General features: G+C 39.2%; 51 protein-coding genes and 1 pseudogene (2 of these 52 cut by a window edge). 33 read left to right on the top strand and 19 right to left on the bottom strand.

Annotated elements, in window-relative coordinates:
* The 7 genes from ACRWQL_RS00830 to ACRWQL_RS00800 all read right to left on the bottom strand — a co-directional run.
* Positions 1-877 carry the 5' portion of a hypothetical protein gene (locus ACRWQL_RS00830; RefSeq protein ID WP_434949686.1) on the bottom strand. Its footprint begins 281 nt before the window's first position, so the window shows 877 of its 1,158 coding nt (coding positions 1-877); it begins with the start codon at positions 875-877; its stop codon lies beyond the left edge, outside the window.
* A gap of 101 nt (positions 878-978) precedes the next feature.
* Positions 979-1,158 carry a hypothetical protein gene (locus tag ACRWQL_RS00825; protein ID WP_434949684.1) on the bottom strand — a complete coding sequence of 60 codons (180 nt, stop codon included), beginning with the start codon at positions 1,156-1,158 and terminating at the stop codon, positions 979-981.
* A 2-nt stretch (positions 1,159-1,160) separates the two neighbouring features.
* Positions 1,161-1,382, bottom strand: coding sequence for a PRTRC system protein C (locus tag ACRWQL_RS00820; RefSeq protein ID WP_432363637.1), 222 nt, complete (start codon positions 1,380-1,382; stop codon positions 1,161-1,163).
* 11 nt (positions 1,383-1,393) lie between these two features.
* The gene (locus ACRWQL_RS00815; protein ID WP_432363635.1) at positions 1,394-1,732 is read right to left on the bottom strand and encodes a hypothetical protein; all 339 of its coding nucleotides are present in this window, start codon (positions 1,730-1,732) and stop codon (positions 1,394-1,396) included.
* A gap of 202 nt (positions 1,733-1,934) precedes the next feature.
* The gene (locus tag ACRWQL_RS00810; RefSeq protein ID WP_434949681.1) at positions 1,935-3,653 is read right to left on the bottom strand and encodes a PRTRC system ParB family protein; all 1,719 of its coding nucleotides are present in this window, start codon (positions 3,651-3,653) and stop codon (positions 1,935-1,937) included.
* 489 nt (positions 3,654-4,142) lie between these two features.
* On the bottom strand, positions 4,143-4,373 hold the full coding sequence (locus ACRWQL_RS00805; RefSeq protein ID WP_434949680.1) for a hypothetical protein: 231 nt from the start codon (positions 4,371-4,373) through the stop codon (positions 4,143-4,145).
* A gap of 46 nt (positions 4,374-4,419) precedes the next feature.
* Positions 4,420-4,767 (bottom strand): hypothetical protein, encoded by a 348-nt coding sequence (locus tag ACRWQL_RS00800; protein WP_434949678.1) that lies wholly within the window; start codon positions 4,765-4,767, stop codon positions 4,420-4,422.
* A gap of 259 nt (positions 4,768-5,026) precedes the next feature.
* On the opposite strand from ACRWQL_RS00800, the gene ACRWQL_RS00795 reads away from it, so the two are divergent.
* Positions 5,027-6,310 (top strand): AAA family ATPase, encoded by a 1,284-nt coding sequence (locus ACRWQL_RS00795; RefSeq protein WP_434949676.1) that lies wholly within the window; start codon positions 5,027-5,029, stop codon positions 6,308-6,310.
* Positions 6,307-7,251, top strand: coding sequence for a hypothetical protein (locus ACRWQL_RS00790; protein WP_432363626.1), 945 nt, complete (start codon positions 6,307-6,309; stop codon positions 7,249-7,251). The genes ACRWQL_RS00795 and ACRWQL_RS00790 overlap by 4 nt, the downstream gene beginning before the upstream one ends.
* A 290-nt stretch (positions 7,252-7,541) precedes the next feature.
* Here ACRWQL_RS00790 and ACRWQL_RS00785 read toward each other — a convergent pair whose 3' ends face one another.
* Together ACRWQL_RS00785 and ACRWQL_RS00780 are read right to left on the bottom strand one after the other, a co-directional pair.
* Positions 7,542-7,736 carry a hypothetical protein gene (locus tag ACRWQL_RS00785; RefSeq protein WP_432363624.1) on the bottom strand — a complete coding sequence of 65 codons (195 nt, stop codon included), beginning with the start codon at positions 7,734-7,736 and terminating at the stop codon, positions 7,542-7,544.
* Between the two features lie 145 nt (positions 7,737-7,881).
* A complete protein-coding gene (locus tag ACRWQL_RS00780; RefSeq protein WP_434949673.1) occupies positions 7,882-9,099 on the bottom strand; it encodes an RNA-guided endonuclease InsQ/TnpB family protein in 1,218 nt (405 codons plus the stop codon).
* 21 nt (positions 9,100-9,120) lie between these two features.
* On the opposite strand from ACRWQL_RS00780, the gene tnpA reads away from it, so the two are divergent.
* Positions 9,121-9,537, top strand: coding sequence for an IS200/IS605 family transposase (gene tnpA / locus ACRWQL_RS00775; protein ID WP_432283136.1), 417 nt, complete (start codon positions 9,121-9,123; stop codon positions 9,535-9,537).
* Between the two features lie 131 nt (positions 9,538-9,668).
* On the opposite strand, the gene dnaN is transcribed toward tnpA, so the two are convergent.
* Entirely contained in the window at positions 9,669-10,769 is a 1,101-nt protein-coding gene (gene dnaN / locus ACRWQL_RS00770; RefSeq protein WP_434949671.1) for a DNA polymerase III subunit beta, read from the bottom strand.
* A gap of 104 nt (positions 10,770-10,873) precedes the next feature.
* Between dnaN and ACRWQL_RS00765 the strand changes: the two genes are divergently transcribed.
* A complete protein-coding gene (locus tag ACRWQL_RS00765; protein WP_434949669.1) occupies positions 10,874-11,395 on the top strand; it encodes a hypothetical protein in 522 nt (173 codons plus the stop codon).
* 725 nt (positions 11,396-12,120) lie between these two features.
* Here the strand turns inward: ACRWQL_RS00765 and ACRWQL_RS00760 are convergent.
* From ACRWQL_RS00760 to ACRWQL_RS00745, 4 genes are all read right to left on the bottom strand, one after another.
* On the bottom strand, positions 12,121-13,113 hold the full coding sequence (locus ACRWQL_RS00760; RefSeq protein WP_434949667.1) for a hypothetical protein: 993 nt from the start codon (positions 13,111-13,113) through the stop codon (positions 12,121-12,123).
* A 1-nt stretch (position 13,114) separates the two neighbouring features.
* Entirely contained in the window at positions 13,115-14,032 is a 918-nt protein-coding gene (locus ACRWQL_RS00755) for a hypothetical protein (protein WP_434949665.1), read from the bottom strand.
* A 46-nt stretch (positions 14,033-14,078) separates the two neighbouring features.
* Positions 14,079-14,768 carry a recombinase RecT gene (locus ACRWQL_RS00750; RefSeq protein WP_434949664.1) on the bottom strand — a complete coding sequence of 230 codons (690 nt, stop codon included), beginning with the start codon at positions 14,766-14,768 and terminating at the stop codon, positions 14,079-14,081.
* 74 nt (positions 14,769-14,842) lie between these two features.
* Positions 14,843-16,024, bottom strand: coding sequence for a PD-(D/E)XK nuclease-like domain-containing protein (locus ACRWQL_RS00745; RefSeq protein WP_434949662.1), 1,182 nt, complete (start codon positions 16,022-16,024; stop codon positions 14,843-14,845).
* 260 nt (positions 16,025-16,284) lie between these two features.
* Between ACRWQL_RS00745 and ACRWQL_RS00740 the strand changes: the two genes are divergently transcribed.
* From ACRWQL_RS00740 to ACRWQL_RS00710, 7 genes are all read left to right on the top strand, one after another.
* Positions 16,285-17,715 (top strand): hypothetical protein, encoded by a 1,431-nt coding sequence (locus ACRWQL_RS00740; RefSeq protein WP_432363610.1) that lies wholly within the window; start codon positions 16,285-16,287, stop codon positions 17,713-17,715.
* 18 nt (positions 17,716-17,733) lie between these two features.
* Positions 17,734-18,489 carry a hypothetical protein gene (locus ACRWQL_RS00735; protein WP_432363608.1) on the top strand — a complete coding sequence of 252 codons (756 nt, stop codon included), beginning with the start codon at positions 17,734-17,736 and terminating at the stop codon, positions 18,487-18,489.
* Between the two features lie 6 nt (positions 18,490-18,495).
* Positions 18,496-18,957, top strand: coding sequence for a metal-dependent hydrolase (locus tag ACRWQL_RS00730; protein WP_432363606.1), 462 nt, complete (start codon positions 18,496-18,498; stop codon positions 18,955-18,957).
* A 9-nt stretch (positions 18,958-18,966) separates the two neighbouring features.
* Entirely contained in the window at positions 18,967-19,467 is a 501-nt protein-coding gene (locus ACRWQL_RS00725) for a hypothetical protein (RefSeq protein ID WP_432363604.1), read from the top strand.
* Positions 19,448-19,939: a hypothetical protein gene (locus ACRWQL_RS00720; protein ID WP_432363602.1), complete on the top strand. Its 492-nt coding sequence runs from the start codon at positions 19,448-19,450 to the stop codon at positions 19,937-19,939. Before ACRWQL_RS00725 ends, ACRWQL_RS00720 begins: the two co-directional genes overlap by 20 nt.
* 69 nt (positions 19,940-20,008) lie before the next feature.
* Complete coding sequence (locus tag ACRWQL_RS00715) at positions 20,009-20,470, top strand: hypothetical protein (RefSeq protein ID WP_434949659.1); 462 nt, start codon at positions 20,009-20,011, stop codon at positions 20,468-20,470.
* Positions 20,471-20,481: 11 nt separating this feature from the next.
* Positions 20,482-20,880 (top strand): thermonuclease family protein, encoded by a 399-nt coding sequence (locus tag ACRWQL_RS00710; protein WP_432363598.1) that lies wholly within the window; start codon positions 20,482-20,484, stop codon positions 20,878-20,880.
* Between the two features lie 82 nt (positions 20,881-20,962).
* Here ACRWQL_RS00710 and ACRWQL_RS00705 read toward each other — a convergent pair whose 3' ends face one another.
* From ACRWQL_RS00705 to ACRWQL_RS00695, 3 genes and pseudogenes are all read right to left on the bottom strand, one after another.
* Positions 20,963-21,295 (bottom strand): S24 family peptidase, encoded by a 333-nt coding sequence (locus ACRWQL_RS00705; RefSeq protein WP_434949657.1) that lies wholly within the window; start codon positions 21,293-21,295, stop codon positions 20,963-20,965.
* A gap of 401 nt (positions 21,296-21,696) precedes the next feature.
* Positions 21,697-22,095, bottom strand: a complete 399-nt coding sequence (locus ACRWQL_RS00700) for a GNAT family N-acetyltransferase (RefSeq protein ID WP_434949804.1) — start codon at positions 22,093-22,095, stop codon at positions 21,697-21,699.
* 151 nt (positions 22,096-22,246) lie between these two features.
* Positions 22,247-23,108: pseudogene (locus tag ACRWQL_RS00695) on the bottom strand (DMT family transporter).
* Between the two features lie 136 nt (positions 23,109-23,244).
* Here ACRWQL_RS00695 and ACRWQL_RS00690 point away from each other — a divergent pair.
* The 9 genes from ACRWQL_RS00690 to ACRWQL_RS00650 all read left to right on the top strand — a co-directional run bounded on the left by ACRWQL_RS00690 (position 23,245) and on the right by ACRWQL_RS00650 (position 36,687).
* Complete coding sequence (locus tag ACRWQL_RS00690) at positions 23,245-24,150, top strand: LysR substrate-binding domain-containing protein (RefSeq protein WP_434949655.1); 906 nt, start codon at positions 23,245-23,247, stop codon at positions 24,148-24,150.
* A gap of 323 nt (positions 24,151-24,473) precedes the next feature.
* A complete protein-coding gene (locus tag ACRWQL_RS00685) occupies positions 24,474-24,881 on the top strand; it encodes a LexA family protein (protein ID WP_432364115.1) in 408 nt (135 codons plus the stop codon).
* Positions 24,882-26,138: a Y-family DNA polymerase gene (locus tag ACRWQL_RS00680; protein ID WP_434949653.1), complete on the top strand. Its 1,257-nt coding sequence runs from the start codon at positions 24,882-24,884 to the stop codon at positions 26,136-26,138. It begins immediately after the preceding gene.
* 107 nt (positions 26,139-26,245) lie between these two features.
* Positions 26,246-26,482, top strand: coding sequence for an HTH-like domain-containing protein (locus ACRWQL_RS00675; RefSeq protein ID WP_432363836.1), 237 nt, complete (start codon positions 26,246-26,248; stop codon positions 26,480-26,482).
* Positions 26,483-26,487: 5 nt separating this feature from the next.
* Positions 26,488-29,832, top strand: coding sequence for a helicase-related protein (locus ACRWQL_RS00670; RefSeq protein ID WP_434949651.1), 3,345 nt, complete (start codon positions 26,488-26,490; stop codon positions 29,830-29,832).
* Positions 29,832-30,812 (top strand): DUF4391 domain-containing protein, encoded by a 981-nt coding sequence (locus ACRWQL_RS00665; protein WP_434949649.1) that lies wholly within the window; start codon positions 29,832-29,834, stop codon positions 30,810-30,812. Before ACRWQL_RS00670 ends, ACRWQL_RS00665 begins: the two co-directional genes overlap by 1 nt.
* Before the next feature lie 104 nt (positions 30,813-30,916).
* Positions 30,917-32,902, top strand: a complete 1,986-nt coding sequence (locus ACRWQL_RS00660) for a site-specific DNA-methyltransferase (protein ID WP_434949647.1) — start codon at positions 30,917-30,919, stop codon at positions 32,900-32,902.
* Positions 32,903-32,912: 10 nt separating this feature from the next.
* On the top strand, positions 32,913-36,080 hold the full coding sequence (locus tag ACRWQL_RS00655) for a type III restriction-modification system endonuclease (RefSeq protein WP_434949645.1): 3,168 nt from the start codon (positions 32,913-32,915) through the stop codon (positions 36,078-36,080).
* A gap of 256 nt (positions 36,081-36,336) precedes the next feature.
* Positions 36,337-36,687 carry a hypothetical protein gene (locus ACRWQL_RS00650; RefSeq protein ID WP_434949643.1) on the top strand — a complete coding sequence of 117 codons (351 nt, stop codon included), beginning with the start codon at positions 36,337-36,339 and terminating at the stop codon, positions 36,685-36,687.
* A gap of 328 nt (positions 36,688-37,015) precedes the next feature.
* On the opposite strand, the gene ACRWQL_RS00645 is transcribed toward ACRWQL_RS00650, so the two are convergent.
* Positions 37,016-37,654 (bottom strand): hypothetical protein, encoded by a 639-nt coding sequence (locus tag ACRWQL_RS00645; RefSeq protein ID WP_432363828.1) that lies wholly within the window; start codon positions 37,652-37,654, stop codon positions 37,016-37,018.
* Between the two features lie 305 nt (positions 37,655-37,959).
* Here ACRWQL_RS00645 and ACRWQL_RS00640 point away from each other — a divergent pair, with 305 nt between their 5' ends.
* The 7 genes from ACRWQL_RS00640 to traN (ACRWQL_RS00610) all read left to right on the top strand — a co-directional run bounded on the left by ACRWQL_RS00640 (position 37,960) and on the right by traN (ACRWQL_RS00610) (position 49,862).
* Positions 37,960-43,848 carry an Ig-like domain-containing protein gene (locus ACRWQL_RS00640; RefSeq protein WP_434949641.1) on the top strand — a complete coding sequence of 1,963 codons (5,889 nt, stop codon included), beginning with the start codon at positions 37,960-37,962 and terminating at the stop codon, positions 43,846-43,848.
* A gap of 186 nt (positions 43,849-44,034) precedes the next feature.
* Entirely contained in the window at positions 44,035-44,508 is a 474-nt protein-coding gene (gene lepB / locus ACRWQL_RS00635; protein ID WP_432363824.1) for a signal peptidase I, read from the top strand.
* On the top strand, positions 44,495-45,652 hold the full coding sequence (locus ACRWQL_RS00630; RefSeq protein WP_434949639.1) for a TrbC family F-type conjugative pilus assembly protein: 1,158 nt from the start codon (positions 44,495-44,497) through the stop codon (positions 45,650-45,652). The genes lepB and ACRWQL_RS00630 overlap by 14 nt, the downstream gene beginning before the upstream one ends.
* Positions 45,649-45,804: a hypothetical protein gene (locus ACRWQL_RS00625; RefSeq protein ID WP_432363820.1), complete on the top strand. Its 156-nt coding sequence runs from the start codon at positions 45,649-45,651 to the stop codon at positions 45,802-45,804. The genes ACRWQL_RS00630 and ACRWQL_RS00625 overlap by 4 nt, the downstream gene beginning before the upstream one ends.
* Positions 45,805-45,833: 29 nt before the next feature.
* A complete protein-coding gene (locus ACRWQL_RS00620) occupies positions 45,834-46,820 on the top strand; it encodes a TraU family protein (protein ID WP_432363838.1) in 987 nt (328 codons plus the stop codon).
* A 4-nt stretch (positions 46,821-46,824) separates the two neighbouring features.
* Entirely contained in the window at positions 46,825-49,218 is a 2,394-nt protein-coding gene (traN, locus tag ACRWQL_RS00615) for a conjugal transfer protein TraN (protein ID WP_434949637.1), read from the top strand.
* Positions 49,219-49,238: 20 nt separating this feature from the next.
* Positions 49,239-49,862 carry a conjugal transfer protein TraN gene (gene traN / locus ACRWQL_RS00610; protein WP_434949802.1) on the top strand — a complete coding sequence of 208 codons (624 nt, stop codon included), beginning with the start codon at positions 49,239-49,241 and terminating at the stop codon, positions 49,860-49,862.
* A 145-nt stretch (positions 49,863-50,007) separates the two neighbouring features.
* Here traN (ACRWQL_RS00610) and ACRWQL_RS00605 read toward each other — a convergent pair whose 3' ends face one another.
* Positions 50,008-50,892: a hypothetical protein gene (locus tag ACRWQL_RS00605; RefSeq protein WP_434949635.1), complete on the bottom strand. Its 885-nt coding sequence runs from the start codon at positions 50,890-50,892 to the stop codon at positions 50,008-50,010.
* A 288-nt stretch (positions 50,893-51,180) separates the two neighbouring features.
* On the opposite strand from ACRWQL_RS00605, the gene ACRWQL_RS00600 reads away from it, so the two are divergent.
* The 6 genes from ACRWQL_RS00600 to ACRWQL_RS00575 form a co-directional block, all read left to right on the top strand.
* Positions 51,181-53,085, top strand: a complete 1,905-nt coding sequence (locus tag ACRWQL_RS00600; RefSeq protein ID WP_434949633.1) for an ATP-dependent helicase — start codon at positions 51,181-51,183, stop codon at positions 53,083-53,085.
* 1,278 nt (positions 53,086-54,363) lie between these two features.
* A complete protein-coding gene (locus ACRWQL_RS00595) occupies positions 54,364-55,005 on the top strand; it encodes a hypothetical protein (RefSeq protein ID WP_434949631.1) in 642 nt (213 codons plus the stop codon).
* Positions 55,006-55,078: 73 nt separating this feature from the next.
* Positions 55,079-55,438, top strand: a complete 360-nt coding sequence (locus ACRWQL_RS00590; protein WP_434949629.1) for a hypothetical protein — start codon at positions 55,079-55,081, stop codon at positions 55,436-55,438.
* A gap of 331 nt (positions 55,439-55,769) precedes the next feature.
* Positions 55,770-55,949 (top strand): hypothetical protein, encoded by a 180-nt coding sequence (locus tag ACRWQL_RS00585; RefSeq protein ID WP_432363806.1) that lies wholly within the window; start codon positions 55,770-55,772, stop codon positions 55,947-55,949.
* 89 nt (positions 55,950-56,038) lie between these two features.
* Positions 56,039-56,683, top strand: coding sequence for a hypothetical protein (locus ACRWQL_RS00580; protein WP_432363804.1), 645 nt, complete (start codon positions 56,039-56,041; stop codon positions 56,681-56,683).
* Between the two features lie 74 nt (positions 56,684-56,757).
* Positions 56,758-57,671 carry the 5' portion of an AAA family ATPase gene (locus tag ACRWQL_RS00575; RefSeq protein WP_432363802.1) on the top strand. It continues 133 nt past the right edge of the window, so only the first 914 of its 1,047 coding nucleotides appear in the window; its start codon is at positions 56,758-56,760; its stop codon lies off the right edge, out of view.

Here is a 57,671-nt window from a genome sequence, read left to right as displayed (position 1 = left end):
TATCTTCTTTGCCAGCGTGAGCTAAAGCCGACAAGCATTGTTTAGCCGATTCATCCTCCATTGACCGTGTGATTTTTAACTCAAGTTTCATTGATGCTACGTATGAGATAATCGGCTCTATGCCAATTTCTTCTATTCCTTCTACATAGGACTCAATGCCTAATTCCTTGCCCATTTCCTCAATATCAAGCTCAAAATCCTCATTATGTTGCTGCCAATATTGGTAAATTTTATTAGCAATTTCATCATTTCCATCTAACGTTTCTTCCATCAACCACTCATATTCACCATGAGCAGCCGCAGCACATTCTAATTGGTGTCTCATGGTGAGATTAATTAATGAAAACAGCGCGCTTTCTATTCGCGAGTCGAATTTATATTTACCTAAATCAAAATCAGTCAAAAATATCTCTGATGGTGTGATGGTAATTTTGAATTTTTCAGTATAAGTATCAGCTTCACACATCCCGATAGAGAGTTTTTGGAACGAAAGATGATTGTTTGAAATTTCTGTAAACCTTGCTTTTAGTTCGTCAGGCATTTCTGATAAGTACCGCTGTTCAATGGCTCCACGCATCGTATTTAAGTGAGTTGAATACCCCTGCCAAAAATCATTGGTGATTACGTCAGCAAGTAGCTCCATACCGTTATGAGAGTGAACATCAATGTTAATAACGTCTTGAATACGCTCGTCAGAAATAAAGCCTTTTGCTTTACCCAGTTTGAGCATATCGCCTATTGAATCAATACTTTTTTCAAATGTGCCAAAACGAGTCTTTTGATCTGGTGTCTCATTTAATGTACCAACTTCGGGTACGTATGCTTTGTTTAATGCGAGATACCAAGGCATTTTCAGTGCTGTCGGAGAGTAATTCATTGCTTTAACCCGTTGTCATTAACTTATTCAATAATCGCATTGAAGTGAAAATCGGCAACTTAACAAAATGCCACAATCAAGTTGATAGTGGCATTAAGGGGTTATCCTATAGGCGGCATTTCGTGAGGCAGTATGCTTGAATAATCTTTTTTCAATCGCCCTATTGAAATAACTTTGCTGTTATTGACTCTTTCTATGTCACTAATGCTGGCCGAATTGATAGATTTGTTTTCTGCAATCTCTTGGGTCAATCCTAATACCCATTGTTCAAGTAGATCCATCATTACCCCTTAGTTTTAACAGGAATTAATTGAAATTCGTATTCTAAGGCCGTTGCGTCACTATTTAAACGCGCATCCTCTTCATAGATTCGTGTATGCCTAAGCATAGGGTATTGTTGACACAAAATACGTTGAACTTCGTCTAAACTCGCCTCTGGAGCAGGATCAGATATTATTGCAACACCAACTTTGAATTTTCTTGGTAACGTGGTCATTGATAACATTTCAATTTCTCCTATAGCGATTCTGAATCATCAAGTTCAACATCATCTTGAAAATCATCAAGTGCTGCTATTTCAGTTTGCGGTGCGACACTCGTTTCCGATTGGGCAGGGGCGTGAGTGATTTCAGTAGAGAAGTTAAAAAGCTCATTGGTCAACATCATATCTAAATCTGATAGTGTGCCAGTGACCACGATAGGGCGTTTCAGTAAAGTTGCTAATTCACCTGTAGCGGCTTTGTTTATTTGAGAAGTGATTACCACTCTTGCAGTGTTACCCGATAAAAACTCAATTGAGAAATTCAAGCGTTCTACGCCACCAATATTTTTTAACTCAGCTAATTGATTAAACATTTTCTTATCCTTGTTTATTTAGATAAAACAACTTTACCTTTACCCTTTAAATCGGCAACTGTGTACACCATCGAATATGGAGTAGGAATTGCGGGGCGCAGATTTCGGTAAGGAATTATTTTTATTCTTTAATTACATTGCGTTACATTCGTATTTTTTTTAGGAATTTTGGCGGGTTTTTATAATAAACCCGCCAATTAGGTTACTTAATAAGGGCGATAAATTCCTTTGGTGCAAAGCCTGACCAATCGAACCCAAACTTTAAAATGGTATCAATCAATTGTGGTTTACCTTTGGTCGTCAGCTTGGCAAATTCTCCCTCTTTCTCGTTATCAAATGCCGCTACAAATCCTGACTCAACACAAAGAACATTGATCCCGTCAATTGTGTATTGAGATAAAATCTCTTTGGTTGGCATCCATTTCGCAATAGCCGCATCTGTTGGGTTTTGGCAATCCGATAATAATGAAATCATCATGTCGGTGAAATTAAGGCTATCGTCACTTTGTTTCGCAGAAAGGTGAAGCGTGACATTCGCAATCTCAGCCATCAATGTAGTTTCATCTAATGCCATTGCTGATTTAAGCACCTGAGAAAAATGATCCGTAGGCGAAAGTTCCGTGATTAACGGCTTATAACCACTGGCTAATCTACGTAAAGCAGCGTAAGTCATAGCAGACTGAAAGTGCGGTTCAGGCATTAATAAACTTGCACTGACATTGCGTAGAACACGTTTATTCGTTTCGACTACTTTGCTTGATACGCTGCAATTGACAGTCTTTTTAGGTTTAGCTTTTTTAGGTGTAGATGGCTTGGCGCTAGTTGCATCTGCTGGCGTGTTGCTGGCATCTATATCGAGGGCAATCGAATCTGCGCTCTCTTCTTCAACTTCTTCTATTTCTGATTGAGATAACGCTTTAACACACTGGGAATAACAAATGTTGTCAATACATTGGTTGGTGTAAGTAGTGCCAAGGCTACGTCCTAGGCGGTCATCAATTAAAACAACTCGCTTTTCACAAGTCATGCAGCCTGAGTTAAATTGTTCTTCTCCAACTGTTGGAGCATCAACGGTGTGTCGATCTTCTTGTGCAACTTGCTGAACAAGTAATACAGTGCCGTATTGATCTGCTAATTCATCTTTACGCACTTCAAGCCATTCATTCGTTTTTTCTTTAAAACAGCTCAACTTTGAACAAGCGGCTTTGTGATCTTCAAGTCCAAACAGGCCAGATTGCGCGGCACTGTTATGTGGGCATGTATTACATTCGTTAGTATCAAACTTGGCTAGCGCAAGTAACTGCTGGCCTTTGCTGGCTCGTTCTCTTAAATAGGCAACCGTCCATTTTTCAGAGATTACTTTGGCTAAAGTGCCTTGTTGTAGTTTTTCTGAGAATGGCGCAAGTAATAGAGCGTGACCAACGGTGATAGCCCCTGTGCGTACCGCTTCAAGCACTTGACTTGTGCAGCGTAAGATTTCGATGCGCTCATTCACTTTGCGTAAAGGCCAAACTAAACGGTCGGCAATAGCTTTACGATCACCATTGTAAAAAGCGGATAGCTGTTGAACGGCTTTACATTCATCAATTATGTCTAAATCTGATCGTGTTAAGTTTTCTTCTAACTGATGCTCTAACGCCTCAGCATCGGTTAATACTTTTACAAAAGCGGGGATTGTTTCTAAACCAAGCTCAGTGGATGCTTCAAAACGCCCATAACCCGCAATAATTTCAAATTTGTCATCAAAAGGACGGACTAGAATTGGCTGGATAACACCACGAGTTTTGATACTATTTAATAACTCTTGGTAACTTTCCGAGTTGCGATTTGTGCGGCAGTTACCAAATGACAACGGTACGATGGATGATAAAGGGATCATCATATTAGTAGGTTTTAATTCGACAGTAGTGATTGCGTTCATAGGATTACCTTTTTAAATTTAAGTGGCTGTATTTGTTAAGTGACTACAAATTTAACGCACTCCTTAAAACGGGCAACTGCCAATGTCTAAAGGCTTTTAAGCTGCTTTACGGAAAAAGCCATTCCATTGTTCAAATACAACTTTGAGCAACATTCTATAGGCTGGTTATCTGATATTCGGTAAAAGCAATCGCGTTCAAACGGGCGGTAAGTTATGACTTCCAATGTGTTGTCGTGACAGTAATCAGCGAAAGACTCAATGGTGCCAATTGAAAAAGCGTGGACATTGCGAGTCTTTTCACGCAAAGCACGATCCCTCGAAGCTTGGCTGATTTTAAAGGTGACATTGGTAAGTGTTAAGCAATCAGCATGAGCGACAACTTTGCCTTTAAATTGGCCTGTTGTTGCCACTATGGAAAATTTACGATTGTTCAGATTGCGGTAAACCTTGCAAACATCACCGACACAAAAATACCGACTCCGATAGCTGTTAATCATTAGCGTTCAACTCTTCTTCTATCACGAAGCAATTCAGCTTTAATTTATGAGAAAGAGCTTTTAACGATTTGATTTTTGATTCTAGTGCCAGTGTTTCAGCAAATGTGCAAGCAATCATCTGCTTACGTTTAACCGTTTTGACTTGTCGGTCAACTCGATGGATTTGTTGTTTAATATCGTCAACGGTTTTAATTTGATTTCGTATTGCTAGATATGTCCACATAGATTGAGCCTCATTAAGAATAATAGATTATTTTTGCACTCATCTGTCATCGCGCAATAGCTGGGGCAGGGCGGTAGTTGGTTGTGGTAGTGACACAATTGTTGTTATGGCGAATTGCACTACGAAGCTGATTTAACCAGCACATCATTTGTCTTGATTGACAAGGCATCACAGCCCAATCAACAACCAACACATGGGCAATGCTAGGTTGAGTTCGCGCTTGATAAGCGAGGTATGAAAGGTGATATAACGCTTCGCAAAGCAGCCTTTCACTGTCATCAATATGAAGGTGCTTACTACTGATAAATTCTTGAGCGATATTTCTGTGATGAAAAGCCAAATGTGAAACAGAAATTTGGTCGATTTTATTGGCTAGTGTGTGAGTGATTTGCATATTAATGATAGATTGTTGTGTGATAACAACTATATTGCTACCAATTTTATATCCGGCCACTCAGATTTGATGTTGGTTGAATTTTTAGGAATTGCGGGGCGCAGAAAAGACGTTTTAAGTCAATATAATCACTTTAAAACAACGGCTTGTGTTATTAATTGTGTTTAGGAATATTTTGAGTAAATTTCAGATTTTTTATCAATCATGAGATATAACATTATACTTTTTTATTGTTTTTATTTTTTTGTGCACGTTTTTCGTGTTTGTTCGTGAAAATCGTGTTGCGATCACTATTTATGTGTATTACTATCGTTTCATTACGACTGAGGAGATTTTTTTAAAGATGGAATTATCAGACTTCGACCTTATTTCAAATAGAGCAGATGCATATTTAGATGGCATTAATAGCCACGTACAAAATTTCAAGGAAGAATTTAGTAAACCTGATTTTCATATGCGTTATTCAAAAAAAACTGTTGAGTCTTTCCCATACTTATCACGTAACGCTGTTGAAAAAGCGATGGTGCAAATGGAAGAGGATGGATATCAATTTACAAGAAAGGCCAATGGCAACCTGGATTCATTTAGCCTGCAAGATGTTATTGCTATCTATGAGCAACGCAAAGTACCTAAGTATAGAGAAAAGCATAGTAAAGGTTTTGTCGCCTATTTCAATAATCTAAAGGGCGGTGCCGGCAAGACTTCAGCTTGTGTAAATACTATTCATGCGATTAGAACAGAACCAACGTTGATCCATCATGATATTCGTGGATTGGTTATTGACCTTGATCCACAAGCTAGTGCGACTATGTTTTTAAAAAGCCGTTTAGCTGTGGGTGGACAACCATTTACTGCTGCTAAAGCCATGTTCAATAAAAATCTTACACGCGAAGAGTTATTGCGCGATTATGTATTTGAAACAGACGTTCCTGGTGTTTATATTGTTCCCGCAGCCATTGATGATGCCTTTTTAACGACATCATGGTTGGATGAGTGTGAGCATCGGTTAGACGGGCAAGAGCCGCATTCATTGTTGCAACAGAATATCATTGAAAAATTGCAAGGTGATTTCGACTTAATCACTGTCGATTCAGGCCCACACATGGATTATTTTTTATTGAATGGTATTGTCGCGGCTGATGCATTAGTGATCCCTTTGCCACCATCACCAGTTGATTTTCACAGTTCGTTGAAATATTTGTCTCAAATTAAGATCTTGATGCGCTACCTAACTGAGCAAGATATTAATGTTTCGGGCAAAGAGATGATCGGCTTTATGAACAAATTCAGCCCACATATCTTGCAACATCAAGAATCCCTATCAGGAGCCACCATTTGTTTAGGTGAAAAAATGTTAGATGCACATATCCCTGAATTGTCCGGTTTTCAACGTTGTGGTGTGACATTGGATACGGTTATTTCCGTTGATCCTTCTATGTACGATGGTGGCCGAGGTGCCTTGAAATCTGCTCAAGATGCTATCTATGCATTTTCCCGTTCATTTTTCGCCAGAACGCAGTTGATCAGGAGTCGTCAGTCATGAGTAATCAAAAACGTAAGATGGGTTCAATAGCTCAGAGTATGACTGCCATAATGGATGAGAATAAATCCAATTCGGCTAATTTTGCAGATGTGCCTATTATTTGGACATTGGTATCGGGTAGAAAAGTTACATTTTGGACAGTCACTATACCGGCAGAAGATGTTGATAGGTTAACGCGCTTACATGTGCACAATCGTCGTTTGCAAAGCGAGCTAAAAACTCACTCTTTAGTGAAATCCATTGCCCGTCAACAGTATCATAGTTGTATAGCAACATTGGTCGATGGCATTTATGAGCTTTCTGACGGTTCACGCAGACGTGACGCAGCAATAAAGGCTCAACGGCCACTTCGAGTCATGTATTGCAAAGAAGCGTTAACAACTGCCGAAGTTAAGGGCTTAACTAAAGAGCTGCAAAGTGCAGAAGAACATTCGGCGCGTGATCATGGTGCCTATTTTGAGTATTTGTTAAATCATCCATCCACGCCAATGACCAAAGAGCAAATAATTGAAGAAGAGGGGATTAGTGAAGCCAAATATGAACGCTGTATGCGAGCTTGGGAAGTGCCACAAAAGTTAGTGGATTTATTTGAGATCCCCAAAGAACTTGGTGATATGCGCTTCAGAAAACTAAAATCAGTCGCAAGTAAATTCATCGACAACGAGGCGTTAGATGCCTTTACCTCAACTTTAGATGTTAAGCCTGGAACATCAACAGAAGAAGTGCTTGCCTTCATAGTAGAAGCTGCTGGTTTAAAAAAGTCCGCAACAACTGACAAACCGAGAAAGTTTGTGGATATAGATAAGAACAGACATGTAAAAATCAAAAAGTCAGGAAAGTCAAAGACAGTTTTTGAAGTATCAAACGGGTCTGATAAAGAGATTGAGGATATTGAGCGTTTAATCGCTGAGTATTATCAAAGTAAGCAGAAAGCTAAGTAATTTATTAGCGATAGCCCATAAAACCGCCAAGTGCCATGGGCCAATCGCTACCAACAGTAAAAACGGAGAGAATTTATGTCAGTTAGCGCCATATTACAACTTGCCACAGGAATAGCAAATCATCAGCCTACAAAGTTCCCAGCAATGAAGTTTTCGGATTGGGATCTGCTGATACGTTGTATTCGAGAGCAAGCTACAAAATCTTGATTCATGAAAGAAACGAAAGCCCAAACTGATTGGGCTTTTTTTGGTAGTTAATTATTTACTGACAAAGTGTTATTGAGCTTGAGTTAATTTTTATTCCGAAAAAGACGATTCAAAATAGCAATGTAGTGATGACCTGTAAGCTTGTCATGTGAACATTTAGACATAAATGAATAGACATCATTGTCAGGGTTCATTTGCTCAAATACCCCAACCATAAGTCCATTAACAAACGCTTCATTTGTCTCGATGGTTGGATGTTGTTTTATTACTAATTCCATGATCTATTTCCTACCTTGGCTTTAATTTAAAATCATAGTAACTTCTCTCAGAAACGTGCAACAGGTATTATTGACATCCTCCCCCACCTCAAAATCCCCAAAAGGATTTTGCCGCTACGCGGAAAGGAAGGGGATTCCTACGGCGCTAAGCAGTTTTCAGCTTAGTCGCTTCGATGGGTTCCTGCTTCACAGAGCGGCCTAAAGCTGCCGTTTCTCCACAGGCTAACAAGCGCTGCCCGCGCTCTAATATATTGATAGCGCCGACAACATCGGCGTTATTTTCGTAGTTACAATCTACACACAAAAATTGCGCTTGGGTTTTGCGATTATCCTTTGATACATGGCCACAGCAAGGGCAAGTTTGGCTGGTGTATTGCGCAGGCACGGCGAGCAAAACGCCGCCATTCCAAGCGGTTTTGTATTCCAGTTGTCGCCTAAACTCACCCCAGCCTTGGTCGAGAATGGCGCGGTTTAAGCCCGATTTTTGCGCTACTTTCTTGCCATGCTTTTCCGCCGTACCTTTTGATGATTTCGACATATTCTTAATCTGCAAGTCTTCTACACATACCAGCGCGTGGTTTTTGCTGAGGGTATGTGTGTGCTTATGCAGAAAATCCTTACGAACATTGCCGATATCGACGTGTATTTGTGTGACCTTGGCCTTGGCCTTTTTCCAATTGGCACTGAACTTCACTTTCTTGCTCATGCGCCGCTGATATTTAGCCAGCCGCTGTATCTGCGTTTTGAAGCTGTTTTTCGGCTCAATATAGCTACCGTCATTCATTGCCGCAAAACGCGCAATGCCCACATCAATACCTATGGCGCTTGTAGCCACTGGCACAATCTCAACATCGCGCCGTGTTTGAATCGACACAAACCACTTGCCACCTGATTGACTTACCGTGGCGTTACGCACTTCGCCCAATACATCTCTGCTTTTACGGTATTTTAGCCACCCCAGCTTGGGCAGGAAAATACGGTTATTGGCTTGGTCTAATTTGATTTGCTTGGGTTCTGGATAGCGAAAACTATCGCCACTGCCTTTCTTTTTGAAACGCGGAAAATCCGTGCGCTTTTCAAAAAATCCCTTGAAGGCTTTTTCTAAATCCTTGAGCGCATGTTGCAGCGCTTGCGAGGGGGAATTCTTAATCCAGTCGAAGCCCGCTTCGCGCTTCCACTTCGGCAGATCCGCCGCCATTGGCACATAGCCTATGAACTTATTTCCCGTTTCGTGGTTATCTTTCTGCAACGCCAACGCCTTGTTATAGACGAACCGACACGTACCTGCAAAGCGACGCATATTGCGCACTTGCTCGCCGTTGGGCTGTAGCTCGAATTTGAAGGCTTGTAGTCGTCGTTCCATAGCCAAAGTATAGTTTGGCCTATGCAAACAAACAACGATATTCGACACGGTAGACATTGTGTATTCAATATGCACGTTCACTTGGTCTTTGTGACTCAGTATCGGCGTGAAGTATTCACCAAGGAAATACTCGATGAGCTTAAACCCATCTTTGCAGCTGTATGCGCGGATTTTGGAGCTGAATTGATTGAATTCGATGGCGAAGACGACCACGTTCACTTACTCGTTAATTACCCACCGAAAATAGCGGTATCGGCACTCGTGAATAGTCTAAAGGGCGTTTCCAGCCGCATGATTCGCAAGAAAAAATATCCGTCCATCACGAAAAAATTGTGGGGCGGCGCACTGTGGTCTCCCAGCTATTTTGCGGGCAGTTGCGGTGGCGCACCTATCGACGTGATTCGCCGATACATTGAGCAGCAACAAACGCCGCACTAGAGTCAAAACCGTGCCAGCTACGCTGCCAGTGCCTTACATCCCCGACCTGAAGGACGGGGTTTTACGGCGCGTCTGATAAAACCATATTTCAGTACGTTAACTGCGCAATGAGTTCACTCAAATACAAAATGCTAAATGCGAGTTGGCATCACCAAGGTGGTCAAGTTGTCATTTTCAGAAATAATCTTAATTGCGCCAAGATGATTCAGTATAAGTGTGACATTTTCACCGTTTTGCTTGCTGATAGCATCGAGTAAATACTTGCTGTTTACGCCAATAACAAATTCTTCGGCTAAGGTACTCTCTACTAGATCAAGTTCATCTGTAAAGTCATCACCGTTTACGGATTTGACTTGCATTTGACATTGATTTTGTGTGTTAAACGTCAATATGACTGTTGGGTTTTTTTCTAACATTGCGACAGCGTTGATGCGTTTTGATAAATCAGCTAGTTCGGCTAATTTGAACGTAACAGACTTCGTATTATCAGTCGGGATAATGCGGTCTACATTGGGATAGCAACCATCACCAAGAGTCGATAGGATGGTGTATTGCGGTACTTCAACACAGGCTTTTTTAGCGGAAAATGTAATAACACAGTCAGCATTACTAGGTAGTTTTAGTGCCAATACACTTTGAAATATGCTGGTGGGCATTAGGTACGAACCCGCACCCTCAGAAGCAGGGAATTGCTCATGCGTCATGCTTAGGCGGTGTCCATCAGTGGCGCAAATTCTAACTGGCATATTCTCAATAATTTGCCAATTCATGTTGCAAAGGTAGGCTCTTACATCAGAGTTAGCTACGCAATAAGAGGCTTGACTAACAATGTTTGCGACTTGTTCGATGGTGGTTTCGATACGACATTCAGGCTCAAACGATTCCATGTTTGGATAATCTTGAGCATTGAAAGTTTGTAGTTTTAATCGGCTACGGCCACTGGTAACAAAGAGATCGTTATCTTTTAAGGTAAATTTAGCCTTATCACCTGCTAGTGCCGTTGTCACAACCGACAAACGCTTACTACTAACGCAAAAGCTGGCATCTTCTTTAACTTCTGCTTCAAGCGAGAATGTGCTGTACTGATTGCCATTGCAGGCACTAAACAAAACCGTTCCCGCTAACGCATTAGCTTCAATTCTTACTTGCTCATAAATGGGATTTACTTTGCCATTGGCAAAATTGCAAATTGCGCTAATACGAGTTTTTTGGTCTAAAGAAATAGTGAACATATTAAGTACCTGTTTGTATCTGATTTATCTTTATTATTAAAGCATTGATAAATAAGCGCGCAACTGGTCAAATACTTATAATTTATTGAACAGGTTTAGATAATATGCCCAATGTTGCACTTGATGAATTAACAGTAGAGGTTGTGACGCTGAAAGTAGATGGCCGAAAGTTGACGATGGCGCAATTACAACGATTCGAGTATTTAGAACCGATAATGTGGGGTGACACCTGGATTGATGGCGAGGTAACATTGATATGTAAATTGCCTGCTCATTTACTTAACTCATTACTGAAAAAAATCAGTATTTTATTAGACTCAAGCAAAGATTATTCACCAAATTGTGAGTTTGGTTTAATAATTCTCCACGATAAGCAGCTTTATTTGAGTTATTTGCCTTATGATTTGAAAGATATTTCTCATCACTATCAGTCGTCTACGCAGTTGTTAATGGATAGTGTCAGGCCAAAGCTTCCAACTGGACCTAGAACGAGCAGGTCATCTGCTAAACCTTTCAAATCGAGCGAAATAGACTCGATTGAAATTCAAAAGGACATTGATAATATTGAAGTAGCGTTAGAAAATAAGCAGCAAGAGATTGATATGCTGAGATATATCTTTCTTTAGCGTTGAATTGATACACTTACTTTTCTCCAACTTCCGAATGCTAGCATCCAACCTTGAAATACTATCCGTCGAAACTGCTTGATGTTACGCCGGTTCAGTAATAGAAATTGTAAAAAATAGATTATTCGAATCAAGATACCGATGTTTACAGCATTGCTAGAGCTTAATATTAATTTTTGGGAGCTGGCACGAGGTTGTTGGTTGATTTTTTTATGATTGTTGACAGTAAACTTTCAGATTTAGTTGTTATCAGCGGGCTCATTAAGTTAATTGTATTGTTATGCTGAAATTCTTCATTGATCATAAGATTTAGAAGGATTTCTAATGATGTTATTGCACTAAATAATTGCTTTTTGTTCCCAGAGAAATGTGGCTTTATCGTGTGATTTTTGAAGCTGAACGTAAACTTAGAGTTCTCGGGAAATTGTTTTAATGTCCATCCACTTGTAAAACAAAGATAAGCAATAAGGATATGGGCAAAAAACGGGGTGAAATAACCTGTTATAACTGTAAAAAAAGAATCATTGAGGCTGCCCGTTATAAAATCAATATTAACTATAAGAATCAATGACCAAAGAATAACGATAGAACTACTAACTAATAGGAAAACCTTCTTGTCATTCTTAGTTGGCATTGAACATCTACTTTGAAGCTTTCTGTATAATAGAATCGCACCAAAAAAAACATAACTGAAACGAATAACATTATTAATCAATTCTTTGTAGTTAAATACATATAAATTCAGAAGAAAAATCAGCAACATCGGTCATGGCATTGTTCCTGGGTACGATAGCATTAACAAATGGTATCTCGCTAATCGCTTTAGTGCGTTCAGAGCGCTGAACATATACCGCTTGTGCTACTTTGTTATTGGCTATGTTTAGTAAAAACAATGCATGTTGGTCGTGGTCAATATTTAATTCCATTGTGTCAATTAAACAATGAGCTTCATTTTTAAATGAATAGAGGTTGTATGTGCACCGACTTGGTTTAATTCGCTCAACAATGAGATTGGCCACTTGCCACCCGGCATAGTGAAAAGTAAGTATGTGCTGTTCAAAATGAGCTAATACACCTTCGGTTTTGGCTGTTACAGGTTGACACTCGAATTCACAGAATTTCATAACTGAGCTGGCTCTCTTTAACAGTGATTTCAGCTTATAACCAGCAGCAGGTTTTGGCTGGGAGCGATAGTTAGTTGTGAGCATTACAAAGCGTTGATCATCTGGCTCGTAAATAGCTGTACACTTAAAAGGGATAAAGTTAATCATGTGACTAACTCGCTCGAATAATTTCCAGATTTCCGCATTCACAACGGGTTTCTTATAGCGCATATCAATAATAGATAAGTGCTGAAAAGACGCTTCAATGCTTAGAGGTATCGCATTGTGACTAATCTTCATCATGCTTTTGTTATTTTGTAGTGCGTGATTATCAAATCGAAATTGGTCATGCACAATGGGTTGAGGATCGAGTGTGAACTCTTCAATAACGTCATAGCCTTTTTCCTCGTATTGGGCAATTTGACGGTCCAAAATGAGGTTCACATGATAACGAGAGTACCAAAGCTTCTTGTTGAAAAAGTGGCTAGTACGACCGTTTATGTCATTTGAGCGCTGTATAGAAAACAGCTGCTTGCCGTCATGGTCAATGTACAATCTGATAATCGAGCCTTTAGGGTTTTTAAGTACGACAATTCTTTCTATAAATGGCATCATCTTAAAACCCCACGCCAAAGTCTTCGCCTTCCCAAGCACACGATTTATGGATTGGTGCGAATACCGTTCTATCAAGCTTTTCCTTACGCTCAACTTTGTCAGAAGCATGACTGAATGGCACGACAACCGAACCTTGGGCTTGCTTGAAAATAGCATCAATCGCACTTGGCTGATTCACGCAGTTGCGATAACGATTTTTGATGTAAGCGACCTTTCTTAGTTCTTGAGCTTTAATGTATTGACGGTCATGTAAATCAAGCAGTGTTGCAATGTAGGAATGATTTTCGACAGAATGCATCGCTGAAATACTTTTCAGACTGCGGCGTAAGCAAGACATCATGTGGCATTGGACTTTCTTAATTTGGGAGATGTAAGGATTAACACCATTCAAACGTTGATGACAGTTAGCAAATAGCGCATGTTTTGCTTCCTCAGTTGTCATTTGGTTTAAAAACGATTGGCCATCATCCAAGTCGATGATGCAATACAACCCCTCCAGAGAAGAATTCTCGTTACTGACATTGTGATGAACGGTTTGAGTCGCATTATCAATTCGTAACTCATCAGCTGCATAAACTGGGTTCACCGTGATGGCCGAGATAGCGGTATTTTCAGTAAGCAAACGCTTCATACCTTCAAACGTCAGATCAATTTCAAATTCAAATGCGCTTTTGCGCTCAACATAACGGGCTTGTAGTGCCATGTCGGATTCTGTGACAAGAATATTTGCTTGCAGATAGGGCGTTAGCGCCTCACCAAGCGTCGTGGGGTGAACATCGTTCAAAGAGTAAAATTCACTTCCGAACTCAAATCGAGTGTTGATTGTGTTAGTTACTAATTTATCAAGCTCAAGTGCTTGCTGAACACTTAACGAAAGAAAATCTTTTAAGTTATTAATTGTGGATGATAATTTATTCATTTTAAATAGTCCTATTTTCACTTAGCTTAATTATATCGCAGGTAATTTATGCCGCATCCGTGTAGTTCAATGAGTGTTTCAATGCTGGATTAGCATAAAGACGTTGACGCCAATCTTTAGCTGCTCTTCGGTATATCGCCACTTTGCGCATTTCATTGCACCAAACACTGTTCCAGGCTGTGTTACCCATGGTGTGCTCGATTTGGCTGACTGCAATAGCGTCCATTTCTTCTATAGAAAGTGTCGCGTTTAAGATGTCGCCATTAGCTAAAACACTGCGACAGTAGCCGCCTGAGCACTGGCCTCTAAGGGTTGTTGAGAGAGATGTAATAACATGTTCAACTTCTTTATTGACTCCAAATGACTTGAACTCGTCATTTTCGAACACAAGGTTAGCGGAAGCCGATTTAATGATATTAAACTGAGTAGCAAGCGCAATTTCACCGCGATAACCAACGTGCATTTTTATCACTGGATTGTTATAAATATCGACTTCACCGGCAATGAACGCTAACTTTTTCTGCGGGTCAATCGAGATACCCAGTGTGACAATGGTTTCTAATACTTGATGCACTGAATATTCTTGCGCTTGCGATAAATCAAAGCCTGACATTTTAGAACGCCAAATGATTTGGTTTAGGTGTTGGATCTCATCGTTTAAATCAACAAACCCTGTATTTTTACGGTTCAATTCAGGAAACGATTGTTGGAATAATTGTGTAAATGGAATAGTCATTAGTCATTACCTTTGTGCTTTGTTTCTTACTACTTTAAGCCAAGTGGGAAAACGGGCAACCAAGCCTGAAATCCCTACACATCAAGAACCCAAGTTGAGCGACTGCGATCAAATCCGTACCAGTCCTCGGTATCAAAACACTCTTGCAGCTCGGCTAAAAGTTGATGCATTTCCTCATCAGCCTCTGCTCGTTTTCGCTCAGCCAGCTCGAAAGTCTCGCAGTTGTCGGCATCCTTATATTCTGTGGCCACAAAGACAAAGTGACGGACTGGAATACCTATCAAATTGGCGACGTAAACGTAAAAGACTTGCTGAATGTCATAACGTAGGTCGCGAAGTTGATAACCAAATTTAGTCGGATTGCTTGAGGCGGTTGTCTTGAGGTCTACGGCTATCGCATCTTCACGTAGCCAATCAAAACGCACCTTTAGCATTAGCCCAGTTGTCGGACATTTTGCTATAATTGATATTTCAGCAAAGCCATCAGAAAACAACCAATTTGCTTTCGGGTGTGCTCTAGTCGATTTTTGAACGCGATGCGCATCATCCCAAACCACATGGTCAATTACGTGCTGCTTAATCAAATCCTCAAGCAATAGCATGTTAGGGTTCAATGTTTGTACGTGTTTTAAAACCACATCAAAGTCATTCTCAATATTTATGTAGTAGCTTTTTGCATAATCAAGAATGTTTTTCTCATTGTTGAATGTCGCATTTGGATAAAGGCTAGTTAAAAATCGCTCTATGGCATTTTCACGCAACTTTTCAAAAATCGGTAAGGTGTCGTCATGCTCCCAAAGCCGTTCAATTAACACAGCCTTTGCGCCAGAGACAGGTAGATTATGTTTAGCTAGCACCTCTTTTAGCTCAGGAATAGTGTGGATCAGATTTGGCATAGCAAAATCTTCAGGTTGAGGATTTCGCATGTAATGTCCGTGAAAATTATGTTCCTCTAACACCAGCATATGCCCGTATGTACCCGCATCAAACGTGTATTCTTGAGCTTTCGTTCTTAAACGACAGACATCTGATAGGTATTGGCGAAAGTAATGATGACGACCTTTGGCGAGTGTCTTGATCTTTGTTGAGCTTTCAGCAGGCAAAGAATGATAGACCTCATTGGGTAAATTGAGATAAATCCCTTCGATTAATGCACCAGCACTGTCCATAAAGTTGGGCGTGCCGTTAGGACTGTACGCCTCTTGGATAGCATCAATCCAATGTGTGTTTGATTGTTTAAGGCTGATAACTGTCATTTTTTTCACTCTTTGGCTGAGGTATTGATGTAGTTAGTATCTCCTACATTCCAAATTCGGCTACTCCGCTTTGGTTTTAATAAATACAATGACTTAGTGTGCAGTTGCGCGTTTTTGGTCGGGTGGTTTAATAGAGTCATCTGGTACGAAATGACGGGGATGTGATGATTCCGATTTTAGATCTCTAAATTAGACACGCTAATTCAACAACGTTAACTAAATAACTGATATACCAGTTTCAGTATGTGAAAGGGGGGGGTATGAAAACAAAATTAATAATAGCAATCACAATGGCTATGAGTTTTGGTGCAGTCGCTAATGTCGATAAGTCAGTGTTCACCTTCAACAATGAATCGGTAACAGTGCAGATGTCAGAATATGAAACGATGACCACTGCGCTTAATCGAGCAAAAGAGATCATGATGATCAATGCGGCGGCTAAGACGCCAAAATTTGTCAGCTTCAATACAAATTATGACAGTGAGACAGACAAAATCATTGAAACCGGTTTGGTTGCACAAGGCGCAAATATATTCGTTGACAACGTAAAGCATTCCCTACGTCCACAAGGAAGTGTTGTCTTTATTGATGCAAAAGGTGATGTCACCGTTGATGTCACAGCCATGGTTGCAAAGCTAAAGGGCGAAAGACAGGTCAATTTGATGAAATCACAGATTGATGAACTAACAAAAGAGCGTCAATCAATCCAGGGTGTATTGCTAAAAATCAAAAATGGTCAGGCGATCACTGAGCAAGATTCGTCGTTAATCTCTCAGTATCAAACAGCGATGACACGCACGTTAACCGTCGTTAGCTCAGGGTATGTGCAAGTTGCGATTAATGAGACGCAGAGCATCAAAGACAGAATTATTAAGCTTTACGAGCACTTTGTTTTTCCATTTATTCGCAATGCCCGAGTTGAAACAGCTGTAGGTAGGGCAGAGGTTTTGGCTCACGATGTCGTCAAAGCAGAAATTAATGTGTATATCTCGCGTGGCGCTACGCATTCTAGTAATTGGTATATGCCTTCATTTGATAAAGGCTATGTCGTTGAGGATTGTAATCATTTTTTTCTCGGGTGTAGCCGATTTCTGGATACGAAGGGGGAAGTGGTTTCACCTGATCTGCAGCTCTATGAAAATGGCTTGGTCAAAACATCTTGGCATGTAGAGGATGTGTTAGAACCTAAGTGGTGTGGACGTTCGATATATGAATTTTTGCCCATTTCAAATTATGGAAAGTATTTAAACGGGCCGGATGGCGATGCAAAAGTTGAATGCGGTGCTTCGTACCGTTGGAATACAGGAAAGACGGTTCACTACGCAGGATTTTATGCGGATGAACCCGATAATTTACTTCCTTTAATCGCACCGTCAAAAAGAGACAGTGGCAAGAGAAATCAAGGACAAGTGTCGAATATCCAAGATTATAACGCAGCGCTAAAAGAACTATCTAATAGAGCATTCTGGTTAAAAATTGAGGTGGGTAGGGAAACATTTCACCTCAATATTACGAGCCCAATAATGTCTAACTTTACGTTTTCAGTGTTTCAGCCGCGTAGTTGGTTTAACAAAGATATTCAGATAAAAACCAGCATTCGGGAAGAACAATATGATGTAAAAAACAGTCGATGGCTAGACATGAAAGGCAACGTTTTACGGTATCAAAATCGTGCAGTTATTTTTTATTAAACAAAGTAGGAGTTCATCATGAACAAATTATTAGGTGTAGTGGGTTTAGTAAGTGTTGTTGGTTTGGTTGGTTGCGCAAGTGATCCGGTTGAAGAATTTAACGATAGGCAAGTAAAGGCAAATGAATTAGCTGTTGATCAGGCAAAAGAGCAATTAGCGAATGTGCCAAAATGGTACTTGTCACCGCCGAAGAATGACACGTTTGGTATCGTGGGTGTAGGCGCGGCATCTTCAAAAGACATGCATCATGCGGTGAAAAAATCAAAGTTACAGGCTGAATTTGAGTTAGCGAAAAACTACAAACAAGAGCTGTCGGGTTCAGAGCGTATTTATGAACGTGAAGGAGCTTCAGGCGAGTTAATTCAAACCAGTCAGTTTTTAATTGATAAGTTGGTTGATTCGGTCCCGGTAGTTGGCTATGAGATGTTAGACCAGCAAATTAAAATCAATTTTGATGGTTCATATCAGGCATATACCTTACTAAAATTGCCATATGATGAGTTTAATAAGGTGTTGCAGCGTACTAAGGCTGAAGCACAGGATGCTAAAGAGTTAGCAGCATTTGACGATTTAGAGCGTCGTTTAGAAGCAAAACGCTCACGGAAAGATAAAGAGTTAGATCGCGACCACGAGCGTAAACTAGAACTGCTGGATGCACAAAACCGAGTTATTGGCGCAGAGTCAGTTACTGAACCCGTTACGAATACTCAAGCAAGTGTAGAGCCAACAAATCCGTTAAATCAGATTATTAATGCGGTGACGAACCAGGGTTAGTAATTTATGTTATTCCGTAACCATCTAATTGTGACTGCGGCGGTAACCGTAGTCACAATTGGTTATATCGACATACCGTTACCTTTGTGGCTGGTGGTAATGAGCATTCTATTCGGCTCATTACTCCCAGATTTAGATCATCCAAGTTCGACTATTGGTAAACGTGTTCTGTTTATCTCTATTCCGTTATCAGCTATCTTCGGTCACAGAAAGATAACGCATTCAATTTGGCCGATATTATTGACTATTTGGTTGGTCAATTTCGATAACAGTACGGCAAGCGCCCTTGTGTTGTGCCTTTCTATAGGTTATTTATCACATTTGTTAGGCGATATTTTCACAGACAGCGGTATCCCGTTTTTTTGGCCGTTGTCATTTCGGTTTAAGAGTCCAATACCTGTCACTACAGGTGGACCTTTTGAATATCTCATAGCGTATGGGTTATTCATCTGCAGTTTAATTTTTTAAGGACGTTTCATGAATGAGCATTATGATTTTCTCAATGAGGTTATCGAGGCGAGGGATATGCAGTTATCCATTCCAGCAAAGGTGCGCAGTGAGGTAATAACGAGCCTTACAACCAAAGAGTTAGCAAAGCTATTAATGGATTTTTCATTTTCAGCTGGTTCAATCGATGTGGATTTGGATTCTAATATTTTTACTTGTGATATTGGTTATGCAAACGCCATATTTTTTTCGAATGCAAAATGGGATGCACAAAATTCAGCTGAGTATTTTGGCATTATTGCAACAGTTCCTAGCCAGTTTGATAAGGATTTTATCGCACTGTTTAATCAAAACACTAAAATTGGTCGCTTATACAACGCTGAAAATACAGCATCATCTATCTACCGTTTAGATGTTCATTTATCGGGTGGTGTGACCTGCAAAAATATCTTTTACGTTGTGAAAACGTTTATCGATTCGTACAACAAATTATTTTTCGAGGTGACAAACAATGGCCGTAGCGACGCGTAATAAGAAATGGATAATTGGTGCCTCATTCGCAGCTGGCGTGCTATTGGCAGGTAGTTGGCTTTATGTTAACGAGACTCATCAAGCTGAAATCAAGATAGAAAGGCAACTTACGTTAGTTGGTGAATGGGTGCATGTAGATGGCATTTGTGATGGTAAAGCTGGCGCTATACGCGGTCTGGATATCACCAAAGACTTTTTGTTAGTTGAAGACGGCCAAAGCAAAAAAATTAATAACATGGATATTGTACCCGTCATTGATATGCCAGGAGCTTGCCAAGGATTCGGTGATTTTCAGTTTGATTTTAAAGTCGTTATGAACACCAATGATCTAGTGGAATATATGTATGCAAAAACATCAGATGGAACTGAGCTGTTGAAAAGCTCAAGCGGTGAATACTATTTCAGATTTTCCCCTCAATTTAAACAGCATTATGACAGTATCGTTAGTGCGAATATGCCCTCTGAAGTTTAGTAATTAAGGCGGTAGCGTGTTTTCAGAGTTAGGCGATGATAGTGGCTTACTCACAAGGAGATGATTCAAATGACATTACTTTACGATAACCAAATAAGTGCCGGGGACTTAAGTTCACACAATGTTTTGTGCTCTTTCCCAGAATTCGATGGCGAGCGTTATACACGTTTGCCAATTAATTCATTGTTGCGACTGAAAAATAAAGGCATCAGCATTCAGCAGCGGTTGGCTGAAATCGAGCTTGCAAGGCGCGAATTTGTTGGGGCTGATCTACCCTACGAAATCGACATTTCTCACCATGCAATAGATAGGTTGAGTACTCGCTACATGCACAAATACCTTAACGACAACGATGGCCAAGGCATTGTTTGTTGGCTGAAGGAAAAAGTGTTCACGTGTTTAAATGAAAATGGTGCAAACAAATCGCTAAATGCCTTGGATAGCAGCAGCGTGAGTTATGAAGGGATGCAATTTATGTTTAAGAGTCACGCTAAGTTAAGTGGAAGACTGGTATTGGTTACGGTTAATTAAAGAGGTTCGCTATGTCAAAGAATTTACTTTGTTTTATCTTTCTACTATTGAGCGCTTCTGTTTGCTCTGAAACCCTTGATATAAAGCGAGTCCACAGTGTCTACGATGGCGACACGTTTAGAGGCTATACCAGTGAATCTAAACAAGAGCCAATTCGCTTAAAAGGTGTTGATACGCCTGAAATCAAAGGTGCATGTGAAGCTGAAGTCAAAGCTGCTTATAGAGCAAGGGATTATCTAAAACGGCGACTAACCGAAGCAAATTCAATTCAACTTTTAAATCCTGGACGCGATAAATATAATCGAGTGCTAGCTGTTGTGTTAGTTGATGGGCGAGATATTGCTGAAGATATAGTTGCTGGTGGCTATGGCCGCAAGTGGATAGGCAAACGTCTGACGTGGTGTGATTAACGGTTTTCGATCACTTTTCAACGTGAAATGTTAGGGCTTTCTCTGTGGCAACGGATAGAGCTCGATACTACTCCAATGATCATTAATGCTTTTCCTCCATATGGCTACCTTGATTACATTGCAACGTCGATAGGCATTGCATTTTAGCATCCAGAATACCGCATACCCATTCGCCATCCTCTTCTGCAACGATGATATCTTTATCTCGCGGTGTCAGGGCCCTGTTGATTATCAACAAATCGCCTTTGTATATGCCAACACAATTTAGGTAATCAGTGTCAACTTGGCCAATAAGCGTAGCGCTAGGGCTGTCTATTAACAAATCATCTAAACTTAGAGCATTTTGTAGGTATTCTTGAGCGGGACTTTCGAAACCGTTGACCCCACATGATATTTTTTGATTGAATATTTGCATTAAATTCTTGGCTGTATGTTTGTACAGTATGTTGAGGCGAGTGCAGTTGGACGTCAAAATGTTCAGCTAGTATTAATCTAATTTTAACTATCAAGTTTTTATGTTGAATGTAATATAGCTTAATGTTTTCAGCTCTTTTGGTGAATAAGCGGGTTAAGGGCTAGCACACTTCTGCCCCAAAGTGTGTTTGAAATGGATATATTTCACGGTTTAACCGATTGCATTTACCCTCAAAAATATAATATCACCTTCATAGAATAGCCTGAGTCGTTATCTCTCTGCTTCACCGATAAATACAGCAAAGACATCAATGGGCTTAATACACTCGGCATTGTTGTTTACCGAGTCTTTATCGTTTGACCAATATTGCTATCATACATCTGTCATCTTATAACTAGACATTAGAGCAGTGATAGCACCATATCAACTCTGTGCATATTAGGTCCCCAGCCATCTTTAATTTCAGTCGTCTTTTTTGCACCAAATTTTTCAAAAAATGCAGCCGAAAGATGACTGGCAGCGATGTCGATGTGGGTAACATTATTATCAACTGCGATTTTTTTTGCATAAGATACCATTTGAGAACCAAGACCTTTCCCATGCACTGATGGACAAGTCATGATCCATGTAATATTTGCTCTGTTATTTTTTTCGTCGATATTCAAGCCAAAAACGGCCACGATTTCACTTTCAATTTGTCCAACTTTATAAGTTTTTCCCTGCTTTTCGAGGAACTCAACATAATCCTGTCTTTCATTATTTGCGAAAAATTCGGGACAATTTTTATCAAATAATGCAATGCACTCTTAAAAACATAAATCACAGTAATCTTTAAACACTAATTTAGTATCAGTCATAATTATCTTCACTTATTGTTAACATTACACATCAATCTGATGTGTTTTTAAGGCCTGTTTTGACGTTTAATTTGAAATAATTTGATTACTTTATTCAAACCTCCTTCTTATACTTAACAGATTCAAGTGTCGCTAACCAAACTAAAGGTAAGATGATTAACGCTGAACCTATCACAAAACTCAAATCAGGAACTTCATCAAACCACATGATGCCCACTATTACGGCACCTAATAAGCCAGTATATTCAGCGCTAGAAATTTTATGTGCTTCAACTGTTCGGTATACCAAGACGCATATACCTGCATAAATCAAAATGAATAAATTTGAGCTTGCCGCTGTGAATAGCGGGTACCAATCCAAAGGTTGGTGTTCCCAAATTGCTAAACTAAAGGCAAAAGGTATTCCCATTAGATTGGTCAAGAATAAAGTCTGAGCGACAGTGTGGTGCTGAGGAAGTTTACGAACCAAGAGATTATTTGTAGCCATTGTTACCGCGACTATAAGTGCAGATACAGCCGCCAAACTAATTTGTGTCGGTTGTACAACGACGAGAATACCGACAAAACCCACAATCGATACGGTTATAGTTGGGGTGGTTAACGTGTCTTTATAAAATAAAAAACCCAACGGTAACATAAGTAATGGGGCAGTATAAAAAATAGCATTAACAGTTGCCAGAGGTAGAGCTTGAAGAGACAATACCATGAATATGGCACCAAATAACCAAACATGGCCACGTACAAAGTGCCATTTTAAATGACTAAATAATTTGATTTTTGTATTGAATAAGCAAAATGGCAAAAGCATCAATACTGCTGTTAATTGTCTAAATAGAACAAATTGATACACTGCAGCCCCAGTCGGCAGGCTTTTTTATTAAAGCATCCGAAATGACGGCGACAATATTTCCTAAAATCAATAAAACCATTGCAAATCCAACACTCATCTTCGGCATTTTTTCCCTCGACTTATTCTAAAAATGTAAAAAATTAAATACCATTACGCAAATCAGGTGCTTAAGTAGGGAGTATATTCATATAATTCTATGACGTATAATGATATAAAATTGCTTAGTATTAGCTGAGGTAATAATGAAGTTGCCACCATTGCGCGCTGTACAATGTTTTGAGTCAGTTGCCAGGCTTAATAGTTTTTCAAAAGCAGCAGAAAGTCTTAATGTGACTCAAAGTGCGGTGAGTCATCAAGTACGAATGCTTGAGGAGTATCTTGGTGAAGCTATGTTTTACAGGCAAGGCCGGACATTTTCATTAACAGAAGTTGGAGAGCGTTACTTCACAGAAGTCAGTCAATCACTAGCTATTCTGTCTAATGCCAGTCAGATTATTCGACACGGTAAACCTGGGTATATTCGTTTAGCACTTTATAGTTCAGTAGCCGTCAATTGGTTAATCCCTCGATTAGAAGATTTCCGTAAACAGTATCCAGAGATAGAAATAACGTTAGATATGGTCACAGATCAGCCGGATTTTAATGACCAATTCGCAGATTGTTTTATTACCGTAAATCCACCAAAACGTCACTTTGTAAGTAAATTGTTATTTACTGAAAAGTTATTTCCTGTTTGCGGTCAAAAGCTTTGGGAAAAAATAAGAGATAAGCCACTCCCTGAGGCATTGTGGCAACATCCGATATTGTCTGTGCGATATTCTGACACAAATCAAAACATCGCCGATGATTGGTTACGATGGTGTAAAGCCGGTGGGTTTGAGCTACCTAGTGATCTAAAAGTTAATCAATTTAGCCATGTGCTACTCGCGGCAGAAGCGGCACGTTACAATTTAGGTATTACGCTTATTAATAACTATATGACGGTAGATCAATCTCATAAACAGAATTTTGTCAGAATTCCTATGCATGAATTGAAAACTGGTGATAACTTTTACTTTGTCTATAGTGAGTTAAATTCTAACAGGGCTGATATAACAGCGTTTGGTCGTTGGTTGGAACAGCAATGTTATACACTTAATATACGATAATTGTCATGTTGTCATATCCCGCCTAATAAGACTTTCAACAAGTTAATGGAGTAACAGGTTGTAGTGGCTTAGTAAAATTGGCCATAGATGTGTAGTAAACAGATATTTTTCACATAGAAAAATCTATCTGAAAATTTAGCGTTGTCGGAACTTCGTAACTTGCTTTTGTCCAAAAACGAGTTGCTTAGAAAGACTATAAAAGACCTACATTTGTCATCAACCTGATTTTTTATCATTTCAGCTCGGATTTTATATCCAAGTTATGCTTGCTTCTTTTTAGTTCATCATTAAAATTACTGTATGTAAATACAGTGGTGTTGTTTATGCGTGTGATCCCCATACCTGCCCATGCAGGAATAATAGGCTTTGAAAGTCCAGCTGCAGAGTACAGTCAGTTAAGTCTGAGTTTAGATGATCTCCTAATCGAGCATCCTAGCGCAACCTTCATAGGACTCGCTCAAGGCGATTCAATGCAAGACGTTGGTATCTTTGATGGTGATGTGCTCATTGTCGATCGCCATGAAACAGCCCGAAATGGAGATGTTATAGTTGCCAATTTTAATGGTGAATTTGTTTGCAAGATCCTTGATTCTCAACGCCGTCTATTGCTGTCTTCAAATCATCAGTTCCAGCCAGTAACCATTCATGAACATGATGAGTTTAGTATCGAAGGTGTAGTGACTCGCTCTATTCGTTGCCACCGTCAAAGTCCATTATTGTGTGAGCATTAGATGTTTGCCCTTGTTGATGCCAATAGCTTTTATTGTAGTGCAGAACAGGTCTTCCGTCCTGATTGGCGTGGTAAGCCTGTTATTGTGTTAAGTAACAACGATGGGATGATTGTTGCTGCTAATCGTCAAGCTAAAGAAGCTGGAATTGGGAAGTTTCTACCTTACTTTCAAGTTAAAGCCTTATGCGCCAAACGTGGTGTTATTGTCTGTTCATCGAACTATGAACTTTATGCTGATTTATCAAGCAAGATGATGGACATCATTGGCCGCTTTGCCCCTGAGCAACATGTCTACTCCATTGATGAAAGCTTCCTCTCCTTTAAGAACTGCTATCCCGCTATCAAATGCCTCCTTACTCAAGGCCAGTTAATTCGCCGTGCAGTGTGGAAAGAGACGCGTTTAGCTGTTTGTGTTGGGATCGGTGAAACACTGACATTAGCTAAAATTGCGAACCATGCTGCTAAAAAGGTTAAGGGCTATCATGGCGTTTGTGTGATTAATACCGACCAAGAACGTGTCGCTATCCTAAAGCAACTTGTTGTTGGGGACGTATGGGGTATTGGGCAAAGGATTAGTAAGAAGCTAGCATTAATGAATATCCATACTGCTTATCAACTAGCGTGTATGCCACCTGGGCTAGCCCGAAAACAACTCAGTATTGAAGTCGAGCGCACAGTTCGTGAACTAAACGGACAAGTGTGTAAAGTGTGGGATGAGGCAAGGGCTGATAAAAAGCAAATTTTCTCAACGCGGAGTGTAGGGGAGCGGATCGCCGACTTTGACTCATTATTACAAGCTTTGAGCAAGCATGTCGGTATTGCAGCTAGTAAAGCGCGTAAGCAAGGCTCAAGCTGCAAGACCATGCTACTTTTTGCTAGCAACTCACCCTTTGATGAACGTCCTGTTAGTTACAAAGCTATAGTGCATTTCCCTTGCCCTACTAACTGCACCGTCGAGCTAACCAAAGCTATCAGTGAAGCTGCGCCCAAGCTATTTCGTGATGGTGTTCGTTACTACAAGATAGGAATTGGTCTAATCGATTTAGCTAGCGAACAGAGCAGCCAACTTGATTTGTTTAATCCCCCGACAGCTAAGCCAGCATTAATGCTTACGTTAGATCACATCAATCAACGTTATGGCAGTGATACAGTGTTTCTCGCTGCACAAGGTATAGAGCATAAATGGGCAATGAGAAGGGATTTACTGACACCGCAATACACAACTAAATGGCTAAGTGTGCCACACATTAAGTGCTAACGTGGTTATGCCCCATTGTTGGTTTAAGAACCTAATCACTACGATTAGCTATTTTTGCAAAAATAGCTAAAATAGCTAGAAGCTGTTTTGCCTAGTGTGGATACGTTGTGAACAAAGAAATTATAGAAGAAATTAAGCAAGCACTTGCCTCTGCCCCTCGCAATAAGTACATGGCCGAATTACATCTTCAGTCCATCAAATATGCTGATGAATTAGGAAATATTACGGCTAGAGAATTTTGTGAGGAAGTCGGATTGAGGCCTAGTTACGCCACTGAGTTTAGTAAGATGAGAAATCTTACAACAAGGCTCAAAGCTGCTGGTTTAGATACAAGGAAGGTTTAAACAGTATGTTAATTGACAACGTTACTAATAAAGTAGCTGATACACTTTCAAAAACGATTAAAACCAACGATAAGCTCTCCGTTATGACGGGGCTTTTTTCTATCTACGCTTTCGATCACTTGAAAGAGTCGTTGAACAAATTAGAATCAATTAGACTACTATTTTCTCAAGCAAAAGGTTTCGACTCATTTGATTCCTTTGACCGTGAATCGCCTTTTGGTGCTCTTAATGGTACGACTCTAGAAAACAAGTTTCGTAATCAATTGAACCAAAAAGCGATAGCGCAAGAGTTTGCTGATTGGTTGAAAGAGAAAGCATCGGTTCGCTTGGTTCAACAAGCAGGCGCTGTTCAGCAACATATCACCCATGTCAATTCTCAATCAAACTCAATTGCAATTAATGGTGCTCAATTTAATGGGCAAGGTCTGGGGCTAACGGTATCTTCAGGCTTTGATATGATAAGCCTTGCAAAAGCAGAACAAGCACAAGAACTTTTAGGCTTCTTTAACCGAGTTTGGGGGAGTAAAGCACAAGTCAAAGATGCCACCGAACTTTTTCAAGCTGAACTTGCAAAGTTTACCTGTGATCAAACACCACAATTTATCTATTTCATTATCTTATATAATATTTTTAAAGATTTTGTCGGTGATCTTCAAGAAGACAAGATTTTAAAAGTAAAAACAGGATTTAAAGATACATTAGTTTGGAATAAATTGTATAAATTTCAGAAGGATGGTGTGTTAGGGGCAATTAATAAACTAGAACACTTTAATGGTTGTATCATTGCTGATAGCGTTGGTTTAGGTAAGACATTTGAAGCTCTTGCAGTAATAAAATACTACGAGCTTCGCAATGATAAGGTGCTTGTTCTTTGTCCTAAAAAGCTGCGTGATAACTGGCTTATTTATACGCAAAACGACAAACGTAATTTACTCGCGAGTGATCGCTTTAATTACGATGTACTTAACCATACCGATATGAGCCGTACAGCTGGTTATTCAGGCGATATTAACCTTGAAACAATTAATTGGGGTAACTACGATCTCGTTGTAATCGATGAATCACATAATTTCCGCAATAATAACCCTAAGAAAGATGGGCGAAATCGCTACCAACGACTTCTGGAAGACATCATTCAAGCCGGTGTAAAAACCAAAGTCCTGATGCTTTCTGCTACGCCTGTAAATAACCGCTTAAATGATATGAAAAATCAAGTAGCGTTTATTACGGAAGCGAATGATCAAGCGTTGTCGGAACATGGTATTAACAGTATTGAAAGTACATTAAAGCAAGCCCAAGCTCGCTTTACTAAATGGGCTGAACAAGATCCTTACGTGAGGACATCTAAAGAATTGCTTGATTCGATGAACTTTGATTATTTCAAGTTGCTCGATATTTATACTATTGCACGTTCACGGAAGCATATCGAAAAATATTACGGCACTGCCGATATAGGTAAGTTTCCTACACGCCTCCTACCTGTAAACTTGAAGGCATCTATTGACCTTAAAGATCAATTTCCCCCTTTGGAAGAAGTAAATAAGACTATCCGTAGACTGTCACTTGCGTTCTACTCACCAATGAAATACGTGAGAATGGATAAAAAAGCCGAATATGCAAGACGATATGACCAAGAAGTAAAGGGGGGTAAGAGCGTATTTAAACAGGTTGACCGTGAAGAAAGCTTGATTCATTTGATCCGTATTAACATGCTTAAGCGCATGGAAAGTTCAATCCATTCTTTTACTCTAACATCAGAAAAAATATTGACTCAGGTCGATGCATTACTAACAAAGATCCATAATTTCAATGCAAACATAAAACCCAGCTTAACAGACGACCTTACTTATGAATTCGTGGCCCCACCAATAGAAGAGATAGATGATCTTGAGTTTAACTCACCTGAACTTGCTCCATATCTTATAGGGAATAAAACCAAAGTTCGTATTCAAGATATGGACTTAATCAGATTTTCACAGGATCTAGAAGCTGACAGAGTATTTCTTCAAGAAATTGTTAAAGAATCAAAAAGCATTGATGCTGAACGTGATGCAAAATTATCAATGTTAAAGCAAGCTTATAGTGAAAAATCCAGAAAACCGATTAATGGCAATAACAAAAAAGTTATCATTTTTACGGCTTTTGCCGATACCGCTGAATATTTATACAAAAACATTGCACCATGGGCTGAAAAAGAACTTGGCCTTCACTCAGCTGTTATAACAGGGCAACGAACTGAGACAACGCTGCGTACTCCTAGCCAAAATGGAAAAGTAGGTAAAAGGTTTACATCAGACTTAAATAGTTTGCTTACCCACTTCTCACCCAAATCCAAAGAACGAGAGAAGGTTTACCCTGAATACAAAGAAGAAGTAGATATTTTAATCGCAACAGACTGTATTTCAGAAGGTCAGAACCTGCAAGACTGTGACTATCTCATAAACTATGACATTCACTGGAATCCCGTTCGTATTATTCAACGCTTTGGACGTATAGACCGTTTAGGTTCAGTAAATGATGTCATTCAGCTGGTTAACTTTTGGCCCAATATGGAATTGGACGAGTATATCAATCTAGAAGCTAGGGTGAGCGGAAGAATGGTGCTACTTGATATTTCAGCAACTGGTGAAGAGAACTTGATTGAAACTGACAGTGAACAAGATTCGAAGAAAAACAAAGGGATGAATGATTTAGAGTATCGCAGGAAGCAACTTGAACAGCTTCAAAATGCTGTGGTAGACCTTGAAGAAATTGCAGGCGGTGTCTCTATAACCGATTTGACGCTGAATGATTTTAGAATGGACCTTTCAAGCTTTCTCAGTAACAAAGAGCAAGATAATTCAGCATTATTAGAGCAATCTCCAGTGGGGTTGTTTTCTCCTGTCCTTATTTCTAATTCAAGTCAATTTACGAGTAAATTCTCACAAGTATGTGATGAAATTCAATCAGGGGTAATTTTCTGCCTAAAAGATATTAAAGGCAAAGTTCAGGTTGAGGAAAGCTACTCTCTTGCTCCTTACTACCTTGCTTATATCGCTGACGACGGAGACGTTTTGCTTTCGTTCACCCAGTCAAAACAAATACTCGATTTATGTAAAAAGTTGGGTTCAGAGCTAACCGACATGGAACAATCAGCTGATGCTTATCACCAGTTTGCTAACCGCACTCAAAATGGTAAAAAAATGAATCATTATCAAAATCTTTTAGCAAAAGCGGTAGAGAACATTGCTGGTAAAAGTGAAGAAATTGGTGCTACAAGCCTGTTTAGTCGAGGTGGTACTGTCTTATCAGCATCTAGCACTCAAAACGTGAATGATTTTGAAGTCGTTAGTTATATAGTCATTGTGTAATGGAAAAAATGATAGAGCATATTGATTTTCGTCTAGTCGATGACGCCAAACAAAACAGATTAGCAGACAAGGTATATCAGCACTTGGGACTACCTGATTCTACGTTTCTAGGCACACGAATCACCAAGAAAATGCTCTTAGATTCATCTAGTCACAATGGGAACGAGTTAAGCCCTAATGATAAAAAATTAGTGACGGATGTTATTCAATCTATCGAGTGGCTAAACACACTTAAGCCAGAAACGCTTAATATCCCTGTTTATGTCACTGGTACAGTTGAATACATAGAGGTAGCGGTGATACGAGTTATGTTAAAGTTGCCTCAAGAACTAAGCAATAAGGACAAAGGCAAACTTAAATCTAATGCCTTAAAGAAAGTTTCTAAACTTTTACATACTTTAATTCCATACCCAGTAATTCTGCTGCTAGAGCTAGCTGATGAATTATCTATCAGTCTAGCTGATAAGCGTATTAGTCAAGCCGATAAAACCAAATTGGTTATAGAGCATATCTATAATAGTGATTGGTTAAACTCATCGAACCTAACAAAAGCACACAATGACTTTCTTAATGATTTCTCTTTAAAAAACGCGTCAAACCTCAATTACTTTGAGCTTTATCAAGATTTCATAGCAATGCTCATAGGGCTGGAAACAAGTAAGATTTCAGGTCGCTATATGAATATAGATGGCTCATCTAAGAACCTTTCAATTGAACAGGGTAATCTACAATCTGAATCACAAGGCTATACGCTACAACATGATTCACTATTGGAATCAACTTTATGTTTAACGTTTCGTGAAAAGAGCAATGAGGATAAAACAGCTTTGCTCCGTGAGTTAGCAGGATTAGAAGCTGAGTTAAGCAGCATCAGGAACAAGATTAAGAAAGAGACGCAAATGAATACAAAAATGAAACTCAATGTAGAAGCAAGAAAGATAAAACAAGCAATTTCAGCAATCACTTCTCAATTGGCATAAAGTGAGCCAAAGAAGTGATATGACATAAAATAGAACGTAGTTGTTTATTCAATATTTTATACAACTCGATACAAACAAATTTGGCTTAGATAGTGAGTATGAAAATGAGTGGAATAGATAAAATCACGGGCAGCAGCCCTGAAGCAAAAAGCTTAGATATCACACAGCAAAATATTGAGCAACTAAAGCAGCTTTTTCCTGACGTTTTCTCAGAAAATAAAATAGACTTCGAAGCTCTTAAAACTGCACTTGGTGAAGCAGTAGATGATTCAGAAGAACGTTACAATTTTACTTGGCATGGTAAGACTAAGGCTCGCCAAATCTCTCAAACACCTTCGACAGGTACATTAAGGCCATGTATCGAGGAAAGCGTAAACTGGGATACCACCGAAAACTTATTCATTGAAGGTGATAACCTTGAAGTGCTTAAGTTACTTCAAAAGTCATACCACAACAAAGTAAAAATGATCTATATAGATCCACCTTACAACACAGGTAAAGATTTTGTTTATAAAGATAATTTCCATAACAATATACAGAATTATCTTGAGCAGACTGGTCAAGTCGATAATAAAGGCAATAAATTAAGTACAAATTCAGATATGTCAGGTCGATACCATTCTAATTGGTTGAATATGATTTATCCAAGACTAAAGTTAGCTCGTAACTTACTCACAGATAATGGTGTTATATTTATATCTATCGATCATAATGAAATTCATAATTTAAATGCTGTTGTTAGTGACATATTTGGTGAGATTAATATTTTAGGTTTAATTGCAAATGTTAATAATCCTAAAGGTCGCTCTGATGATAAATTTATAGCAACTGCTCATGAATATATTTTAGTAGTAGCAAAAAATGTAACTAAAGCAGAAACATATGGATTTGAAGCGGAAGAGCATATAACTAAAAGGTATAGTAAGGTTGATGATAGAGGAAAAGCATACCGAGAAATTGATTTAAGAAAAACAGGAGATTCTGATAAAAGAGAAGATCGACCTGATATGTTCTATTATTTTTATTTTGATCAAGAAAAAAGTAATCTTACAGTATCGAAACAAAGAGTTTGTGATACTAAATTAATTGAAATATACCCACAAAAAGACGATGGTAGTGACGGTCGATGGCGTTGGGGTTTTGATACTGCAACTAAGCGGTTGAATGATGTTTTTCCAAAATTTATGCCTAATAAAAAAATATGGGGCATTATGGAAAAAGATTACCTAGAAGGAAGACCTCCTGTTAAACCTACTTCATCTTGGACGCATAAAGACGTAAATAGTGAGCGAGGAAGTGAGCAATTTATAGATCTTGGTTTTAATAAAGAGGTTTTCTCAAGACCTAAGCCTATCGGAACTATTTCTAGATGTATTCAGGTTGGAACTTTACCTGAAGAAGAATGTATTGTACTCGATTTTTTTGCTGGTTCAGGTACTACATCTCACGCTGTAATACAACTGAATGCTGATAAGAAAAGGAAATTGAAATATATTTGTATACAACTTCCTGAGCCTATAGATTCAAATAGTAAAGATAATATAGAAGCTATTAGCTTCTGTGATTCAATTAAAAAGAATCGTGTAATCACTGAAATTACCAAAGAAAGGCTCAAAAGAGTTAATAAAATATATCAAGATAACTTATATGAAAGCCAGATTGGCTTTAAGGTGTTTAGGCTTGATCAAACCAATATCCGTCCCTGGGATGCCAACTTTGAAAACCTTGAGTTAGTTCTTCAACAAGCAACAGAATCTATCAAAACTGGTCGTTCAAGAAATGACGTACTTTATGAAATCTTTCTAAAATATGGTTATGAATTAACTACACCTGTTGATACCGAAACTGTGACTGACTCTCTTGGGAATGAAAGGCAGGTTTTTGTTGTTGGTGCTGGAGCGTTAATTGTCTGTTTAGATGATGAAATTACAGTTGAAGTGGTAGAAGGTATAGCCAAGCTCAAAGAAGAACTAGATCCTGAAACGACTCAAGTTGTATTCAAAGATGCTGGATTTGCTGATAGTAATGTAAAAGCCAATGCAATCCAGATTTTGAAGCAAGCAGGTATTGATGATGTTAAGAGCATTTAAGGGGTAAATGATGTCTGAAATGAAGATAAAGTTTGACCCTGATCTGACTCACCAAAAAGATGCAATTAGCGCCGTTGTAGGTGTGTTTGAAGGGCAAGAAATATTTCAATCTAACTTCTCTGTATCAAATGCTTTTCAAGCGGATATGTTTGAGAAGAATGATGGTATCGGTGTTGCTAATGCCTTGAGCTTGTTACCAGAAGAGTTGTATGAAAATACTCGAAATGTTCAGTTAGTTAACGGTTTACCTCAAACTGAAACAACGAAGCAAGCACTGCCGAGTCTTGATTTTACCATTGAGATGGAAACCGGTACAGGTAAGACATATGTTTACTTGCGTAGTGCATTTGAGTTGAATCAACGCTATGGCTTAACAAAGTTCATCATCGTTGTTCCATCAGTAGCGATCAAGGAAGGTGTTTATAAATCGCTGCAAATGACTGAAGATCATTTCAGAAAAGAATATAAAAACGTGCAGTATGATTACTTTGTCTATGACTCTTCAAAACGTGAGCAAGTCAGAAACTTTGCTACCAATGACTATATTCAGATTATGGTTATCAACATTGATGCTTTCAGTAAGTCATTTGTTGATCCTGAAAAAGAGTCTACTGCTAACTTAATTCACCGTACAGACGATCGTCTAAACGGTATGAAGCCAATTGAGTTCATCCAAGCGACACACCCAGTAGTGCTAATTGATGAACCTCAATCAGTAGCATCTACCGCTAATCGCAAACAAGCAATTGCGAGCTTGAACCCTTTATGCACTTTCCGTTATTCAGCAACGCTAACTGAAAATTTAAATATGCTTTACAAGCTTGATTCGATTGATGCATATGAGCGTAAGTTGGTTAAACAGATTGAAGTAGCGTCGATTGAGGTTCAGGACAATCATAACCAAGCTTATATTAAGCTGATTGGTGTTGATAACAAGAAGTCGCCAATTACTGCTAAAGTTGAAATTGATGCTCAAACTAAAACGGGAAAATTGCAAGCCCGTAAAACAATAACCGTAAAAAGTGGTACTGATTTATTTGAAGCTTCAAATGGACGAAGTATTTACGAAGGCTATGTGATTAACGACATTTATTGTGAAGAAGGCAATGAGTATATCGATTTTACCAGTCGCGATGACATCATTGAACTAGGTCAAGCTATTGGTGACGTTGACCAAGATACTTACAAGCGACTTCAAGTATCAAAAACGGTTGAAGAGCATCTTGAAAAAGAATTGAGATTTTATAAAAAAATCACTCAAGGTGTTGATGTGATGGACCACTCCAAAGTTATTAGCCAAAAAGGGATCAAGGTTCTGAGCTTGTTCTTTATTGACAAAGTCGCCAACTATCGAGGTTACTCTGTAGACGGTGTGCCTGTACAAGGTAAATTTGCACAGTGGTTTGAAGAAGAGTTTACTCAACAGCTTAGAAAGCCAAAGTATAGGATCCTATATCCTAGTGTATGGGAGAAAAACGGGGGCAAGTTCATTGTTAATGAGCAATCTCTCAAAGAATTAGCGAGTTCTGTTCATAATGGCTACTTTGCACAAGATAAGAAAAAAGATTCATCTGGTAATCCTTTGTTTGCAGAGTCTAAGCTTTCAGCAAAGGGAGAAGGTGGCAAAACTGCTGCTGATGAATCTGCTTATAACTTGATTATGAAAGACAAAGAAAAGTTACTTTCAATGGATGAGAAGTTACGCTTCATTTTTAGTCACTCGGCCCTTAAAGAGGGATGGGATAATCCTAACGTATTTCAGATATGTACACTTAACGAAACTAATTCCGTGATGAAAAAACGTCAGGAGATTGGCCGAGGTTTGCGTTTAGCTGTCGATCAGTCTGGTGAGCGTGTACCTTATGGGTTTGAAGTGAATACGCTAACGGTTATGGCGAATGAATCTTATGAGGAATTTGTAGCAGCACTTCAAAAAGAAATTGAAGAAGAAGAGGGCATTAAGTTTGGTGCAGTAGAAAAGCATCAATTTGCTAATATTGTGATCTATGGTGAACATGATACTAAACAGTTTCTTGGGGCGAAAAAATCCGAAGAGATTTATCAACACTTAGCGGCTAAAGGTTATATTGATAAAAAAGGTAAAATTCAAGATTCCCTAAAAGCTGATTTAGCTGATAATACTGTGAGTTTACCTGAAAGCGTTATAGAACATTCTGAAGCAATTCTTGCGACTCTAAGTAAAGTTGCTAAAGGGTTGAGTATCAAAAAACACGAAGAAAAGAAAACAGCTAGACTACGTGAAGATAATGGTAAGCAAATTGTGCTTGGCGATGATTTTAAAGCGCTTTGGGAACGTATCAAGTATAAAACTGCATATCGAGTTAATTTCAGTGTTGGTGAGCTTGTACAGAAGTGTATCAAAGAAATTAGATCGTCTGTCGCAGTAGGTAGTGCCAAGTTTGAATATAAAAAGGTGAAAGTCGCAATAACAGAGGCTGAATTGGAAACATTTGATGAACAATCAAAAATTCAATATTACCGTAATCGTAACTTTAAACTTCCTGATATTGTCACCTATCTTGAATCATACACTAACCTTACCCGTAAAACCGTTGTAGACATACTGCTTGGCATTGGTGATAAATTAGAGGCGTTTAAAAATAACCCTCAAAAATTCATTGAGTTAGCTAGTGAAGTCATTCGTAAACAGATGCGTTTAGCTATTGTTGATGGCATTTTATATCATCGAATTGGAGATGATGATTTTTATGCTCAAGAGCTCTTCCAAGAGGAAGAATTAACCGGATACCTTAAGGATATGGTTGAAGCTAAAAAGTCTGTTTATGATTACATCGTTTGTGATTCGGGGACAGAGTTTGAATTTGCTGAGAAACTCGAAGAGTCGACGGATGTTAAGCTTTACGCAAAATTACCTGCTTGGTTTAAAATAGATACACCATTGGGAAGTTACAATCCTGATTGGGCTGTTTTAATAGACAAAGATGATGGTATGGGTGAACAGCTCTATTTTGTCGTTGAAACCAAATCAAGTATTTTTTCTGATGAATTACGCTCCTCAGAGCAAGCTAAAATTGATTGTGGAATTGAGCACTTTAAAGCGTTATCACAAGACAAAAACGGTAGAGCCATAGAGAACCCTGCTAAGTTTGTTAAGGCTGATAATTTTAATACTTTTGCTACATATCTAGAAGAATAACTCACTTCTCCTCTAACGAGATAGCTCCGGAACTGGCTATCTCGTACTTTTTATGTTTTTGAATAAGTATTCGGATAAAATCGATATGCCAATTACAGTTAAATTTTAACTCTAACTAATATTTGTCCAAAATCGCGTTTCAAATGGATATATCTCGAGGTTTAGCCTGTTACATTTACGCTCAGTAATTTTATATCACAATTTATAATTAAAGTAATACCGAAGGTAGGTAAATGTGAGGTTTAAGGAGTACAAAATGGGTTTTATAATCGCGTTTACTAGGAAATTTATTCTTACTATATGTTTAATATTTTTAGTAGCATGTGGTGTTTCAGAAAAAGAGAAAATGATGCGAAATAGCTGTATCGAATCAGCAAAATTACTTGATGTCTATAATCAAGATGGGAAGCATTATTCTGAGACATCTGTTGGTAGAATTTCAATCAGGAAAATTTGTTATGTCAAAGTAGAACTTTACCTTGCTGGTTATAGAATTAAAAAAGATATTAATATTAACGATATACGACTATATCGAGATACAATCGATAGCAATATAAGTTTGAAGTCCAGATATATTCGCAGCATTAAAGCTGGTTCTGAATTTTAAATATAAAGTTACTATGATTAGAAAATAACTTGAACAGCCGACTTTAGTGGCGAGTAGTTCAGTATGCTGTTGGTCTAATCCGCTATACGTAACTAACAGAGTCTTCAATCTTAACATCTCTTTTGGAAAAGTGTCCGGTTGGAGTTGACCAGAACATTATTAACTGTGATGTGATTTGTAGGTTTTAGAGTCTAATAATTGATCGATTCCTGTCCAAAAAATTAGTTTCAAAGTGATCAAACTCTAATGCATTCGCGCACAGCCTTAGCCGCTGCATCGTCTATCCATAAATGAACGTGCTGTGCGATTATATACCGTATTATATTGCTTAAGAGATCGCGTGTCGGTGTATCGATTTTAACGAGTCAATTAACGCATCTGGCGTAATTTGAGGCATGTTATTGATGTACTGACTTATCGCCAAATGACCTAACATTAGTGCATCATAAGCCGAAATTGGAACGCCTTTCATCGGTTTGTTTGCTTCGAACACCGACACAAAAACATTCATCGTATTGTCCCGTTGGTTTTGCTGCCACTTAATAGCAAATCCTTTATTTTTTTGGATTCCGTGGGACTTGCCTTCAAAAGATTCACGAATACCGATTAACACCGCAATAACCGGTAGTAATTCGGTTTTAGTTATTTGAACAGCCGTTTTACCTTGCCAATCGAATTTTCTTTCACCAATGGCGCTCGCTCCTTCTAGCATAACGGTATGCCAACCACCTTGAGTTAGTGATGGTTTAAGCTCGATAGCAGCTTTAGTACCGTGACACTTGAGGCTAAAAAACTGGTCAAATTGGCCAGAATAGCGCGGCTCTTGTGGTCGATTGTGATTAGGCAAGTGCGCCACGTTATTTTGATATAACTGCTCTTGAGCTTGATAATCTGTCATTGGTTGTGAAGGCTGATATTGCTCCTGCTCCTGATAAACAGGGTTTTGATAATTTGAATGATGGTACATATACACCTCGATTTAATTGGGTAAGTTAAGCCATTTAAATTAGTGTCTCATGGTTTCAGTAACGCACAACTGGCGCTTATTCTTGACGTTTTTTTGATTGTTAATGGTTTAATTTTGCGCAATTTAGGTTGTAAAAAAGTGGTAGGAATATTGATTTTCGCCAACATTTCTTAAATTGGACTTAATGGGAGGGTGTTCGAAAAATAGCTATTTTAGCGTTGCGAATAAGGTAACCTTATTTTAACCCATAATTTTTCACCTCTATAAAATAATGAGTGGGAAATCGTATTTTATGGAGAGTTTGGATGAATATCAGATCGGCATTTTTCTGCTTACTATTGATGGTCTTGAGTGGTGGGGTTTTAGCTAGTGCCAACACTTTACTGCCAGATGTTAAAGCGTTGGCACTAGATAAGTTGGTTTTAGATAGAACGGATCAGCCGGTGACGGTCATTGAAACATCACCAATTATGACTTCCAAAGGCGAAGTGGCCAAAGGTATGACTGAAATCATACTTAGCTTAGATGCTTCAGCTAAAAATTCGCTTATTATCCAAGGAAAAACCCTAGCGCCAGGAAGTACGTTAAGCATTGTTCAAGACTTAACAACTACCAATGGCGCAATAAAAATCCCAGCCTACCCCGAAAAGTCAGATATAAACTCCAGTGATCGATACATTATCGATGTGCCCAAGGTTACAGCACAACTCTGTTCAGATGAGTACAAATATGATCAGGCAAAAAATGTTTGTTTGAAGGTCAACACAACAAATTTAACGTATACGTGTCCTGATTTAAGTTGGCAACCAACGGGTGATCTAAGTAACTGTATTCAGCAAAGCACGATAGCAAAAGAAAGCTGCCCGGAAGGGCTCACGTCTAATGGTAACGGAACTTGCTCCAAAGCAGAGTATTTACCAACAGTAGCAAAATGTCAGTCTGGTTTCTCATATTCGGCAATAAACAAACGATGCGAAAAAACCAGCTCGGAACCGGCATCATTTTCTTGCCCAACTGGGTATTACCGATCAGGAAGCGTCTGTTATTTAAGTAGCGGTTCGACAGGTTATCCAGAATGCCCTTCAGGGTATCGTGACGTAGGTGGGAGTTGTTACAGAGTGGTTAATCAGGTGCCAGATCCTTATTATGTGTGTCCATCTGGATTTACGAAAGATAAATGGAATACTGGTAAATGTACGGATAGCCAAGCTTATATATCAAATCAAGGTAAGCAGCAGTGTCTTGATGCCGGTGGTCTGAGGTATTATTATGACGGTGTGAATCAGATTTGTATTTTTGTCCAGCCTCACCAGGTATCAGCACCATATATTTGCCCTAGCCCTGGCCAGCTTATGGCTCCAAACTCCTGTGTAAACCCAAATGATACAAGGTCTCCATCTTACTATTGTCCTTATGGGGAAACGTATGCAGATGGCGCATGTCGTAATAGTACCTCACTAGAAGCTTATTGTAAGCCGGGATATGCACCTAACGGCAACGACTGTTCATTTTCGGTGACAGAAAATCCAGAGTGGGTTTGTGATGATAATAGCTTTAGTAAGATCTCAGAAACGCAATGTAGTCGTTTAAGTAATACGAATTTAATAGGTACATGTCCCGCAAACTACGTTCGTACAGGAAATATTTGTACGATGACATCAATAGCAAATCAAATGGAAAGTTGTAGTGAAACTTTTGTGCGTAATGGTGCGCAATGTGAGCGTGATGTATTTAAAGCTGCAATTTGTGAAGGTGGTTTATTGAGTGAGAACTCCTGTACTTGTCCATCAGATACAACTTTGAACGTATCGAGTTGGATGTGTGAAGGCAAAGAGACATCGCCTATACTGAAAGCGTGTCCGTTAAATTACGTTTTAGATAACGGAGAATGTAAGTTTTCTCACCAGGTTGGAGTTGTTTATGACTATTGTGGATCTGGAATGATTTCCAATGGCGCAAATTGTAGTCTTGATGTGTCTATACCGGCAACGCAATCATGTAATGCACCATATTCTGTTAGTCAAGGCCAGTGTAAGTATACGCAAGAATTACCAGCAGGCGTAGGAGGAGGCGCAGTAGAAGCAAAGTCCTTTGAAGGAAAGTTTGTTACTGAATCATCAGCTATCACATTGGCAACGAAAAATTTTGATGCGCTTGTTTTAGAAATTAATGAGCTAGCTATTGACGTAGATGGAGGTTGTCGTTTAGTTGCTACCGATATGCAAGCTAAGGGCGTCATTTCAAAAGGGAATATACTTTGTTCCGTTAGTTGGATGAACTTACCACGTGGCATAACAGGAAAAGACAACAAATTAACGGGAATTTTCGCGGAAGCCGGCGAGCAGGTAGTTGGTTATCAATTGAAGACTTTTAGCGGATTAGCAAATAACCCTATCATCGTTAGTGAAGGTGAAATCAATATCAATGTGGCCATGCCAACAATGCCCACTGTAAACGATATAACTACTCGTTTAATGAATCAGGTTGTGCGGGGATTTGAGGTTTCGAACTATGATGCAAATAGCAAAATAAACTTAACATCAGTGCTTGTAGAAGAAAGATCATATGAACAATTAATTGAGATTGAGGGTGTTGGTTCGTGTACGGTCGCATCAAAGGGGAAATCTTGTAATATTTACAGTGACGTTGCATTTTCTCTAGATGTCAATAATTTAGAGTTTTCATCTACATATAAAGTATGGGCCAACAGTAAAGTTGGTGGATGGGACAAAGGTGAGTTAACTTCTAAATCTTGGGTAATTAATCACGATTTTAGAGGCCCACAAGTCCAATTTTCTACTTTCAACGGCGATAGAGCAGGTGAGTCAGTTACAAATAATGAATTAGGGTTTCCAGTTATTGTTAATGGTGGTTCTGGCAGTGTAGGTATTAAAAATTTCCGAGATAATTTACCTGCTACCGAACGCTGGTGGAGACCAAACAAAGTAGAGTTTGAGTTTAGTTCAGTCGATGGGAAGGAAAGTGTTAGCGTTATAAACGTAGATGATATGGATGTGTTATTTGATGTGCCACAAAGTATCGAAGGAACGGTAAAGCTAAGTAGTAACAAGGTAGAAGAAAGGGAAAATAGCGCAGCGTATTCATTTAATATGTCATCGCTAACGCCAGGCTCGTACAATGTAAAAATAACGGCGAGTGATGCTTTTAATAACACAACGATTACAACGGTAGAGGATGTAAAAGTACCGACTCCAGCACCGCAAATAAAAGTGTTCAATAAAAAAGTGTTAGTTGGAGGAAGCAGTACACCTTCGGTGTTAATGCTAGACGACCTTATGATTGTTGCACATAACGGATTAGTAGGTGACTCGCAAATTACCAGTGTAAAAATTGATGGTCGAGATGCGACGTCATCAAATGAAGAAGGACATTTTAGACTGCTAACCGGAAACGGCTTCGATTTATCGGCAAATAAACGATATGAACTTGAAGTAGAAGCAAAAGACTCAACTGGCGCAACAACTAAGGTAACTATTCCACTTAACTACCTCTTGATGGAATTTAATTTCCAACGCAAGCCGCAGACTGTAATTCAATTAGTTGAAGATGTGGGATTAATAGTTAGTCGGACGAAAGGGGTGCGCTGTGATATATACGGCACTAAAGCAGCAGCAGCACTTGCGGCCAACGAGAGAAATCATACATGTTATGTCGAATGGTCGAAAATACCCGATGGCATGACTACTGAAAGTAGCAGTTATCAATCAGTAGCCAAAGGTGGGGTTAGTAATCTAGGACAAAACACCGCTGCATATATAGCTTACGTAGTTAACAAGTCAGGGGTGACAAGTGTTGTGAGTCAAGGCGAAGTCACGTTCGAAGCGTTACCACCGGCACCGATCACAATCAAACTAGATGAGCGCTTAAAGTTAGGGCAAGATGTGTATAGCATTTCAGTTCTTGATCGGCAAATAGGTAGATATCAAGGCACATCTTCACGAGCTAACGTTGATATTGATTTAACGACGAATGCTGGCGATATGAAGCAATATAAACACAATCAATTACCGTTCGGAGAGATTCAAAACTTCTCAGCTTATGCTGATAAATTGGGCGGTGCTAAACTATGGGATAAGGTTCCGTATACCCTAAAAGGCGCATATCGCTTGGCGCCTGAACTATCAACAACAGTGAATTTTGAACTTGTGGTTACACCACATCCATATATGCAAGTTTTAATGGATTTGGATGATACTCGTTATGCCTCAACTGAAAAAATTAATGCAACAATCAGTTTAGGCATTAAGAATAATCTTACTAATACATTCGATTACAGTATTGAAACAATGGGCACTGGATGGGATGTGTATCTTGCGTTCAAGAAAGGCAAAGATTATGAGCCGATTTCAGATGCAATTCAGATCGGGACAAATGGAAAAGGCGTGATTCAAATAGATGCCGATACTATTTTTAATCGAAATGAGGCTGTTTATGCTGTAGCTGAAGCGCGCTCGCCTTATCCTGAAGTTGAAATTACGCGAGTGTCTATTCCACGAAGTATTACAGTGGTAAAAGGCACAGCTGTTGATGGTGAAATTGTTTCTAGGGTTGTTCACTCTCGTATACCGGCAGCATTTGATTTGCGATTTGATACTGAATCATTCCAAGATTTTATGGTCATGGGAGAAATAAAATGGCAGCGCGATGTGAGTGGCTCTTGGGTTGATATGACGGAGTTAACAGGGCGTCAATATGTATCTGTTAAATCGGTTGAGCCTGAAACCATTGATGTTAGAGCTGTAATCACTAACAAAGAGACTGGCGCTGTAACAGAGACTGAAACACTAAGGTTGATATCATTTGATAAGCCTAAAATGAGAATTGACGGTGTAACTCAAGCGATTTCAGGCCAAACATTAGAGTTAACCGCTGTGGATGTGAGTGGTGGAGTTCTATCAGATGCTGTATATGAATGGTCGATGGACGGTGAAACATGGGAGAAAGGCTTTGCAACATATAATGTAAATGTTGAAAATTCGAGTGTTCGCGTTTACGGTCGCATGAAGTATGCCAATACCTCTGATGAAATTCAGATGGATCAATGGGCAACGGCTGTGAAATATATTTCTGTAACGAAACCAAAGCCAATTACGCTAAATGTTGTAAGGCCGAGTATGGCAGAAGTTGATAGTGAGATAGCACTTAAAATGTTAGTGTCGAATCCGTTTGCTTCAACTGGTGTCGATTTATTTACCGAGTGGTTACTTCCTGATGGCACAGTAATAAAGGACCAAAAGGAAATCACTTACACGTTGCAAGAAAGTGATCTTGATAGTTCTAAGCGAGTTACTTTAGTCGCTAGATCTTGGTTAGATGGATTTAAAGATGTCACTCTTGGCCAAGCCAATGCTGTGATGAACACATTCAGCTATTCGTTTCCGAGTGAAAGTGATCTTAGTTTGACTGTTAACAATAACGTGAAGTTCGTACCATCAAGCGGCTACGCCACGGTTAATATGCCATACATTAATGCGCCAGGAGTCGTATTTACATATGATTGGACGTTTGATGATACGGTGATTAAAAAAGTATCATCAAATGGTAAAGGAATGAACTTCAATGTAATCCAAGCCGGAGTCCATGAAATTATGGCTACAGTCTCAGACAACCGAGGCAACTTTGCTCACATTAAAAACTATGTTGAAGCACAGAAACCTAATGATCTGTCTTTTGTGTTGAATGAAGTTTATTCAAACAAATTCATGCGAGCCCCACTTACCGCTTCAATTTATCCTAATGTAAAGGTTGGGCATCCATATGATTTTGTGAAGGAATACACTTGGACTGTGAACGGTGTGAAAAGTGAGCCATCAAGTAGAGCAGTAGGCGCGTTTAATGAATTAGTAGAAGGTCATTATGACATTATCTTGGATGTAAAAACTAACTTTGGGCAAGTAGGTCAAACCACTTTCTCTGTTGATGTTGTTGCTAACAAGCTCCCTACTTGCGCGCCATCGGTTCGTAGTCAGTATGGTACGTATATCGTTGATGCTAACTGTAAAGATGAAGATGGTCGTATTACATTCTACAAGTGGGTGGTAAATGGAATGGTGTTCAGTCCATACGGGCCTCAAGTTAGGTTTACTGAGCACGATTATCCAAATGGAGCCACGATTACAATTGAGGCAAATGACGATGCTGGTGGTAAAGGAGTCGGCCACACCAGTTTCTAAAAATTATCTATAACTTATGAAATAGGCAGTATTAAATTTAACTAATTTAATACTGCCTTTTTTATTTTTACATATAAATCTAACCGGTGTAATTCAATTAAGATGGTCAAATTCGCAACGCTAATTTAATTATTGCATCCAAAACCCATTTAAAATCGTTTTGTTAGATTTTATATGGGGTGTGAAATGAGAGATGTGATTATCAGTTTTACATTGATAGCAGGATTTGTGTTGGGATTTAACTCAATGTTCACCTTCGCTGTACCTACCCAAGAATATTCATGTCTGAACGCGAGTTATTTTTTAGTTGATAAATCGGATAACAGCCTTAACCGAGAGCGACTTATCGCTTTTAAATTGCCCACAGAAACACCGTACTTTCATCAAGGTACACGCTGGATTAAAAAATTAGTTGGGATGCCTGGCGACAATATCAAGATTACCGTTTCTTCAGTGTTTGTTAATGACAATGAATATAAGAACGACATGAAAACACTGCTGATGAAATTGGAGCTAGACGCGGCAAGTGTTGAGCGTGAATTGATACTTGGTGACGATGAGTATTTCGTTGTTGGAGAAACATATTTGTCATATGACTCTAGATTTTGGGGCGTGATTAGCAAAAAGGATGTAATAGGGAATGCGTATGCGATTTTGTAAGTGGTTGTGCCTTATTCCATTGTGTTTTAGCCACATTGGATTGGCAAATACTGTCGATTCAGGAGTGACGGCTGAAGAGGCGATAGCGAAAGCCAAGCTCAACGGTTGGTTTGAAGGGTTAGATTTGTCGGGGGAGCAAAAAGCAACATCTAAGGATGTCGAAACTTTTTTAAATAATGCTCAAACACAAGTTAATGCAATTACTAATGACGCGCTTGAATTAACAGATAAAGAAACCAAGCCAAGTTCACCAATCATGATGTTTGTGAGCCTATCCATGCCAAATGCTGCATTTAAGAATGCTTTAAAAAATGCCGCAGCAACTAACACAACGGTTTATATCAACGGCATGTTTGAAGGTGATAAGAAAATTCTCGATACCATGATGCGTCTTGAGGTAATAGCTAGAGATATGACTATCAAACCAAATGTGAAATTTGGCCCAACCTGGTTCAAGCAGTACAACATTCAGCGAGTGCCGGCACTGGTATTTGACGATAATCGCATACAAGTGCAAATGAATGGGTTTTCAGAGTTAGATTTTTTTAAGGAGAAGTTGAAAACTACCACGAAAAGCACTGATTTTGGAGATTATGGTGCAACCTATCCTGTAGAAGAAGGATCATTAATTGAGCAAATTCGAAAATTAATGGCTGATATCAACTGGGATTCCAAAAAGAAATCTGCAGTAGACCGGTTTTGGAAAAAACGGTCAAACACGTTGCTCGATACAACGCTAGAAGATCACACTTTCTACATCGATCCTACAGTTAAAGTTCAGAAGGATATTGTTAATAAAGCCGGTGTCGTTTTAGCTAGAGAAGGAACAACCGTTAATCCACTTCTAGCAACTTCGGCCTACTTAGGGCTTTACATCATTAATCCTTTAGATCCACGTCAAATTAAATGGCTCGATGCACATCAAGATAAGTTTGATTATCGTGATCAGATTATCGTTACGCAAATAGATGTTTCGAGAGGTTGGGAACATTTAAGCGAATTAAGGCAGCGATATAAGCGAGAGATATTTCTACTCGAAAAAGAGTTAGTGACAAAGTTTGCATTAAAAGCTGTGCCATCAACGGTCACTGTTGAAAAAGGGTTTTTACGGATAGACGAAAAAGGAATGAGGACAGAACAATGAAATTAATCACACTGACATTAGGTGTCGTCCTTGGTATTTTTCTCGCTTATAACTATCCCGATATCGCTGCGAATATTTTAGTCAACTTCATTTTATTTGCCGAGTGGCTTGGCAATTCGGTTAGTCAGTTGGTAAGTGGGGTAATGTCGTGAAGTGTTTACAAGCTTTGCTATTAATCTTAATGCTATCCGTTTGTAGTAGTGCCAACGCATCCAGCGCCAACGCAATCTGTAAGGACGCTCAAATTTGGACAAAGATAATAGACCAAATTTGTTGGAGCTGCTTTACGGAAGGGTTATCTCTAATGGGGATTGGGAAGAAACCGGAAGGTGCGTCTAGTAATAATCCTTTCTGCGCCTGCACAGATAATATAGGTGTGCCGTATGCCGGGACAAAATTATCATATTTCGCCCCTCTTAGGTTGATTGAGACCGTTCGATTACCTTGGTGTTCTCCGACATTAGGTGGTATCACGCTACAAGATGATTTTACGGGTTTAGGCTTTAAGCAAGATGACAGTGGTTTTTGGCAATCTCATTACTTTGCATTTCCATTGATGGAAATGCTTGAGATTTTATACATCGATTGCCACCAAGATGGTTATGCAGATCTAGATTTAATGTATTTATCAGAAGTTGATCCAACATGGTCAAATGATATTTTGGCTCTTTTACTCTCTCCTGAAGCTATTTTATTCGCAACACCTTTAGCTGTGCCTTGGTGCGCTAGTGATTGTGCACTTGTATCCGCAGACAAAGCGCCTGAGAGCACCTTCGGCTGTGCTGGTTGTGATGGCAATTTATACCCATTTACAGGTCGTGTTATTGGTCAAATAGATACTGTTGCTCAAACAAGTCTTATTGCACAAAGAATGGTGAGTTCATTGCACCGTAAAGGTCTGTCAAAGAAAACCATGGGGGAAGAAGCTGTTTGTAAGGCTTCGTATGCACCGTTTACGCCACGCTCACAGTACAAGTTCAGCATGATTTACCCTAGAGCAGAAGCTGATGAAACAAAGAATGATGTATCAGGTTGCTGTCATCCTATGGGGCAAAGTACAAATCTTTGGTGTTTGCCTGTTGGTGGACGTATGCGACCAGGCAAGGAAGATGCAGTTTATATGTTATGGCAATTTAAAGAATGTTGCCTCAATTTGATGGGTGGCTAATCTGATGGTTAGAGATGATTTTTGGAAACTTATAATCACCTATGTCACATCGTTTTGTATGTTGGCAGGTGGGTTACATTGGGCGTTTTTCTTCACTATTCTGGGGTCGATGACCGCATTTGATGTATATGCTGTTGATGAAATAAAGCAACGTCTAGAAACAACGTATGAGTTAGAAGAAGCCAAAAATGTCGATGGTACAGAAATATATAACAAAATTCTGGACCGCAATGACCAATCAACCAATAACCCATATTTAGAGCAGAAAATTTTAAATAAAGATTATGGCGTGGGGAAAACAATTGAATTGGATCAATATCCTGATGTGGATTTCGCTACAGAGTACAAAGCATATTTAGATGATGGTCTAGGTGCCAAGCAGCAAGGCAAAGTGCCATCTATGACCAATGGCAATGTTGATGTCCAATACTATGAAAAATCTAGTGTTACTTTAGCGCGAGATAAAGAAGGCAAAATTGTCACAACAGTTGTTCCAGTTGATGAACGAGGAGAATTAAAGACCTCTTTAGAGGCAAAAGAAGCCTTTAGTTCTCAGATAAATAGAAGTGATGCGGAGTTTAACGCGCCTCAAAATTACGGCGATGAAAATGCCTATCTTAATGATATGAAGAGGCAATATCTTAATGCCGGTAATGCAAAAACCATGGAGTCGGAAGCTTACCGTTCGATCATCAAGGCGAACAATGATAATCCTGCCCAAAGATTAAAAAGTAATGCTTATTTTTTAACGCAGGGTAACAATGCATTAGGGGATGCTAGAGATGGAAAAGGGATATGGGCACAAACTTGTAAAGATGAAACCATCACCGAAAAAGAAATAGTCCAAGTGCCAGTTTGGGAACCGCAAGTTTGCCAGAAACCAAATCACCAAAACTTCAACTTCTGCGAAGTAACCCGGACCTTAAAAGATAATCCATATTTTGAACGAGTAAACGTAAGTGCAAAATTTGGGCATTCATGGGGGCATAGGCTAACAATAGAAGCTGATTTCGTTACGGGCACAGGAAAAATATTATCTGATTCTCAGCCCGCAAAAGGCGAAGAAGGTGTTGTTTACGCAGAAAGTATAGAAAAAGTTGATTATGACCTTTTTTGTTCATCTGGAACGGGCACATTTAATCTGCTTTCCTCTACATCATGGCCTGGAGCAAAACTTAACTCTGATCATGATACGACTGATTATTATAGAGTTGTCCAAGAGCCATCATGTTCAAATGGCTTAAAAGCCATTTTGCAAGTGGAAGATACCTTTTTGGGTAGTTACAAGGACTCATGGGATCTAACTGCTCACTTCTATTTTGAGTTTCAAACAGCTCAATACGTCAGTGAATATACTCAAAACCCTAAAAATTGTGCGTCGCAATTAGGTTGGAAACCTGGGCCATACCCTTGCGTTGGAGAGTCATGTTTTAAGGAGAGTGCCCCTAAAAACGAATTTTGTACCTTTGACGAATGGGAAGTCATTAAACAAGACACCGGCAATTATCCTCAATGGGTCATAGAGGGAATAAGCCAAATGTTTCCAAATGATCCTAACCCAGATGCATTATATGGGGGTGATAATAATGGTGAAGGACAATATCACGTAGCCACATGGAAGATTAATGCAAAAGGTTATAGTTGTGATCCTTTAAAACAAAATGACTTCTGCGTGCAAGTGTTGAACAAAGAGACCGAAGAATTTGAGGAGCAATGCTTCAATTATGAAGAGTTCAAGCAGCTAAAAGGCTCATGCCATGTATACGAAGACAATTCTCGATGTGAATTAGTTGGTAAAACTTGTGTTGAAGGCTGGCACGATACTCAAAATGACGTTTGTTACATGTATTCGGACAGTTATAGATGTGATGTCTCAAAACCTTATGAAAAAACCACCACAAAAACAAATAATGTGTGTGCTGGCATGCTGCCGTGTTTGGGCGATGATTGTGATTATGGTGATGAAGAAAGCAGTGACGATTTTGAAAATGCCGTATTGATGGCATCAATTTCTCAAACTGTGGCTGACGATTCCAATTGTGTTAATAAAGATCCAAATACCTGTGAAATTTTCCCAGGTGAGCAAGAGTATTGTTCTTGGGAAGTGTCGGGGTTAGGGAATAACTGCTGTGATGCACCTAGCGGTATTAATTACATTGAGATGGCCATGTTGGGCTACAAAATGATGCAAACAGAAACGTTTAAAACCGTTTCATCAACACTGTCAGGAGGTTTCACAGATAAAGTAGGCGGCATGTATTCAGACTTTTCCGCTATGTTAGTTGATGGCTGGAATACGGGTTCAAAAGTGGTGGTTGATTTTGCCAGTTCTGTGATGGGTGATCCAGAGTTTATGAGTGGCGTTGCCGAGAGCGTGACCACGGGGGGGCATCGGTAACTGAAGCGATAAATGGCGTGATGCATACGATTCAGCAGCAGGTTTATTCAACCTTAAACAATATGCTACCTGAAGAGTTGGCTAAGATGTTGTTTCAAGAAGCTACAGCGGAGCATGTGGCTGAAGAGGCGGCAACTCAAGTCGGGGATACCATATTAAGTGAAGGAATGAACCAATTTTTAAGTATAATTAGTTTCATTGGTTGGATATACACTATTTACAACGTTATCAAAATTTTGGCTAACATTCTGACGCAATGTGATGAAAATGAGCAAGATATGGGTGTTAAAATCGCTCAAAAGCAATGTTTTAAAGTTGATGGTAGCTATTGTGCGAAGGATGTTCTCGGTGTTTGTTATTTAAAACGTCAAGATTGGTGTTGCTATTCTTCTATGCTAGCAAGAATTATTGGGGAACAAGGCTCAAAGCAGCTTGGAAAAAATATGCAAAGTTGCCCCGGATTCACCATCGATGAGTTCTCCAGAATCGATTTTGACCGACTCGATTTGTCAGAATGGTTAAGCACCATGTATGAGGCCGATATTCTTTCAACCACTGGTTATGACATTGAACGATTAACGGGAACAGGGCGCACAATGGGTAATAACACTTGCGAAGGGGGGATGCGGATTGTGAGGAAATGACAAGGGTAAACGCCGAAAATAGGGCGGTAGATATGTTTAATGGTGATGTGAGCGACACAGCAAATCAGCTTAAGGATAATTTCGATCCTGAGCAAATCGATTGCTCGATTTACCCAAGGCCGTTAATTTGTGAAATGCAGTAGTGTTATAGAGCGCTATTGCCTTGATAATGCTTGCTAATCCAAGGGTCAATGTTAGTTAATCCTTCAATAGTAAGGTAACTTTGGGTTTCTTCTTTATTTGGCTTAATAAATAAATGCACTTTTTTACCATTAGAGACGAATGGGAATTTAGTGCGCCCTCTCATGACTGGAGAAAATGAATAATATTTTTCGTCGAGTTCAAGAGTTAAGTATGTTGCAGCAAAGAATCTTTCTAAACCAATTACGGCAAATAGACCTTTACTACCGTTAGGTGCTTGGTCCGAAAATTTAAGTAGCTTTGGAGCTTGGTACCACATAAAATCACAAGTTCCATCATCATTCATCTTAAAGCCACGGTCTTTCCAGTTTGATATATACACCTCACAGCTTTTTCCTGAGAACTTAACTTTACGGGCGTGTTTATCGTTTATTTCGGTACGAACGTAGTCGAGCTCACGAGTTTCTAACGCAACAGCGATTAATTCATTCTCAATTTTATCAATAGCACTTTTTATATTTTCTTTGCTTCTTGACTCTACAGGATAGTAAACAATTTCATAGTAAGTATGTAATGGCGCATTACCTTGGTTCGTACCTAACATGCTCAAGAAAGCACCGCCAAAGCCGCCACCGCCACCAAAGCCAATAACGCCATCGGCAAGGTAATCCATTGCGCCAGGGGATGTATCAGCATCGACAGGTCGATTCGCATCACGTAAGCCGTTATGGAAGCCTAAGCTGCCATCAATGACATTCATGGCAAAACTCATATCATTGTCATAAATAAAGTCTTTGTCGCTTTCAGGGGTATAAGGGTCAGTGGCTGCGCAACCCGCAAGTAAGCTGGTTACGAACAATGTTGTTGCTAGGGCTTTAAAAGTGGTCATTGTTTATCTCTCGTTATGAATTAATCTGCTTACATCATACTGAACATCATTAATCACGCAACTAGGCGTAAGTGTCGAAAATATATCATTTTTAGCGTAGGTTACTCAATGTTGTAGCTCAACAATGAATAAATCAAATGTACCTCTGTTGGATGTAGATTATTTAAATTAAGGTATTCGATTTCGTAACGCTATTTTAATTTTTGATGCGCCGCTTGTGCTAATTTGCACTGAATAAATTATCTATCTGCTACAACCAAGGATAATAGTTATTAAACGGTGGTATAAATGGCATTAAATGAAGAGCAATTGGCTGTCGCAAATAGTATTGATAGTCACAATCTCGTTCTTGCGTTACCCGGTAGCGGCAAAACACACACCATGATTGCGTATATCGGGAACGTAGTCAAAAATCCGCAAATCAAAGTGCTAGGGCTTACCTTTACCAATGCAGCAGCTATTGAAATGAAAGCGCGCGTAGGTAAATCAATCACAGGCCCAAATCGCAAGCGCATATACATCAGCACATTCCATTCAGTCATCATTCAACAAGTAATGAAGCATCCTGAACTTGCAGCAAGGGAGAGATTAATTGGCCCGTCAGAAAATAGGTATAATTATTTTATATTTAAACAGATGTGCGGTGTACACAATGTTAGGAAACATCCAGCAGGCGACGGAGTAAAACCGTTTACCAGCGCGGAAATAAAAGGTCTCTTCGGTATGACGTTGAGAATCGTTAAAAGCAGATTGTTGAGGCTCTACTCAGAACCTTGCTTAGAAGCTGAACGTTTTAAAAATGTAATGGGATTTGATTACTTCGATTTTTACAAAAATAAGATGCGTGAGTTAAACGTGTGGCCATTAGATTTAATGTGTAATGAAGTCACGAAAATGTTAATTGCTGGTGAAGTTGTGCCCATACAATGCGATGTGCTGGTATGTGATGAATTTCAGGACACAGATGATACTCAGTACCATTGGATTAAGGCTCACGCTGACAATGGAACATTGGTTACCGTAGTGGGAGACGATGACCAAGCTATCTACAGTTGGCGAAACTCGTTAGGCATGGAAGGGGTTGAACGCTTTAAAAAAGATTTTAATCCGAAATACTTCACGTTGAGCATGTGTTATCGCTGCCCGCCTGAAATCTTGTTATCAGCGGAGCAGGTGGTACTACAAAATAGTAATAGAGTCCCAAAAACGATGAACACACTAGATTCATCTGGAGACATCTATCTAATACCCACTTCTGACGAAATGATTGAAATGTCATACATGCTGTCGAGTATGCGAAAACATCACTTGGAGTCACGGGCGATACTGACTCGCACTAATCAGCAACTAAATGAAATTGAAGCATTTTTAAAAATCGAAAACATACCTTATAAGCGGCTAAACGGAACCTCAATTTGGCAAAATGAGCATATGTTATTTTGGGTGCATTTGCTTTTCACTGTAGTTGAACCCAGAGCAAATAATTACTTGAAATCTATTCTCATAGAACTGGACGAAGAACAGTATGTGATATTGGATATAGTTAGCAAGTCGCAAGGCGTTGGTTTTACGCACATTGACAATGAAGAAATGATGTGGAGCCAGGCTACTAATAACCTTCACGAACAATGTCGAGTCAATGGCAACCGAGGAGGTGAGACAAGTCGCCATCAAATTGAAGTGATACTAGACGATTTATTCAAGATCTTTCATCCAACACTTAGTAAAGCTAAAGTTGAATTTTTTGACACTTTTAAAATGATTATATTGGGTATGAAGCACCAATTGTCTAACAGGATAGACAACATTATCGAGTTATCTCAAATGCGCCAAATTAAAGAGCTAGATGATGATGTTGTGATACTTACAACGTTCCATGGTGCAAAGGGATTGGAGTGGGAAGTGGTATGGGTAGCAGGAGCAAATGCTGATAAATTGCCGCTAACAAACAGTAAAACCGATCCTGACAATATCAATTATGAAGAAGAGAGGCGCCTATTGTATGTTGCGATGACTAGAGCCAAGTTATCGTTATATATTTCATGGTATAGCATTACAACTCCGTCAGAGTTTTTGCTTGAGGCATTCCCAGAGGAAATGTCCCAAGTGATGAAAGAGGCATTAAAAAAAGAGTCTATGCTCGAAAAGGAAGAGCAATCCACGTCTGACGATGCAGCAGAAACAGTGACATAATTGCTGTTAATCAAGCACGATGAAAATTGATTGTTGTGCTTGATTACTGAAATAAAATAAGTTAAATTCATTAATAGACAACATAAATTGTCTAAAAATAAAATTAAATGCGCACTCCGAACGACTAGCGCCGTTCACCTTAGAGATAGAATCTCGAATTAAACGAATAACACCACTAAACAATCTGTTTTGTGTTTACCAATAAATCGAACACATACCAAAGTCACTTCATTTTTCAAAGAGGTTGCTACGGTATGTTTTGTCGTACCTCAAATTTGCCAATTCCACCAATCGTTTTCCCTAACTTTAATCTCTACCTATTTTTTAGGTAATTATTAAATTTATAAAACGCATGTCAGCTAATCATGTCAAACACCTAGCGGCTCTTAGACTTGCGAGACTATTAGTGACAATTGATTAATCTGCTTCCGTGAAGTGTGATGTCAATTTCTTTAAACAAACTTACGTTTGACTACAACCACTAAACTAACCCCACTAGGGAACATTTATCCCCTAGCGGATCTGTGTTCTCTGAAATTTATGTCTTGGAGGACACACCATGGAAATCATTATCGTTGCACTATTAATCATTCCAGCATTAATCATTAACAAAACGATTGTTAAACCACTAATGTGGATTGCATATCGTTAATCAATTTTTACTTGCCTCACTTAGTTGAACCTTCGGGTTCTTCTAATTGTTGGCTCTCCTAATCGTTTTTATGCATGAAAGCGCTTAGGTGAGCCAGCAGGCTTAGACATTTAATTAATTATCTAAGGGTGAAAAAAATGGAAATTATTATTATTGCAGCGCTAATTGTTCCAGCATTAATCATTAACCAAATTATTGTTAGGCCGTTATTAAACATCGGTTATAGCTACTAATTTCGCTGTCACAGCGATACAAGCGAAAGCTTGACGGTGAGAGTTTATTATCGTGAGTGGTCCATTGGCCACTCGATAAACCTAAGTCGATTTAAATCGAGTCGCTTTATGTTTATCCAGTTCCACCAATCGTTTTTTTTATTCACTTGTTCTTTGTACCTTTTTTGGTACTCGTTCAATTGCTTAATAAAACGCATGTCAGCTAAACATGGGAAACATTAGCGGTTGCACTATTTACGAATATGCAATGACCGGTATAACGAATTTCAAAGCGAATGACGTTATATGAGAGCTATCTAGCTAACTTAACCTACCCACCTGGGAGACAACTTTTCCCATTGGGATAAATGTCTTTCTTTTGGGTTTTATAACTTTTTGGAAGGACAAATTATTATGAACAATCACACTCAAAACCAATCTACTCGTCAAAATACAATTCGTTTCACTGGCAATGTTTCACAAGTCAAACCATTACAAAATGGCGGTGCTTCAATTTCATTGGCCCACAACGAGGGAAAAATGGTTAACAACGAATGGCAGCAAAGCGATACATTATTCATGTCTTGCATAGTTCCAGCGAAGTTAAACTTTATTCCTAATATTGGCGATAAGATGACGATTGAAGGATTTTTAGCCTCAGACAATTATCAACCGCAAGGTGGTAAAAAACGTTTTGGCGCAAAAATTATTATTAATCAGATTCTTGAATATTCTGAACCGCAAAATGCGGCGCGGCAGCAAGGTTACAATAACCAAGCAGCCTACCAGCAACCTGCACCTCAGCAAAATGCACCGCAGCAGTCAGGTTACCAAAACCGACCTGCTCCGCAGCAAAATGCACCGCAGCAGTCAGGTTACCAAAACCGACCTGCTCCGCAGCAAAATGCACCGCAGCAGTCAGGTTACCAAAACCGACCTGCTCCGCAGCAAAATGCACCGCAGCAGTCAGGTTACCAAAATCGACCTGCACCGCAGCAAAATAACCAACCGCCACAAAATAACTTCCAACAAGGAAGTGGTTTTCGCCAAGGTTAGTAATTAATTCAACCCTACAGGGATTTCTATCCCTGCAGGGTGGTATTCCTTGTTTCAACTTTAAGGAATACTTATGAAAAAAAAATCAATCAACTCATTAATTGATACGGAGGATATTTTTAACATTGGTTTATTTGCCTTTACGATTGCAGCGCAAATGAATCCAAACCTTATGCAAATAGCTTTGTACGTATTTTTCATATTCGCTTTTTTTGTAAATTTACATGCACAAATAAAGAAGAGTAAGGACAACGAACAAGAGCTGGCGATGTTTATCTTAGATTTCATTAAGGCTTTAACTTTGCCATTGAGCTTGGCCTTCTTAGGTTTAGCTTTTAGCTTCAATTCATTTTGGCTTGCTTCTACAGGAGTAAGCTTATTTGTTTTGTTTGCGGCAATATCAGGGTCTCTTTGGAATCTCAGTGAAGATTAGTTTGCTTAGAAACCGAACAGTGTTAAAATTAGGATATGGAGATTTATCTATGAATCCGAGTATTATTATGACAGAAACGATTAGTAATTTGATGCCATATATCACAATGGGCATCGTTGTTGTAGGAGGTATTTGTATGGGTATTTACCATATAATTACCTTTGATTCGCACAAAAAGAGTCAATCACAACAGAAATAAATAACTACTCGTAAATTACCCAAGAGGGACACACCCTCTAGGGATTGTGTTCCTCTAAATTTTGGAGAAACACAATGAAAAACCTATCTATTAAAGCGTATTTAAACGACCTTGCATTTGTTGGAGGCTGTTATGAATAATCGCAAACAACACTCTTCTAAAGCGGCTTACTTACGTAGACGCAAACAGAAGATCATGAAGAAACTTAAACAACTCCACGATTCTAAACGCACTCATTCGAAAGTCGGTACGACTGCTCGATTGCTTTGCCGTACTAACTCAGAAATGAGTCAGTTGATGGATCTTGTTTAATTTTTAAAATCTAATTTTATTTACTTACCCAAGCGGGACACTAACCCCGCCTGGGATTGGTGTATCTCGCAGTCCTGGAGGACACACCAATGCGTAAATCAATTTATGCTAAAAAAAATGTTAGCCAACCATTTTGGTTCTACGCTGACACTATTCATCATCAGTTGGATAAAGATATTGTCGATTCAATGATTCGCGGTAACGAGAAATGTTCGACCTTGATGATGTTAGATCCACACTTTGAACAAAAGACAAATAAGTACCATATAGAATGGACAAAAGACGATATAGAGATGCTGTTAGAAGGTATGTTTATACGTAGTTTGGAGATTTTGCGTAACGCGGTACCAGGCAACGAACTTTTCAAAGAAGAAGTTGTTTGGCAAGCCTCGCCTCAGTTCGCTGAGATTGCAAGACACCTTGGCTATGACGTTAGCGTCATTCGCCACGAAGTTAAGCAAATTATGAAACGCTACGGTAAATCGAGTGAAATCGATTCACTGCTTGAGTTTCACCATTGGTCTGGTCTTTTTGCAGAAATGTTCAAAGAACAAGTTAATGTCAAAGTCACTCAACAACACCTATTTAAAAACCTAACAGTTCACTGTGAAGGATTTTATGAGTTAACAGTGTTGTTGCAACAAATTGGCGAGATTTTAGATGATCTTCATTTAGAAGGTTACTCTCGTACCGTTTTACTTGAGTCATTAGCTGAAACTATCAATTTTATTTAAAACCCTATGGGCACAATCACCCATAGGGGCTGATTGTGCCTTCAAAATACCTAAACGTCTTTGGAGGACGCACTATGTCAGTACAACAAATCAACACAGCAGCAACTACAACAAATTCAATCGATTATTCAGAAATGGAAAAAGTAGCCGCACATGCACTTTTCCCTGAAATTTTTGAAGGTTCGAATGTCATGATTCAACGCCGTAAACATCGTCATCCAGACTGTATTGAGAGTAATCCAATGTATGTTCCAGATGTTGATAACACCAAGATAGCGTTGGTGTGGTTAATGGCGAAAGACCAAATGCTTGCTTTAGGCTTACAAGGACACACTGGCACTGGTAAAACAGAATTAGTGATGTACTTAGCTGACAGGTTAAACCTTCCGCTTTACATTGTGAAAACTCATGCTCGCATGAATCCACAAGATTTGGAGGGAAGTTATGTTCTTGATAACGAAAGCGGTCAAACCGTTACGCGTAAAGAATATGGTCCTGCAGCAAAAGCTTATATCAATGGCGGCATTTTATTGCTTGATGAGATGGATAAAGCCTCGGAAGAACTGACATCAGCGATGCATTTGCTGGTGGAAGGGAAACCTTGGCCATTGGAGATGTTTAAAGAAACATTACTTAGAAATAAGCATTGTTTCTGTGTAGGCACTGCTAACACTTATGGTTCTGGTCACGATGAGCGTTATATTTCATCGAACCAGTTAGACCAAGCGTTTCTATCACGCTTCATGTGGTTAGAAACAGCTTATCCAAGCACTGTAGTTGAAGCTAAAATCCTTGAGAAAGTTGGAGGCAGATTACCTGTAAGCATTAGAAATGATGCTATCAGACTGGCTAATGCTTTTCGTGATGCGGCTTTAGGCGTGAAACGAGATGGTGATGTTGAAGATCCTATTCAATGCATTTTCTCAACTCGGGTCCTCGTTGCCTGGATATATTACATTCAAGCGTTTGGTAAGTTTCGCACATTGAA

This window comes from Shewanella sp. HL-SH4 (genome assembly GCF_051164845.1).
Taxonomy (GTDB): Bacteria; Pseudomonadota; Gammaproteobacteria; order Enterobacterales; family Shewanellaceae; genus Shewanella; species Shewanella glacialimarina.
Note: the sequence above shows the minus strand (reverse complement) of the source record. Positions and strands in the feature narration are given on the sequence as shown.

Bases quoted from the DNA above. Each gene is read 5' to 3' on its own strand.
- ACRWQL_RS00825 (WP_434949684.1), bottom strand. From the start codon at position 1,158: ATGGATCTACTTGAACAATGGGTATTAGGATTGACCCAAGAGATTGCA.
- ACRWQL_RS00820 (WP_432363637.1), bottom strand. From the start codon at position 1,382: ATGTTATCAATGACCACGTTACCAAGAAAATTCAAAGTTGGTGTTGCA.
- ACRWQL_RS00815 (WP_432363635.1), bottom strand. From the start codon at position 1,732: ATGTTTAATCAATTAGCTGAGTTAAAAAATATTGGTGGCGTAGAACGC.
- ACRWQL_RS00810 (WP_434949681.1), bottom strand. From the start codon at position 3,653: ATGAACGCAATCACTACTGTCGAATTAAAACCTACTAATATGATGATC.
- ACRWQL_RS00805 (WP_434949680.1), bottom strand. From the start codon at position 4,373: ATGTGGACATATCTAGCAATACGAAATCAAATTAAAACCGTTGACGAT.
- ACRWQL_RS00800 (WP_434949678.1), bottom strand. From the start codon at position 4,767: ATGCAAATCACTCACACACTAGCCAATAAAATCGACCAAATTTCTGTT.
- ACRWQL_RS00790 (WP_432363626.1), top strand. From the start codon at position 6,307: ATGAGTAATCAAAAACGTAAGATGGGTTCAATAGCTCAGAGTATGACT.
- ACRWQL_RS00785 (WP_432363624.1), bottom strand. From the start codon at position 7,736: ATGGAATTAGTAATAAAACAACATCCAACCATCGAGACAAATGAAGCG.
- ACRWQL_RS00780 (WP_434949673.1), bottom strand. From the start codon at position 9,099: ATGGAACGACGACTACAAGCCTTCAAATTCGAGCTACAGCCCAACGGC.
- tnpA (WP_432283136.1), top strand. From the start codon at position 9,121: ATGCAAACAAACAACGATATTCGACACGGTAGACATTGTGTATTCAAT.
- dnaN (WP_434949671.1), bottom strand. From the start codon at position 10,769: ATGTTCACTATTTCTTTAGACCAAAAAACTCGTATTAGCGCAATTTGC.
- ACRWQL_RS00765 (WP_434949669.1), top strand. From the start codon at position 10,874: ATGCCCAATGTTGCACTTGATGAATTAACAGTAGAGGTTGTGACGCTG.
- ACRWQL_RS00760 (WP_434949667.1), bottom strand. From the start codon at position 13,113: ATGATGCCATTTATAGAAAGAATTGTCGTACTTAAAAACCCTAAAGGC.
- ACRWQL_RS00755 (WP_434949665.1), bottom strand. From the start codon at position 14,032: ATGAATAAATTATCATCCACAATTAATAACTTAAAAGATTTTCTTTCG.
- ACRWQL_RS00750 (WP_434949664.1), bottom strand. From the start codon at position 14,768: ATGACTATTCCATTTACACAATTATTCCAACAATCGTTTCCTGAATTG.
- ACRWQL_RS00745 (WP_434949662.1), bottom strand. From the start codon at position 16,024: ATGACAGTTATCAGCCTTAAACAATCAAACACACATTGGATTGATGCT.
- ACRWQL_RS00740 (WP_432363610.1), top strand. From the start codon at position 16,285: ATGAAAACAAAATTAATAATAGCAATCACAATGGCTATGAGTTTTGGT.
- ACRWQL_RS00735 (WP_432363608.1), top strand. From the start codon at position 17,734: ATGAACAAATTATTAGGTGTAGTGGGTTTAGTAAGTGTTGTTGGTTTG.
- ACRWQL_RS00730 (WP_432363606.1), top strand. From the start codon at position 18,496: ATGTTATTCCGTAACCATCTAATTGTGACTGCGGCGGTAACCGTAGTC.
- ACRWQL_RS00725 (WP_432363604.1), top strand. From the start codon at position 18,967: ATGAATGAGCATTATGATTTTCTCAATGAGGTTATCGAGGCGAGGGAT.
- ACRWQL_RS00720 (WP_432363602.1), top strand. From the start codon at position 19,448: ATGGCCGTAGCGACGCGTAATAAGAAATGGATAATTGGTGCCTCATTC.
- ACRWQL_RS00715 (WP_434949659.1), top strand. From the start codon at position 20,009: ATGACATTACTTTACGATAACCAAATAAGTGCCGGGGACTTAAGTTCA.
- ACRWQL_RS00710 (WP_432363598.1), top strand. From the start codon at position 20,482: ATGTCAAAGAATTTACTTTGTTTTATCTTTCTACTATTGAGCGCTTCT.
- ACRWQL_RS00705 (WP_434949657.1), bottom strand. From the start codon at position 21,295: ATGCAAATATTCAATCAAAAAATATCATGTGGGGTCAACGGTTTCGAA.
- ACRWQL_RS00690 (WP_434949655.1), top strand. From the start codon at position 23,245: ATGAAGTTGCCACCATTGCGCGCTGTACAATGTTTTGAGTCAGTTGCC.
- ACRWQL_RS00685 (WP_432364115.1), top strand. From the start codon at position 24,474: ATGCGTGTGATCCCCATACCTGCCCATGCAGGAATAATAGGCTTTGAA.
- ACRWQL_RS00680 (WP_434949653.1), top strand. From the start codon at position 24,882: ATGTTTGCCCTTGTTGATGCCAATAGCTTTTATTGTAGTGCAGAACAG.
- ACRWQL_RS00670 (WP_434949651.1), top strand. From the start codon at position 26,488: ATGTTAATTGACAACGTTACTAATAAAGTAGCTGATACACTTTCAAAA.
- ACRWQL_RS00665 (WP_434949649.1), top strand. From the start codon at position 29,832: ATGGAAAAAATGATAGAGCATATTGATTTTCGTCTAGTCGATGACGCC.
- ACRWQL_RS00660 (WP_434949647.1), top strand. From the start codon at position 30,917: ATGAGTGGAATAGATAAAATCACGGGCAGCAGCCCTGAAGCAAAAAGC.
- ACRWQL_RS00655 (WP_434949645.1), top strand. From the start codon at position 32,913: ATGTCTGAAATGAAGATAAAGTTTGACCCTGATCTGACTCACCAAAAA.
- ACRWQL_RS00650 (WP_434949643.1), top strand. From the start codon at position 36,337: ATGGGTTTTATAATCGCGTTTACTAGGAAATTTATTCTTACTATATGT.
- ACRWQL_RS00645 (WP_432363828.1), bottom strand. From the start codon at position 37,654: ATGTACCATCATTCAAATTATCAAAACCCTGTTTATCAGGAGCAGGAG.
- ACRWQL_RS00640 (WP_434949641.1), top strand. From the start codon at position 37,960: ATGAATATCAGATCGGCATTTTTCTGCTTACTATTGATGGTCTTGAGT.
- lepB (WP_432363824.1), top strand. From the start codon at position 44,035: ATGAGAGATGTGATTATCAGTTTTACATTGATAGCAGGATTTGTGTTG.
- ACRWQL_RS00630 (WP_434949639.1), top strand. From the start codon at position 44,495: ATGCGATTTTGTAAGTGGTTGTGCCTTATTCCATTGTGTTTTAGCCAC.
- ACRWQL_RS00625 (WP_432363820.1), top strand. From the start codon at position 45,649: ATGAAATTAATCACACTGACATTAGGTGTCGTCCTTGGTATTTTTCTC.
- ACRWQL_RS00620 (WP_432363838.1), top strand. From the start codon at position 45,834: ATGCTATCCGTTTGTAGTAGTGCCAACGCATCCAGCGCCAACGCAATC.
- traN (WP_434949637.1), top strand. From the start codon at position 46,825: ATGGTTAGAGATGATTTTTGGAAACTTATAATCACCTATGTCACATCG.
- traN (WP_434949802.1), top strand. From the start codon at position 49,239: ATGCATACGATTCAGCAGCAGGTTTATTCAACCTTAAACAATATGCTA.
- ACRWQL_RS00605 (WP_434949635.1), bottom strand. From the start codon at position 50,892: ATGACCACTTTTAAAGCCCTAGCAACAACATTGTTCGTAACCAGCTTA.
- ACRWQL_RS00600 (WP_434949633.1), top strand. From the start codon at position 51,181: ATGGCATTAAATGAAGAGCAATTGGCTGTCGCAAATAGTATTGATAGT.
- ACRWQL_RS00595 (WP_434949631.1), top strand. From the start codon at position 54,364: ATGAACAATCACACTCAAAACCAATCTACTCGTCAAAATACAATTCGT.
- ACRWQL_RS00590 (WP_434949629.1), top strand. From the start codon at position 55,079: ATGAAAAAAAAATCAATCAACTCATTAATTGATACGGAGGATATTTTT.
- ACRWQL_RS00585 (WP_432363806.1), top strand. From the start codon at position 55,770: ATGAATAATCGCAAACAACACTCTTCTAAAGCGGCTTACTTACGTAGA.
- ACRWQL_RS00580 (WP_432363804.1), top strand. From the start codon at position 56,039: ATGCGTAAATCAATTTATGCTAAAAAAAATGTTAGCCAACCATTTTGG.